The organism is Psychrobacillus sp. NPDC093180 (assembly GCF_044754065.1).
Lineage (GTDB): Bacteria > Bacillota > Bacilli > Bacillales_A > Planococcaceae > Psychrobacillus.
The window spans coordinates 1-53922 of the sequence record NZ_JBIVOJ010000021.1; the positions used below are offsets into that span (position 1 = coordinate 1).

The 53922-nt window shown below is 37.7% G+C and carries 54 protein-coding genes, 2 tRNA genes and 1 rRNA gene; 53 read left to right on the forward strand and 4 right to left on the reverse strand.

What is annotated here, in order from left to right:
* The 11 genes from rrf to rsmI form a co-directional block, all read left to right on the forward strand.
* Positions 1–90: ribosomal RNA gene (rrf, locus tag ACIP9W_RS21440) — 5S ribosomal RNA — on the forward strand; the annotation flags it as partial.
* 479 nt (positions 91–569) lie between these two features.
* Entirely contained in the window at positions 570–1991 is a 1422-nt protein-coding gene (locus ACIP9W_RS21445; protein WP_400793194.1) for an aminotransferase class I/II-fold pyridoxal phosphate-dependent enzyme, read from the forward strand.
* Positions 1992–1993: 2 nt separating this feature from the next.
* Entirely contained in the window at positions 1994–2635 is a 642-nt protein-coding gene (gene tmk, locus ACIP9W_RS21450; RefSeq protein ID WP_400793196.1) for a dTMP kinase, read from the forward strand.
* Between the two features lie 46 nt (positions 2636–2681).
* Positions 2682–3011 carry a cyclic-di-AMP receptor gene (locus ACIP9W_RS21455; RefSeq protein ID WP_093276576.1) on the forward strand — a complete coding sequence of 110 codons (330 nt, stop codon included), beginning with the start codon at positions 2682–2684 and terminating at the stop codon, positions 3009–3011.
* Positions 3012–3035: 24 nt separating this feature from the next.
* Positions 3036–3476 carry a YaaR family protein gene (locus ACIP9W_RS21460; protein ID WP_400793198.1) on the forward strand — a complete coding sequence of 147 codons (441 nt, stop codon included), beginning with the start codon at positions 3036–3038 and terminating at the stop codon, positions 3474–3476.
* Positions 3477–3672: 196 nt separating this feature from the next.
* Positions 3673–4680, forward strand: coding sequence for a DNA polymerase III subunit delta' (gene holB, locus ACIP9W_RS21465; protein WP_400793200.1), 1008 nt, complete (start codon positions 3673–3675; stop codon positions 4678–4680).
* A complete protein-coding gene (locus ACIP9W_RS21470) occupies positions 4673–5503 on the forward strand; it encodes a PSP1 domain-containing protein (RefSeq protein WP_142540901.1) in 831 nt (276 codons plus the stop codon). The genes holB and ACIP9W_RS21470 overlap by 8 nt, the downstream gene beginning before the upstream one ends.
* Before the next feature lie 9 nt (positions 5504–5512).
* Positions 5513–5869 carry a DNA replication initiation control protein YabA gene (yabA, locus tag ACIP9W_RS21475; RefSeq protein ID WP_400793202.1) on the forward strand — a complete coding sequence of 119 codons (357 nt, stop codon included), beginning with the start codon at positions 5513–5515 and terminating at the stop codon, positions 5867–5869.
* A gap of 163 nt (positions 5870–6032) precedes the next feature.
* Complete coding sequence (locus ACIP9W_RS21480) at positions 6033–6779, forward strand: tRNA1(Val) (adenine(37)-N6)-methyltransferase (protein WP_282240941.1); 747 nt, start codon at positions 6033–6035, stop codon at positions 6777–6779.
* A complete protein-coding gene (locus tag ACIP9W_RS21485; protein WP_400793204.1) occupies positions 6766–7059 on the forward strand; it encodes a GIY-YIG nuclease family protein in 294 nt (97 codons plus the stop codon). The genes ACIP9W_RS21480 and ACIP9W_RS21485 overlap by 14 nt, the downstream gene beginning before the upstream one ends.
* Entirely contained in the window at positions 7031–7906 is an 876-nt protein-coding gene (gene rsmI / locus ACIP9W_RS21490) for a 16S rRNA (cytidine(1402)-2'-O)-methyltransferase (protein ID WP_400793256.1), read from the forward strand. Before ACIP9W_RS21485 ends, rsmI begins: the two co-directional genes overlap by 29 nt.
* 42 nt (positions 7907–7948) lie before the next feature.
* Here rsmI and ACIP9W_RS21495 read toward each other — a convergent pair whose 3' ends face one another.
* A complete protein-coding gene (locus ACIP9W_RS21495; protein WP_142540905.1) occupies positions 7949–8224 on the reverse strand; it encodes a transition state genes transcriptional regulator AbrB in 276 nt (91 codons plus the stop codon).
* Positions 8225–8572: 348 nt separating this feature from the next.
* Between ACIP9W_RS21495 and metG the strand changes: the two genes are divergently transcribed.
* From metG to ACIP9W_RS21625, 26 genes are all read left to right on the forward strand, one after another.
* Positions 8573–10525, forward strand: coding sequence for a methionine--tRNA ligase (gene metG, locus ACIP9W_RS21500; RefSeq protein ID WP_400793206.1), 1953 nt, complete (start codon positions 8573–8575; stop codon positions 10523–10525).
* Positions 10526–10740: 215 nt separating this feature from the next.
* The gene (locus ACIP9W_RS21505; RefSeq protein ID WP_400793208.1) at positions 10741–11520 is read left to right on the forward strand and encodes a TatD family hydrolase; all 780 of its coding nucleotides are present in this window, start codon (positions 10741–10743) and stop codon (positions 11518–11520) included.
* 123 nt (positions 11521–11643) lie between these two features.
* Positions 11644–12846: a resuscitation-promoting factor gene (locus tag ACIP9W_RS21510; protein WP_282240945.1), complete on the forward strand. Its 1203-nt coding sequence runs from the start codon at positions 11644–11646 to the stop codon at positions 12844–12846.
* An 84-nt stretch (positions 12847–12930) separates the two neighbouring features.
* Complete coding sequence (rnmV, locus tag ACIP9W_RS21515; protein WP_400793210.1) at positions 12931–13491, forward strand: ribonuclease M5; 561 nt, start codon at positions 12931–12933, stop codon at positions 13489–13491.
* Positions 13492–13494: 3 nt separating this feature from the next.
* Positions 13495–14373, forward strand: coding sequence for a 16S rRNA (adenine(1518)-N(6)/adenine(1519)-N(6))-dimethyltransferase RsmA (gene rsmA / locus ACIP9W_RS21520; RefSeq protein ID WP_400793212.1), 879 nt, complete (start codon positions 13495–13497; stop codon positions 14371–14373).
* A gap of 154 nt (positions 14374–14527) precedes the next feature.
* The gene (gene veg, locus ACIP9W_RS21525; protein WP_053591096.1) at positions 14528–14791 is read left to right on the forward strand and encodes a biofilm formation stimulator Veg; all 264 of its coding nucleotides are present in this window, start codon (positions 14528–14530) and stop codon (positions 14789–14791) included.
* Positions 14792–14918: 127 nt separating this feature from the next.
* Positions 14919–15092, forward strand: coding sequence for a small, acid-soluble spore protein, alpha/beta type (locus tag ACIP9W_RS21530; RefSeq protein ID WP_093276510.1), 174 nt, complete (start codon positions 14919–14921; stop codon positions 15090–15092).
* A gap of 221 nt (positions 15093–15313) precedes the next feature.
* Positions 15314–16180, forward strand: coding sequence for a 4-(cytidine 5'-diphospho)-2-C-methyl-D-erythritol kinase (gene ispE / locus ACIP9W_RS21535; protein WP_400793215.1), 867 nt, complete (start codon positions 15314–15316; stop codon positions 16178–16180).
* A gap of 55 nt (positions 16181–16235) precedes the next feature.
* Positions 16236–17087 carry a pur operon repressor gene (gene purR, locus ACIP9W_RS21540; protein ID WP_400793217.1) on the forward strand — a complete coding sequence of 284 codons (852 nt, stop codon included), beginning with the start codon at positions 16236–16238 and terminating at the stop codon, positions 17085–17087.
* The gene (locus tag ACIP9W_RS21545) at positions 17065–17436 is read left to right on the forward strand and encodes a RidA family protein (RefSeq protein ID WP_282240949.1); all 372 of its coding nucleotides are present in this window, start codon (positions 17065–17067) and stop codon (positions 17434–17436) included. Before purR ends, ACIP9W_RS21545 begins: the two co-directional genes overlap by 23 nt.
* A gap of 689 nt (positions 17437–18125) precedes the next feature.
* Entirely contained in the window at positions 18126–18416 is a 291-nt protein-coding gene (spoVG, locus tag ACIP9W_RS21550) for a septation regulator SpoVG (protein ID WP_400793219.1), read from the forward strand.
* Positions 18417–18695: 279 nt separating this feature from the next.
* Positions 18696–20066: a bifunctional UDP-N-acetylglucosamine diphosphorylase/glucosamine-1-phosphate N-acetyltransferase GlmU gene (gene glmU, locus ACIP9W_RS21555; protein ID WP_400793221.1), complete on the forward strand. Its 1371-nt coding sequence runs from the start codon at positions 18696–18698 to the stop codon at positions 20064–20066.
* A 22-nt stretch (positions 20067–20088) separates the two neighbouring features.
* A complete protein-coding gene (locus ACIP9W_RS21560) occupies positions 20089–21048 on the forward strand; it encodes a ribose-phosphate diphosphokinase (RefSeq protein WP_400793223.1) in 960 nt (319 codons plus the stop codon).
* 79 nt (positions 21049–21127) lie between these two features.
* On the forward strand, positions 21128–21730 hold the full coding sequence (locus tag ACIP9W_RS21565) for a 50S ribosomal protein L25/general stress protein Ctc (protein ID WP_400793225.1): 603 nt from the start codon (positions 21128–21130) through the stop codon (positions 21728–21730).
* A 172-nt stretch (positions 21731–21902) separates the two neighbouring features.
* Positions 21903–22466, forward strand: coding sequence for an aminoacyl-tRNA hydrolase (gene pth / locus ACIP9W_RS21570; RefSeq protein ID WP_400793227.1), 564 nt, complete (start codon positions 21903–21905; stop codon positions 22464–22466).
* Positions 22467–22512: 46 nt separating this feature from the next.
* Complete coding sequence (locus ACIP9W_RS21575; protein WP_400793229.1) at positions 22513–22743, forward strand: anti-sigma-F factor Fin; 231 nt, start codon at positions 22513–22515, stop codon at positions 22741–22743.
* A gap of 91 nt (positions 22744–22834) precedes the next feature.
* The gene (gene mfd, locus ACIP9W_RS21580; RefSeq protein WP_400793231.1) at positions 22835–26359 is read left to right on the forward strand and encodes a transcription-repair coupling factor; all 3525 of its coding nucleotides are present in this window, start codon (positions 22835–22837) and stop codon (positions 26357–26359) included.
* 95 nt (positions 26360–26454) lie between these two features.
* On the forward strand, positions 26455–26991 hold the full coding sequence (spoVT, locus tag ACIP9W_RS21585; RefSeq protein WP_142540949.1) for a stage V sporulation protein T: 537 nt from the start codon (positions 26455–26457) through the stop codon (positions 26989–26991).
* Between the two features lie 759 nt (positions 26992–27750).
* Entirely contained in the window at positions 27751–29358 is a 1608-nt protein-coding gene (locus tag ACIP9W_RS21590) for a putative polysaccharide biosynthesis protein (protein WP_400793233.1), read from the forward strand.
* A gap of 15 nt (positions 29359–29373) precedes the next feature.
* A complete protein-coding gene (yabN, locus tag ACIP9W_RS21595) occupies positions 29374–30831 on the forward strand; it encodes a bifunctional methyltransferase/pyrophosphohydrolase YabN (protein ID WP_400793235.1) in 1458 nt (485 codons plus the stop codon).
* Positions 30832–30838: 7 nt separating this feature from the next.
* On the forward strand, positions 30839–31129 hold the full coding sequence (locus ACIP9W_RS21600; protein ID WP_400793237.1) for an RNA-binding S4 domain-containing protein: 291 nt from the start codon (positions 30839–30841) through the stop codon (positions 31127–31129).
* Between the two features lie 78 nt (positions 31130–31207).
* On the forward strand, positions 31208–31510 hold the full coding sequence (gene yabP, locus ACIP9W_RS21605) for a sporulation protein YabP (RefSeq protein ID WP_142540926.1): 303 nt from the start codon (positions 31208–31210) through the stop codon (positions 31508–31510).
* Positions 31507–32004, forward strand: coding sequence for a spore cortex biosynthesis protein YabQ (yabQ, locus tag ACIP9W_RS21610; protein WP_400793239.1), 498 nt, complete (start codon positions 31507–31509; stop codon positions 32002–32004). Before yabP ends, yabQ begins: the two co-directional genes overlap by 4 nt.
* A 24-nt stretch (positions 32005–32028) precedes the next feature.
* A complete protein-coding gene (locus tag ACIP9W_RS21615; RefSeq protein ID WP_282240957.1) occupies positions 32029–32424 on the forward strand; it encodes an FtsB family cell division protein in 396 nt (131 codons plus the stop codon).
* Between the two features lie 140 nt (positions 32425–32564).
* Positions 32565–32996, forward strand: a complete 432-nt coding sequence (locus ACIP9W_RS21620; protein ID WP_282240958.1) for a S1 domain-containing RNA-binding protein — start codon at positions 32565–32567, stop codon at positions 32994–32996.
* A gap of 121 nt (positions 32997–33117) precedes the next feature.
* On the forward strand, positions 33118–33567 hold the full coding sequence (locus ACIP9W_RS21625; RefSeq protein ID WP_400793240.1) for a DinB family protein: 450 nt from the start codon (positions 33118–33120) through the stop codon (positions 33565–33567).
* Between the two features lie 62 nt (positions 33568–33629).
* Here ACIP9W_RS21625 and ACIP9W_RS21630 read toward each other — a convergent pair whose 3' ends face one another.
* The 3 genes from ACIP9W_RS21630 to ACIP9W_RS21640 all read right to left on the reverse strand — a co-directional run bounded on the left by ACIP9W_RS21630 (position 33630) and on the right by ACIP9W_RS21640 (position 34656).
* Positions 33630–34343: a nucleotidyltransferase domain-containing protein gene (locus ACIP9W_RS21630; protein ID WP_400793241.1), complete on the reverse strand. Its 714-nt coding sequence runs from the start codon at positions 34341–34343 to the stop codon at positions 33630–33632.
* Positions 34344–34419: 76 nt separating this feature from the next.
* Positions 34420–34491 (reverse strand) — tRNA-Glu (locus ACIP9W_RS21635).
* 91 nt (positions 34492–34582) lie between these two features.
* Positions 34583–34656, reverse strand: a tRNA-Met gene (locus ACIP9W_RS21640).
* Positions 34657–35050: 394 nt separating this feature from the next.
* On the opposite strand from ACIP9W_RS21640, the gene ACIP9W_RS21645 reads away from it, so the two are divergent.
* The 16 genes from ACIP9W_RS21645 (at position 35051) to lysS (ending at position 53505) form a co-directional block, all read left to right on the forward strand.
* Positions 35051–37417 (forward strand): SpoIIE family protein phosphatase, encoded by a 2367-nt coding sequence (locus tag ACIP9W_RS21645; protein ID WP_282240975.1) that lies wholly within the window; start codon positions 35051–35053, stop codon positions 37415–37417.
* 45 nt (positions 37418–37462) lie between these two features.
* Positions 37463–38848 carry a tRNA lysidine(34) synthetase TilS gene (gene tilS, locus ACIP9W_RS21650; protein ID WP_400793242.1) on the forward strand — a complete coding sequence of 462 codons (1386 nt, stop codon included), beginning with the start codon at positions 37463–37465 and terminating at the stop codon, positions 38846–38848.
* A gap of 19 nt (positions 38849–38867) precedes the next feature.
* On the forward strand, positions 38868–39410 hold the full coding sequence (gene hpt / locus ACIP9W_RS21655; protein ID WP_142540934.1) for a hypoxanthine phosphoribosyltransferase: 543 nt from the start codon (positions 38868–38870) through the stop codon (positions 39408–39410).
* Positions 39411–39508: 98 nt separating this feature from the next.
* The gene (gene ftsH, locus ACIP9W_RS21660) at positions 39509–41509 is read left to right on the forward strand and encodes an ATP-dependent zinc metalloprotease FtsH (protein ID WP_282240962.1); all 2001 of its coding nucleotides are present in this window, start codon (positions 39509–39511) and stop codon (positions 41507–41509) included.
* Between the two features lie 958 nt (positions 41510–42467).
* On the forward strand, positions 42468–43250 hold the full coding sequence (locus ACIP9W_RS21665; protein ID WP_282240963.1) for a type III pantothenate kinase: 783 nt from the start codon (positions 42468–42470) through the stop codon (positions 43248–43250).
* The gene (gene hslO, locus ACIP9W_RS21670; RefSeq protein WP_400793243.1) at positions 43251–44132 is read left to right on the forward strand and encodes an Hsp33 family molecular chaperone HslO; all 882 of its coding nucleotides are present in this window, start codon (positions 43251–43253) and stop codon (positions 44130–44132) included.
* Positions 44116–45048, forward strand: a complete 933-nt coding sequence (locus ACIP9W_RS21675; protein ID WP_400793244.1) for a peptidyl-prolyl cis-trans isomerase — start codon at positions 44116–44118, stop codon at positions 45046–45048. The genes hslO and ACIP9W_RS21675 overlap by 17 nt, the downstream gene beginning before the upstream one ends.
* 121 nt (positions 45049–45169) lie before the next feature.
* Positions 45170–46093: a cysteine synthase A gene (gene cysK, locus ACIP9W_RS21680; RefSeq protein ID WP_400793245.1), complete on the forward strand. Its 924-nt coding sequence runs from the start codon at positions 45170–45172 to the stop codon at positions 46091–46093.
* A gap of 109 nt (positions 46094–46202) precedes the next feature.
* A complete protein-coding gene (locus ACIP9W_RS21685) occupies positions 46203–47615 on the forward strand; it encodes an anthranilate synthase component I family protein (RefSeq protein WP_400793246.1) in 1413 nt (470 codons plus the stop codon).
* Positions 47612–48202, forward strand: a complete 591-nt coding sequence (pabA, locus tag ACIP9W_RS21690; protein ID WP_400793247.1) for an aminodeoxychorismate/anthranilate synthase component II — start codon at positions 47612–47614, stop codon at positions 48200–48202. The genes ACIP9W_RS21685 and pabA overlap by 4 nt, the downstream gene beginning before the upstream one ends.
* On the forward strand, positions 48203–49039 hold the full coding sequence (gene pabC / locus ACIP9W_RS21695; RefSeq protein ID WP_400793248.1) for an aminodeoxychorismate lyase: 837 nt from the start codon (positions 48203–48205) through the stop codon (positions 49037–49039).
* Positions 49036–49893 (forward strand): dihydropteroate synthase, encoded by an 858-nt coding sequence (folP, locus tag ACIP9W_RS21700; RefSeq protein ID WP_282240969.1) that lies wholly within the window; start codon positions 49036–49038, stop codon positions 49891–49893. Before pabC ends, folP begins: the two co-directional genes overlap by 4 nt.
* Positions 49894–49898: 5 nt before the next feature.
* Positions 49899–50264: a dihydroneopterin aldolase gene (gene folB / locus ACIP9W_RS21705; RefSeq protein ID WP_400793249.1), complete on the forward strand. Its 366-nt coding sequence runs from the start codon at positions 49899–49901 to the stop codon at positions 50262–50264.
* Positions 50261–50773 (forward strand): 2-amino-4-hydroxy-6-hydroxymethyldihydropteridine diphosphokinase, encoded by a 513-nt coding sequence (folK, locus tag ACIP9W_RS21710; RefSeq protein ID WP_400793251.1) that lies wholly within the window; start codon positions 50261–50263, stop codon positions 50771–50773. Before folB ends, folK begins: the two co-directional genes overlap by 4 nt.
* Positions 50774–50804: 31 nt before the next feature.
* Positions 50805–51833 carry a tRNA dihydrouridine synthase DusB gene (dusB, locus tag ACIP9W_RS21715; protein WP_400793253.1) on the forward strand — a complete coding sequence of 343 codons (1029 nt, stop codon included), beginning with the start codon at positions 50805–50807 and terminating at the stop codon, positions 51831–51833.
* A gap of 181 nt (positions 51834–52014) precedes the next feature.
* Positions 52015–53505: a lysine--tRNA ligase gene (lysS, locus tag ACIP9W_RS21720; RefSeq protein WP_400793254.1), complete on the forward strand. Its 1491-nt coding sequence runs from the start codon at positions 52015–52017 to the stop codon at positions 53503–53505.
* Positions 53506–53922: the final 417 nt, after the last annotated feature.

Genomic DNA, 53922 nt, shown 5'->3' on the forward strand with positions numbered 1-53922 from the left:
ACCCGTTCCCATACCGAACACGGAAGTTAAGCTCTTTTGCGCCGATGGTAGTTGGGGGTTTCCCCCTGTGAGAGTAGGACGTCGCTGGGCAAATATAAAAAGTCGTTACCGATTTATTCGGTAGCGACTTTTTTGTTGATTAGGAAACTATAGAAGCTAGAAATAGGATAGTTTAATGATATGCCTTATGAATTAGTTGCTTTCCTAGATAATTTAGTTGCTTTCCAAATAGAATTGATTGCTTTCGATGACTGATTGATTGCCCTTCGCCATTACATGGATAATAGTGCAGTGAGATACTTCACTTTGTAGGACAATATGTCTTAAAGTTTTGGAAAATGCCATACTTGACTTTAGCTAGAAACGGATACTAAGATTTATGAGCACAAGAGATATCTATATGATTTTCGCGGTCTGTTGCGAAAAACATAGTGGACACTTCATTCTACTTGCTAAGATGCACTATTCCTATAATGTGCGATTATATAAGACAGAGAGAAACATAAAAAAGCTCAATTCATGTATAATGAAGGAAGAGAATCAGTAGGGATATTGTGAGGTAGTATAACATGCAGGAAAAACGACCGTTAGTCGAGGCATTAGAGAAATTTCATAGTCAAAGAAATATTTCTTTTCATGTACCTGGACATAAGAACGGACTTTTATCAAACTTGCCAAAAGCAATGCAAGAAACTATGCGGTATGACTTGACCGAGCTAAGTGGGTTAGATGACTATCATTATCCAGAAGAAGCAATTAAAGAAGCCGAACGACTACTTTCAGTTACATATGAAACACAGAAAAGCTTCTTTTTAGTAAATGGAACAACGGTAGGAAACTTGGCAATGATCTATGCTACTTGTCAGTTTGGAGAGCAAATTATTGTACAAAGAAATGCTCATAAGTCAATTTTTCATGCGATTGAATTAGTCGGTGCGGAGCCTATCTTTGTAACTCCAGAATGGGATGAGCGAACGAAAACCGCCTCTTATGTTCCATTGGATGTAATTAATAAGGCAATACAACTGTATCCAATGGCTAGAGCTGTTGTACTCACCTATCCTAGCTATTATGGTGTTGCCTCTTCTGAATTAAAGGATATTATCGACTTGTGTCACACGAATAGTATACCGGTATTAGTGGATGAAGCTCACGGGGCTCACTTCCAAGTTAATAAGCAATTTCCGAAGTCTGCATTAATGTATGGAGCAGATATAGTTGTTCAATCAGCACATAAAACATTACCAGCGTTGACTATGGGCTCTTTTTTACATTTTAATTCGAAGTTAGTTGAGGAAAATGCCATAAATAAGTATTTAAGAATGCTACAATCTAGCAGTCCATCCTATCTCATACTAGCTTCGCTGGATGATGCAAGAAGCTACGTGGAAAGATACAATGAGATAGATTATAAAAACTTCATGAATAGAAGAAAGTTATTTGTTCATGCACTGGAGACTATTCCTCATCTGCAGGTATTACAAGTAGACGACCCACTAAAACTGTTAATACGAGTTGACAATTATGCTGGTTTTCAAATACAAAAAGCTTTTGAAGCACAGAATATATATGTAGAATTAGCCGATACACATCAGGTATTATTAATTTTGCCTTTATTAAAAGGAGAGCATGAATATCCTTTTGCAGATATTAGAAAGCGTATAAAGCACGCAGTAGATGAATTACGAAAAGAAGTACCAAATAGTCCAAGTGAAGGCCATCTAATTATTCAGAAGCCCCTTTCTACATTGCAAATGAGTGTAGGTGTATTAAGTGAAAAGCAAGGAGAATGGATTCCATATACGCGTTCCATCGGAAGAATAGCAAAAGCAATGGTAATTCCCTACCCACCAGGAATACCCTTATTAATACCAGGAGAGAAAATTACGATCTCGATGCTCACGGAATTGGAAGAATGGTTAGAAAAAGGTGCGGTATTTCAAGGTGAACATCGACTAACAGAAAAGTTAATATATGTAGTGGAGGATTAAGTGTGCAAAAAAGAGGGTATTTTATAACTAGTGAAGGTCCTGAGGGAGCCGGAAAAACTACAGTAATGAATTTACTGGGAGATAAATTAAAAGAAGAAGGTTACGACGTTGTGATGACAAGAGAGCCTGGTGGAATTATGATTTCTGAAAAGATTAGAAACATAATTTTAGATAACGAGCATATAATGATGGAGAGTCGTACGGAAGCTTTACTATATGCGGCAGCCCGCAGACAGCATTTAGTTGAAAAGGTACAGCCTGCTATTGATGCAGGGAAGATAGTTATATGCGATCGTTTTATAGATAGTTCACTTGCTTACCAAGGTTTTGCAAGAGGCATCGGTGTACAAGAAATACTAGCTATCAATAAGTTTGCAATTGGTGATACAATGCCGGATAAAACGATTCTATTCGATATTGAACCTAGTGTGGGACTTGCCAGAATCAATGCACATAAAAATCGTGAAAAAAATCGGTTAGATGCAGAAAGTTTAATGTTCCATGAAAAAGTTAGAGAAGGTTATTTATCGTTAGTTGATCAGTATCCAGAACGAATTGAAGTGATTGATGCTTCTCGCTCTGTGGAAACAGTTTTAGAAGATGTATATAAAGTAATAAAAATCCAATTAGAAATAATTAGATAATTCGTGTTATAATAAAAAGAAGAAAATACAAAAGGAGTGAGTATCGATGAAATTGATAGTAGCGGTAGTACAGGATCAGGATAGTAATCGATTATCCAATGCTTTAACAAAAGCAAAATTTAGAGCGACAAAGCTGGCAAGTACAGGTGGTTTTTTACGATCTGGAAACACTACCTTTTTAATCGGTACCGATGACTCATTAGTGGCTTCAGCTTTAGAATTGATTAGAGATAATTGTCGAGCACGAGAGCAAATGGTTGCACCTGTATCTCCAATGGGAGGAAATGCAGATTCATATATTCCCTACCCTGTAGAGGTTGAAGTTGGAGGAGCTACAGTATTTGTTCTACCGATTGAACAATTCCATCATTTTTAATAATGAGGGAAGGGGTAGAAAAGATTGAAGATAAATCAAGATTTACGAGTAGGCTTAGATAAAGTAAGAAAAGACTCTATCCAGAATGGCCCACGATCTGCAAACTTTGGACAAATGGTTACTAAGCATGAACAAAGAATGCAAACAGAAACAATAACTAAACTGTTAGGAGATATTTCAACGGCAGGAGATCGTCTTGCACGATCAAGAAATTTACGTGATATGGCAAAGTTTAAAATGCTAATTCGAAAGTTTCTACAAGAAGCGGTAGATTTTGGAATGGGGTTAAAACAATCTCATACATGGAATCGTTTTGGTGAAGGTAGAAAGTTAAAGATTGTGGAAACAATTGATGAGAAATTAGTGGAACTAGCTGAAGAGATTTTAGACCAAGAGAAAAGCTCCATTGATCTTTTAGACAAAATCGGAGAAATAAAAGGTCTACTTATTAACCTTTACACGTAAACTCCCGTGTTTTCGCCAATCGCGAGACACGGGAGTTTTTAAGAGAGAAAAGAATTTATATATAATTGTTAATCTAGCATGTTAGTAGCCTCCTATCATTGTAGCTCTCTATTAATCAATTTTCGCCTGTGAAAAGCTAAAACAAAAAAACAAACTGCACATAGTCAAAAGGAATTGAATAAAAGAAGGTGACAACATGAACAACTGGTCGTTTGAAGCAGTAGATAAATTACAACCAGTCGCTATAAAGCAAATACAATCACTTATTCAGAAAAAACGCGTAGGACATGCATATATCATAGAGGGTGCAAAAGGTACTGGAAAAGTAAAGGTGCTGCAATTTTTTGTACAGCTCATATTATGTGAAAACCCTACAGAAAATGTTCCATGTGAAACATGTCGAAGCTGTAAGAGATTAAAATCAAATAATCACCTAAACTTTAAAGAGCTTGAACCAGACGGACAATTTATAAAAAGAGGTCAAATAGATGATTTAATTCAAGAAATGAGTAAAACTGCAATTGAAACTGGTCGTAAAATATATGTTATCCATCATGCAGATCAATTGAATGCGAGTGCTGCCAATACATTATTAAAATTTTTAGAAGAGCCGCAAAGTGAAATAACGGCAATACTTTTAACTGATAGAATGCATGCACTAATACCAACTATTCGTTCTAGATGTCAGCATATAAGTTTAGCCGCCATGCCCCAATCCGTTCTGAAGCAAAGACTTGTGGAAGAGGGAATAACTGATTCTATGGCTTCTACTGTTTGTCGAATGACAAATCAAGTGGAAGAAGCGATTGTCCTAGCAAAGGACGAGCACTTTGGACTTGCAAGGAAATCAGTGTTAAAATTAGTTGAAGCAAGTGGAAAAAGTGTTCAAGATGCATTGATGTGTATTCATGAAGATTTTGGGCCATTGCTTAAAGAAAAGGAACAAGCAGAGCAAGCATTAGATTTACTACTATTCGCTTATCGTGATATAGTAGCTATAAAAGCAAGTAACGTCGCAGTCTGTACTTATCCGGATATGATCCCTTATTGGAATCAGGTTGCCCTACATACAACGTATGAGCAATTATCCAAGCAATTAGAAATAATTTTACATGCAAAACAAAATTTGCATAAGAACATGAACCGGACACTGATGATGGAGCAGTTAATGCTGAACTTGCAGGAGGTATTTACTTTTGTATAAAGTTGTAGGAGTTCGCTTTAAAAAAGCGGGTAAAATATATTATTTTGATCCAGTAGATTTTGCGCTAGAGAAAGACGACTATGTGATAGTAGAAACTGCTAGGGGAGTCGAGTACGGTAAGGTTGTCGTACCGATTAAGCAAGTAGGAGAGCATGATGTTGTACTTCCTTTAAAACAGGTAGTAAGACCTTCTACGGAAAAGGATCGTATTCAAGTAGAAGAAAATCGTTTAGAATCTGTACAAGCTTTGGCTTTAGGAACAGAGAAAATTCTAGAAAGAGCTTTAGAGATGAAACTTGTGGATGTTGAATATACATTTGACAGAAACAAAATTATTTTTTATTTTACTGCGGAAGGTCGAGTAGATTTTCGTGATTTAGTAAAGGATTTAGCATCTGTATTTAGAACTCGCATTGAACTTCGACAAATCGGGGTTCGTGATGAAGCGAAAATGCTAGGGGGCATTGGTCCATGTGGACGCATGCTTTGCTGTTCTACATTTTTAGGTGATTTTGAACCAGTATCTATTAAAATGGCAAAAGATCAAAACTTATCGTTGAACCCATCCAAAATATCTGGGCTATGCGGACGTTTAATGTGTTGTTTAAAGTATGAAAATGATGAGTACGAAGAAGCAAGAGAACAAATGCCAGATATTGGTGATAGAATTGAAACGCCAGACGGTTTTGGAAGAGTAGTAAGTATGAATATTTTAGAACGAGTTTTGCGTATTGAGTTAAATGATCCCCAAAGAGTATTAGATTACACGTTAGAAGAAATTATTAGCCATGCGGAAAATCCGGTAGAATGGTCGAGGCAATGAGGTGAATGTGTGATGGACCGAAATTTTTTAGATACAATTATAGAATTTGAAAAACAACTAGAGTCCACGCAGCTGCAATTTCGAGCTTTAAAAGAATTTGTGGCGATAATGGTAGAAGAACAACAAACGCTACAACAAGAGAACAACCATTTAAGGCAGAGACTCGATGAAATGCATGAAAAAGAAGTATTAAATGAGAAAGCTCGAGAAGAAAGATTAAACAAGGCAGACATTGGAGAAGGTCATGACAATTTAGCAAGACTTTATCAAGAAGGCTATCATGTTTGTCATGTTCATTTTGGAAGCTCTCGTAAAGAAGAAGATTGTCTATTTTGCTTATCATTTTTAAATAAACAAAACGTATGATCAATTGACTGATGCCACTCCAAAAGAGGGTGTCAGTCTTTTATTTTGAGGTAAGAAAGTATAAACTTTTTTACTTAGTATCAATCTAGCTCAAGTGCCCTACCCCTCGGGGGGGGGGGGGGAATAGGCGCTTTTGCTTTTCTAATGCTTGGAGGAATTAATGATGGAACAATGGTTAAAGGATGACGAACGGCTCGATTATTTATTGGCAGAGGAATTGCGAATTATTCAAAGTCCTTCTGTTTTCTCATTCTCATTGGATGCTGTTTTATTAGCAAGGTTTACATATGTACCGATTAAAAGAGGAAAAGTTGTAGATTTATGCACGGGAAATGGAGCAATTCCATTATTTTTAAGCGCACGTACGAAAGCAGAAATAATAGGGATTGAATTGCAAGAAAGGCTTGCAGATATGGCCACAAGAAGCGTTGCATACAACAAACTTTCAGAACAAATTACGATTAAGCAAGGCGATGTAAAAGGTATTGCCACACAAATTGGATCGGAAAAATATGATGTTGTCACTTGTAATCCACCTTATTTTCCGGCTCATGAAGCGAGTGAACGGAATTTAAAAGAACATTTAGCGATTGCTAGGCATGAGATTCATCTGACGCTAGAGGAAGCAGTCATTTCTGCAAGTGAATTGTTAAAGCAAGGTGGAAAAGCAGCATTTGTTCATCGACCTGGAAGATTACTTGATATTGTAACTGCGATGAGAGCTAATAGATTAGAGCCTAAACGTATTCGTTTTGTATATCCAAAGGAAGGAAAAGAAGCAAATACATTATTAATAGAAGCAATAAAAGATGGGAAGCCAGATTTAAAAATTTTACCTCCTTTATATGTATATGGAGCAGACGGGCAATATACAGAAGAAGTAAGAGAGATGTTATATGGAAAAGAATGAAAAAATCCATACATTTTATGTTTTGGAATGTAGTGATAGTTCCTATTATGCAGGTTATACGAATGATTTAACCAAAAGAATTACGGTGCATAATGAGGGAAAAGGAGCAAAATATACGAGAGCAAAACGCCCGGTTGTCTGTATATATCATGAAACATTTGAGACGAAAGGTGAGGCATTGCAGGCAGAATATGCTTTTAAACAATTATCGAGGAAGCAAAAGACTCATTATATGGGAGGACCAAAAAATGATGAAATCTCAGAAATCGACGGAGTATGAACAAAGTAGCTGCTTATACTTAGTTGCAACGCCTATCGGCAATCTAGAGGATATGACGATGCGTGCTATTCGCATATTAAAAGAAGTAGATATGATAGCAGCAGAGGATACACGTAATACGAAAAAACTTTGTAATTATTTTGAGATATCGACGCCACTAATGAGTTATCATGACCACAATCAGCAAGCTGGAGGAGAAAAGATTTTAGATCTATTAAGACAGGGAAAACGTATAGCGTTAGTAAGTGATGCTGGACTTCCTTGCATTTCAGATCCTGGAGCAGATATTGCAGCCAAAGCAGTCAGTGAAGGCTTTGCTGTCGTACCGATCCCAGGGGCAAATGCTGCACTAAGTGCGTTAATCGCATCCGGATTATCGACACAACCTTTTTTCTTTTATGGATTTTTAAGTAGAAATAAAAAAGAAAGAAAAGCAGAAATCACGCAGCTTCAAAAAAGACAGGAGACGATTATTTTATACGAATCTCCGCATCGGCTAAAGGAATCGTTAAAAGATATGCAAACAATTATGGAAGGCACTCGTCAAGTTGTATTAGCGAGAGAGCTAACGAAAAAGTTTGAAGAGTTTTTAAGAGGAACAATTGATGATGCGGTAAGTTGGGTAGATCAAAATGAAATTCGTGGTGAATTTTGTATCGTATTAAATGGTAGTGATGAAGCATTTGATGAAATAGAAACTGCATGGTGGGAGAAGCTAAATATAGAAGAACATGTAAACAGTATTATAGAAGAAAAACAATGTACTACAAAAGAGGCTATTAAAGAAGTAGCGATCCAAAGAGGTTTACCAAAAAGAGAGGTTTATCAAAATTATCATGTAGAATAATTAAAAACATCCATATTCTAAAAAAGAATACGGATGTTTATTTTATTTTAAGTTATTTTGAATTTCTTTAATTAGTAATTCTGCACCTTCTGGGCTTAGAATTAATTTACCGCCAACAAGACGAAGGTTGTCATCTGACACTTCACCGGTTACAGCGCAAGTCATGTTTGGCATATATTTTTTTAAGATAATTTTGTCATCATCTACATAAATTTCTAATGCATCCTTTTCTGCAATACCTAATGTACGACGAAGTTCAATCGGAATAACTACGCGTCCTAATTCATCAACTTTACGAACAATACCTGTAGATTTCATTATAAATTTTCTCCTCTCAAGAGTACAAATTTTTCGTCAATATTCGACATAAATCTCTTTCATACATAATATCATACCAAGTAATACCATTTTCGTCAATAATTAAATTAACAAAATACTTGCGTTATATGATAAAAATATGATTATTTAATATATTAATAGATAAATATTTGATTAATAAAATAAAAAATAGTTATTATTTTGAAATATTAACTGTTTTATTTAATAAATTAATCAGGTAAGTACTATTGGATAAATATGCTTTAGATTTATTAATTATTTGAAACAAATACGCCGTTTAGATAGAATAGAATATAAAGTAGATTTTCGCATTGGAGGCATTTTTCATTGAAAGATCAACAAAAAACATTTTACTTAACAACGCCTATTTACTATCCAAGTGGCAAGTTTCATATTGGTACTGCGTACACAACAGTAGCATCCGATGCAATGGCACGTTACAAAAGACTAAGAGGCTATGATGTCAGATTCCTTACAGGAATGGATGAGCATGGTCAAAAAATTCAAGAAAAAGCTCAAGAAGCAGGAATGGAGCCGCAAGCATATGTAAATGAAATTGCAGAAGCTGCAAAAAAAGTGTGGGCTTTAATGGACATTTCATATGATGATTTCATTCAGACAACGGAAGAACGTCATACCAAAACGGTAGAAAAAATATTTCAACGTTTCTTGGACAATGGGGATATTTATAAGGGTGAATACGAAGGTTGGTATTGTACGCCTTGTGAGTCATTCTTTACAGAAAGCCAGTTAGTAGATGGCAACTGTCCGGACTGCGGCAGACCTGTTCATAAAGTAAAAGAAGAGTCATATTTCTTTAATATGAAGAAATACGCAGATCGTCTTTTGACTTATTATGAAGAGAATTTAGAGTTTATTGAACCAGAGTCTCGAAAAAATGAAATGATTAATAACTTCATCAAGCCTGGTTTAGAAGATTTATCTGTTTCCAGAACATCATTCGATTGGGGAATACGAGTACCAGGAGATCCAAAGCATGTAATATACGTATGGGTAGATGCCTTAACGAATTATATTACTTCTCTTGGTTATTTATCGGATGATGATTCGTTATTTAAAAAGTATTGGCCGGCAGATGTACATGTGGTAGGGAAAGATATTGTAAGGTTCCATACAATTTACTGGCCAATTTTCTTAATGGCATTAGATTTACCACTACCTAAAAAGGTATTTGCACATGGATTTATCATGATGAAAGACGGTAAAATGTCTAAATCTAAAGGAAATGTCGTTTATCCGGAAATGTTAGTAGAACGTTACGGTTTAGATGCAACACGTTATTTCTTGTTGCGTGAGCTTCCATTTGGACAAGATGGGGTATTTTCACCCGAATCATTTGTAGAACGTACAAACTTCGACTTAGCAAATGACTTAGGTAATTTGTTAAATAGGTCAGTTTCCATGATCAATAAATACTTCGACGGAAAAATTCCAGCAGCTTTAAGTGAGCCTACAGAATTTGATGCAGCTCTTCAGGAATTCGCTAAAGAAACAATTGAAAAGTACGAAGAGAGCATGGAGAAAATGCAATTTAGTATTGTATTGAGTGAATTATGGGCTTTTATCTCTCGTACTAATAAATACATTGATGAAACACAACCATGGGTACTTGCAAAAGATGAGGCACTTCGCGGTCAGTTGGCAGCTGTAATGACGAACTTAGCAGAAAGTTTACGTCAAATAGCAATATTAATCCAACCATTTATGACGAACAGTCCTAAAGAAATCATAAAACAGCTTGGATTGACAGATGAATATTTGGAATGGGATAAGCTTGGAAACTTCCACGTAATTGGAGATGGAATAGAAGTAATTCAAACGGGAGTGCCAATATTCCCTCGTTTAGATGTTGATGTGGAAGTAGCATATATTCGCGATCAAATGCGCGGGTCTGTGCAAACACCGCAGGAAGATGTGGTAGAGGAAGTTCAATCGGAAGAGATTTCAATCGATGATTTCTTTAAAGTTGATTTGCGAGTTGCTACGGTTATAGAATGCGAACAAATTCCAAAGGCAGATAAACTATTGAAGCTGCAGTTGGATATGGGTTATGAAAAACGTCAAGTTGTTTCAGGAATAGCGAAACACTATAAGCCAGAAGATCTTGTTGGGAAGAAAGTAATTGTAGTGGCTAACTTAAAACCAGTAAAACTTAGAGGAGAACTTTCTCAAGGGATGATTCTTGCTGGCGAAAAAGATGGTTTCTTAACACTAGCAACAGTAGATGAAAAACTTGAAAATGGCGCACAAGTGAAATAATTGATTAAAATAGACCTGTTGCTGAAAAAGTGACAGGTCTTATTTAACTTCGTATCATTTTAACTGAATTAGAAAATCATTTATTATAGAAAAAACGGCTCTGATTCCGAGGGCATTGTGACGAGCTTCCCTTAATAAGCTATATAATTTTCATTGAATACTATTTAAAAATACTATTTTGCCAAGTATTCATGGTAATAAAGGAGGAAAATGGAATGTTTATAGACACACATGTGCACTTAAACGCTGATCAATATGATGAAGATTTACAAGAAGTAATTGATCGTGCCCTGCAAGCAAACGTAAAGAAAATGGTTGTTGTTGGATTTGATCGTAAAACAATCGAACGAGCAATGAAGCTGGTGGAACAATATACATTTATTTATGCGGTAGTTGGTTGGCATCCTGTTGACGCAATCGATTGCACAGATGAGGATCTACAATGGATAGAAGAGCTTGCTGGGCATGAAAAAGTAGTAGGAATCGGTGAAACAGGATTGGATTATTACTGGGATAAATCACCAAAAGAAATTCAACAAACATTATTCCGAAAACAAATTCGTTTAGCTCAAAAGGTAAAATTACCGATTATCATTCATAATCGAGATGCAACAGAAGATGTTGTCCGTATTTTAAAAGAAGAAGATGCCTATTTAACTGGAGGAATCATGCATTGTTTTGGAGGAAGTGTCGAAACAGCGAGACAATGTATCGACATGAATTTCAAAATTTCACTGGGAGGTCCAGTAACTTTTAAAAATGCTAAAAAGCCTAAGGAAGTAGCTACGGAAATTCCTTTAGAACATTTATTGATTGAAACGGATGCACCATATTTGGCACCCCATCCTCATCGAGGAAAAAGAAATGAGCCTGCACTTGTAACTTTAGTTGCGGAAGAAATCGCAAGGTTAAAAGGGCTTCCAATTGAACAAGTAGCAGAAGCAACAACGAATAATGCAGAACAATTTTTCCGCCTTACAGATGAAAGTAGGTAAACATTACCACAAAATTAATACAGCGGGTTTTCGTCATGTTTGAATAGTACAAAAAAATATAAAAAGTTGACAAGATGACGAGTACTCTATATAATCACTCGAGTGAACAAGGAGGCGTTTTTCATGTCAAATAATTCCATGAAAAACCTGTTCTTTCATTCATTGAGGAGCAAGCAAACACTAGTAACTATTGCATCTTTACTATTGTTTCTTGCAGTGGTTTCTTTCGTATTATTCGAAGGAACAAAGAAAACTGTTGCTTTAACAGTCAACGGTGAACAACAAGAGATTTTAACACATGCAAATACAGTCGAAGAACTACTAAAACAACATAACATAGTAGTTGCAAACGAAGACTTTTTAAAACCCTCATTGAACACTTCAATCAAAAATAATATAGCGATTGAGTGGGAGCAGGCTAGACAAATAGAAATTACAGTAGATGGAGAAATTCAAACAATCAACACTACTGAACATTTAGTTTCAGAAATACTCGCAAAAGCAGATGTTCCAATAAACGAACATGATGCTATAACACCTGCTGCGGATGCAGAGGTTGGACCGAATAACAAAATTGCAGTTGAAAAAGCGTTTGAAGTCACGCTTTTAGATGGTAATGAAGAGAAGAAGGTATGGTCCACTTCGACTACGGTCGCTGACTTTTTAAAACAACATAACATTCAATTGAATGAATTCGACCGAGTAGAACGGCAAATGGATGAGAAGGTCATTCCAGATTCCGTTATAAAAGTGGTGCGAGTAGAAAAGGTCACCGATGTAGTTGAGGAAGCTACAAACTTTGCAGTAGAAACGAAAAAAGATGACTCGCTATTAAAAGGGAAAGAAAAAGTAGTGCAAGCGGGCGAAAAAGGAACTGTATCACGTACATATGATGTGATAAAAGAAAACGGGGTAGAAGTATCTCGTAATGTTATCAGTGAAAAAGTGACTAAAGAGCCTACGAAAAAAGTAGTTGCAGTTGGAACAAAAGTAGTGACTGCTAGTGTATCTCGTGGGGCTTCGGATACTAGTGACGGCAAAGAGTTCTATGTAACAGCAACCGCTTATACCGCTTATTGCAATGGTTGCTCTGGTGTTACGACAACTGGGATTAATTTAAAATCTAATCCAGATGTGAAAGTAGTTGCCGTAGATCCTAAAGTAATTCCACTAGGCTCTAAAGTGTGGGTAGAAGGCTATGGCTATGCGGTAGCTGGCGACACTGGTGGTGCCATAAAAGGAAACAAAATTGACTTATTTATGCCTTCCAAATCTAAAGCATATAATTTTGGACGCAAGAAGGTACGTGTAAAAGTGCTTAATTGATGTTGTATAGCTTCCCTTTCGTTGTTAGGGGAAGCTTTTTTGCGTTATGATAAGGAGTAATAAAGTAGAAAAGAGGAAGTACCTTTGCGAATAAAAGAAGTAATTGTTGTAGAAGGTAAGGATGATACAACTGCTGTTAAGCGTGCTGTCGAAGCAGATACGATAGAAACGAACGGATCCGCTATTTCTAAAGAGACACTGATGAAAATACAGCATGCACAAGACAAAAGAGGGGTTATCGTATTTACTGATCCGGATTACCCTGGAAGAAGGATTCGTGCCATTATTGAAGAGCATGTTCCTAATGTGAAGCATGCGTTTTTAACGAAAGAAAAGACCGTTGCCAAAAACGGAAAAGGACTAGGAATCGAACATGCAAAAGATGAAGATATCCGACTTGCTCTGGCAAGTGTTTACACACCTAAGACTGATAAGGATGTAACAGAGGATATCCCTTTAAATATGCTGGTAGAAGGAAAGTTGATTGGCTTTCCAAACTCCAAAGAAAGAAGAACAAGACTCGGAGAGCAATTGAAAATTGGGTACACAAATGGGAAACAATTACAAAAGCGACTTTCCATTTTTCAAATTAGCAAAGAGCAGCTAGCAGAAGCAATTTTACAACTGGATATGGAGGAAAAATAATTTATGCAAAAAGATATAGCTACCCCGGTTCGCACACAAGAGATACTAAAAAAATATGGTTTTTCATTTAAAAAGAGTTTAGGACAAAATTTTTTAATCGATCCGAATATTTTACGGAATATCGTAGCTCATGCTGAACTTACTAAAGATTCTGCAGCGATAGAAATTGGACCAGGAATTGGTGCTTTAACAGAGCATTTAGCAAGAGCGGCAGGAAAAGTAGTCGCTTTTGAAATTGACCAACGACTATTGCCAGTATTAGCAGATACACTATCCCCATACGATAATGTAGAAATTGTCCATTCTGATATATTAGAAGCAGATGTAAAACAAATGTTTGCAGACAAGCTGGAGAACTATAAAGATGTCATGGTAGTTGCAAATTTACCTTACTATGTAACTACACCTATCTTGTTAAAATTGTTAATGGACCGTCTTCCTATCCGAGGAATGGTTGTCATGATGCAAAAAGAAGTAGCAGACCGGATCACTGCGAAACCTGGAACAAAAGCGTACGGGTCTCTTTCTATAGCCATTCAATACTACATGAAAGCAGAAGTGGCTATGATCGTACCGAAAGCGGTTTTTATGCCTCAACCTAATGTGGAATCGGCGGTTATCAAGCTAACACGACATGAAGAACCACCAGTACATGTAATTGATGAAGACTTTTTGTTTCAAGTATCAAGGGGATCATTTGTCCAACGCAGAAAAACGATTATCAATAATCTGCAATCCTCCTTGCCAAATGGTAAACAGAAGAAAGACTTAATTCTACAATCTTTAGAAAAAGTAGGTATTAATCCGACTAGAAGAGGGGAAACTTTAACTATTGAAGAATTTGGACGTTTAGCGGATGAGTTATATCCTCATTTTCATTAATCCTACTTGTTACAATATTAGTAATGTTTATAAACAAAAGTAGTCATTGAATGAAATAAAAACGTTGACAAAGGGTACCTCTGGTTGTTAAAATATTTTGTTTGACAAAAAAATAAATACATGATATAGTAATATTCAGTGAGGTGTAAGCGGAATGCCAAAAACTTTAGCTGATATTAAGAAGTCATTAGATCATCATTTAGGCAAGCGTTTGCAATTAAAAGCAAACGGGGGACGTAAGAAAACAATCGAACGAGCTGGTGTATTAAGAGAAACTTATCACGCCGTATTCGTTATCGACTTGGATCAAGATGAAAATTCTTTTGAACGTGTATCTTATAGTTATGCAGACATTTTGACAGAAGCAGTAGAAATCACTATTTTTGATGAAGCAAATAATTTAATCGTTGTAAAATGAGTAACTAGAACTTTTACATTTTATATTAGAAAAAGCTCTTTCTCTGTTCTTAGGAATGGAAAAAGAGTTTTTTCTGTTTTATGGGGCATACTAAAAAGGCTAGTTGTTAAAAAGGAGGATTCACCACATGGCTAGAAAAGGTATTATGTCTAATGAATTAAAAGAAGAGATAGCAAAAGATCTTGGATTTTATGACGTTGTCAAAACCGAGGGCTGGGGTGGAATAAAATCACGTGATGCAGGTAATATGGTGAAAAGAGCAATTGAAATGGCTGAACAACAAATGAAATCACCAAAGTAAGCGAGATTCTCAAAAACAGAGCAATTAGCAACTAGAAGGGGCAGAGAAATCTGCCTTTTCTTTTTTAAGTCGACATAATGTGGCTTACTTAGAATGCTTCACGAAGCAGTCAGACAGTCGTTGTGAACTTAGAGTGTATCGTGCTAACATAGGCGCTTCCGCTTTTCTTATGTACTATGGTAAAATAGGGAACAATATATGTTGGAAAAGGAGCAGATGGGATGTACTATGTAAAAGCACCTGCCAAAATAAACCTAACCCTTGATGTACTACATAAACGTCCAGACGGGTATCATGAAGTTGAAATGATAATGACGACAGTTGATTTAGCGGACCGTATTGGATTGGAAGTAAGAGAAGATGGAGCTATACATATAATATCGGTCGATCGTTTTGTTCCAAATGATCATCGCAATTTAGCATATCAGGCTGCGAAGATATTAAAAGAAATGTACAATGTGAAGCTTGGTGTATCGATAAAAATCGAAAAGAACATTCCTGTTGCAGCTGGACTAGCTGGTGGAAGTAGTGATGCCGCTGCCACATTAAGAGGATTAAATACGATATGGAATTTAGGGCTTACATTGGACGAGCTTGCTCAGGTAGCTACTAAAATCGGTTCAGATGTTGCCTTTTGTGTTTACGGTGGAACAGCACTTGCAACTGGAAGAGGCGAAAAAATTCAAAAGTTGCCGCCTCCTGCAAATTGCTGGGTCATTCTAGCAAAGCCAACACTTGGAGTTTCAACTGCCGATATTTATGGGAATTTAAAAATAAATGACATAACACATCCAAATACAGAACAAATGATTCAAGCAATCAAGAAAAAGGATTTTGAATTGATGTGTGCATCGGTAGGGAATGTATTAGAAGATGTCACATTGAAACTATATCCAGAAGTAGCAGTATTAAAAGAGCAGATGCAAAAGTTTGGTGCAGATGCCGTATTGATGAGTGGTAGTGGTCCAACCGTATTCGGGCTAGTAAATCAGGAATCGAGAGTACAAAGAGTATATAACGGACTTCGTGGTTTTTGTGATGAAGTATACGCTGTTCGATTAATCGGAGACAGAGACGCACTTGCTTAAATACGGATGTTTGTGTTAAGTTTTTTATAAAATATTCGTATTTGGAGGTGATTGGATGAAGTGGAAAAGAAGTGAACGATTAGTAGATATGACGCAATTCTTAATGGAACATCCTCATAAATTAATCCCTTTGACATTTTTTGCTTCTTTGTACGAATCAGCTAAATCTTCCATCAGTGAAGATTTAACGATTGTAAAAGAAACATTTGAAGAAAGAGGTAGCGGTTTACTTGTAACTGTGCCTGGAGCAGCAGGTGGAGTAAAGTTTATCCCGACGATGACGGACGAAGATGTAAAAGTTGTAGCAGAAGAGCTGATGGAACAACTTTCAAAGGCAGAACGTTTGTTACCAGGTGGCTACTTGTACATGACCGACTTGTTAGGAAGCCCAGCTCTAATGAATAAAGTGGGGAAAGTGTTTGCTTCCGCTTTTGCAAATGAAAAAATAGACGCGATTATGACGGTTGCCACAAAAGGAATTCCTATTGCGCACGCCATAGCCAGACATTTAAATGTACCAGTAGTTGTTGTACGAAGAGACAGTAAAGTAACAGAAGGTCCAACGGTTAGTATTAATTATGTTTCTGGATCTGCCAGACGTATTCAAACAATGGTTCTTTCTAAAAGAAGTATGGAAAAAGGACAACGTGTGTTAATCACGGATGACTTTATGAAGGTCGGTGGAACGATTAACGGAATGAAAAGCTTACTAGAGGAATTCAATTGTGAGCTTGCAGGCATTGCGGTACTGGTAGAAGCGGAGCATGAAGGCGAGCAGTTAGTAGAAGATTATTTATCTCTAGTGAAACTACACGAAGTAAATGAAAAAAGTGGTACAATTGCTTTAACAGAAGGAAATTATTTTGTGAAGGGTGGAAATTTAGATGAAAGCAGTAGCAACAACTAATGCACCAGCAGCAATCGGGCCTTATGTACAAGGAGTTATCGTAAATGGAATGTTTTATAGCTCTGGCCAAATCCCATTAACTCCAACAGGAGAAGTTGTAGAAGGTTCTATAACAGAACAAACAGCACAAGTATTTGCAAATTTAGAGGCAGTCTTAACAGAAGCTGGCTCATCCTTATCCAAAGTTGTAAAAACATTGGTGTTCTTAAAAGATATGAATGATTTTGCAGAATTCAATGATGCATATGAAAAACATTTTGCAGGCCATAAACCAGCTCGATCCGCTGTAGAAGTAGCAAGATTGCCCAAAGACGTAAAAGTGGAAATTGAAGTAATTGCTATAGTTTAAACATAAAGTATGTTTTCTTCGGAGAACATGCTTTTTTTATTTAAAGTGGAATATAGGGAAACTGTGCGGTAGTGAGTTGAATAAGGCGGACACTCGGATTTCCACCGGATGGGTAGATGAGTCAGCACCACCGCTTGCGCATATGTTGTGCAGTCTCATCTTACAAAGGCTCAGAGTGCCATATCGTGTGGCAACGCCTTCGTAACCGACACCCTGTTGTCCTCGGTAGGATTCTTTTCTATTTATGATCGACTTGCTAAAAATAAAATCATCAAAAGTTTATCAATCATATAAATCCAGTAAATGGATAAGGGCAACCAAACAGCTGTCGAAAGAAACCAGTTCTATTCTGAGAGCAACCAAACGACTGTTGGGAGCAACTAATCTAGTCTTAAAGCAACCAAATTACTCTTGAAAGCAACCAATTTTCATAAGCCAAGTTTACTTGGAGTGAAATGCCACTAAACAGCGACGCTAATTAACTAGCATTATTTCTCACGGATTGTAGCGGACAATTCATTTAACCCACTACCGGGGAGTATCCCTAAATTGTGAATCTATCTCCACATAAAGCGTTTTTTATTTTATAATATTAAAAATATTCTCATATAAAAGAAGGAAAAATGAAATTCTTGTGGAATAGTAATGGATAGAAAGAGATGCAACTATGAAAAAGGGGTGGTAATTAAATGGAAGTAACTGACGTGAGGTTACGCAAAGTACTAACAGATGGTCGTATGCGTGCTATCGCTTCCATTACATTGGACAACGAATTTGTTGTGCATGATATTCGAGTGATAGATGGAAATGCTGGGTTGTTTGTTGCAATGCCTAGTAAAAGAACTCCAGAAGGTGAATTTAGGGATATTGCCCATCCGATAAATCCTGGAACGAGAAACAAAATTCAAGAAGCAGTATTGTATGCGTATCATTTAAGTAGTGATGTGGAAGAACAGAAACTAACAGAGGCCAGCGTATAATATACAAAAAGCACAAGCGCCTTTATCTAATAACCACAGCTTTTTCTCCTATGATATCAAGGAGTAACATCCTTCCGTGAGGAGCTGTGTACAAAAGTTTGGACAACTAAAAAACGCACACCAAAACCATTTCTATTCCAGAGATGGTTTTTTTGTGCAATAAATTTATCTATAATACTTGTTTTGTCATGTATTTGTCAAGAGATATTTCCTTGAAATATCGGTTCATTTCCGCTATAGTCAAAAGAGGAAATTAGCCCACTGGAGGGAATTCGGAATATGACAAATACTTTTGCGGTTGTACTAGCAGCTGGTAAAGGAACTCGTATGAAGTCAAATCTATATAAAGTACTGCATCCTGTCTGTGGAAAGCCCATGGTGGAACATGTTATCGATAACATGGAAAAGCTAGGTGTTGAAAAAATCGTGACAGTAGTTGGTCATGGTGCAGAAGTTGTTCAAAGTGAATTAGGAAACAGAAGTGAGTATGTACTTCAAGCAGAGCAACTAGGAACAGCGCATGCAGTTTTACAAGCAGAAACAACACTTGCCGATTTATCTGGAACAACTATTGTAATTTGTGGAGATACACCACTAATTACAGCAGAAACAATGAGAGAGTTATTAAATCATCATAAACAAACAAGAGCTAAAGCGACGATTTTAACTGCAATTGCTGCTGATCCAACTGGGTATGGAAGAATAATCCGTGCTGAAGGTGGAAATGTAAAAAGCATTGTGGAGCAAAAAGATGCATCTGCAGAAGAGCAGCTTGTAAATGAGATTAACTCAGGTACTTATTGTTTCGATAATGAAGCATTATTTAAATCGTTAAAATTAGTGAAAAACGAAAATGCACAAGGTGAGTATTATTTACCGGATGTAATCGAAATTTTGCAAAAAGAAGGAGAAGTAGTTTCTGCTTTTGCCGCAAAGGATTTTGATGAGATTCTTGGTATAAATGATCGAATCGCACTTTCTCAAGCAGAACAGATCATGCGATCTCGTATTGCTCATCATCATATGCGGGAAGGTGTCACAATTATTGATCCTCAAAGTACATACATCAGTAGCGATGCGGTAATTGGTGCAGACACAGTTATCCAGCCTGGAGTTATTATTGAAGGACAAACTACCATTGGAGAAAATTGTATAATTGGTCCGAACAGTCATCTTGTTTCAAGTGTTATTGGGAACAGAACAACTATCCATTCATCCGTTGTGTTATCGAGTGAAGTCGGCGATCATACAACAATTGGTCCATTTGCACATATTCGACCACAGTCTGAACTTGGAAATGACGTGAAGATTGGTAACTTTGTTGAAGTGAAAAAATCGTCAGTAGGAAATGGTAGTAAAATTTCTCACTTAAGTTATATGGGTGACGCTTCAATTGGCTCAAATGTAAATATTGGCTGTGGAACGATTACAGTAAATTACGATGGGAAAAATAAATTTGTAACAACAATTGAAGACGATGCTTTTGTTGGCTGTAACTCTAATTTAATAGCACCTGTTACAATTGGAACTAAGGCGTATGTTGCTGCAGGCTCTACAATCACAAAAAACGTTCCTGGTGAAGCACTTGCAATAGGTCGTGCACGACAAGAAAATAAAGAAGGCTATGTAAATAAACTAAAACTAAAATAACTGATTCCTCAGGAGGATTATCATGTCAGAACAATATGCAAATTCGAAGTTAAAAATATTTACCTTAAATTCTAATAAAGAATTAGCTGAAGAAATCGCAAACGCAGTAGGAGTTCCACTAGGAAAAAGCACAGTTACTAGATTCAGTGATGGCGAAGTTCAAATCAATATTGAAGAAAGTATCCGCGGTTGTGACGTGTTTATTGTTCAATCAACGTCTGCTCCTGTAAACGAACATATTATGGAATTACTTATAATGCTAGATGCTTTAAAACGTGCTTCTGCACGTACAATAAGTGTTGTGTTACCTTACTACGGATATGCTCGTCAAGATAGAAAGGCACGTGCTCGTGAACCGATTACAGCTAAGCTTGTAGCAGACCTTTTAACAACAGCAGGGGCAACTCGTGCAATCGTATTGGATTTACATGCTCCACAAATTCAAGGATTCTTTAATATTCCGATTGACCATTTAGTGGCAGCGCCGATTTTATCTGATTATTTCTTAGGAAAAGATATTGATCCTGCGGAATTAGTTATTGTATCTCCAGACCATGGTGGTGTAACACGTGCTCGTAAAATGGCTGATCGCTTAAAAGCACCGATCGCTATCATCGATAAACGTCGTCCACGTCCAAATGTTGCAGAAGTAATGAATATTGTCGGTAATGTAGAAGGTAAGACTGCTATTTTAATCGACGACATCATTGATACAGCTGGTACTATTTCTATTGCGGCGCAAGCGTTAATGGAAAGCGGTGCAAAAGAAGTTTATGCTTGCTGTACGCACGCAGTACTATCTGGTCCAGCTATTGAACGTATCGATAACTCAGTAATAAAGGAATTAGTGATCACGAATTCAATTCAATTATCCGAAGAAAAAACGTCTCCAAAAATTAAAGAATTATCAGTAGCAAAATTATTAGGGGACGCAATCGTACGTGTATTCGAAGAAAAGTCAGTAAGTACTTTATTTGATTGAGATTTATCTGAATAATGTTTGAAGAATCCTGATAGTGGGTATACATATTGGTAGAAAACTATCGGGAGGATGAGAATAGATGAGTACAACTGTAAAAGCACAAGCAAGAGGGCGTAAAGAAAATAACAAGTTAAGAAACAATGGATATATTCCTGCTGTCGTATATGGTTTTGAAGTAGAATCACAACCAATCGCGGTAGAAGAAAAAGATTTAACTAAAACGCTTCGTGAAGTTGGTCGTAATGGAGTCATTAAGCTAGAAGTTAACGGTAAAACAGTTAACGCGGTGATGAGTGATTATCAGATGAATATACTAAAGGGTCAAATGATTCATGCAGATTTTTTAGCGATTAACATGCAAGAAGAATTAGACGTAAACGTTTTAGTAAATGTTGTTGGTAATTCAGTTGGTGTATCTGAGGGTGGATTGCTGCAACAACCAAATAGAGAAATAACGATTACTGTAAAACCATCTAGTATCCCTGAAAGCATCGATGTTGATGTTTCGGGAATGGCAATTGGTGACACATTAACAGTTGCGGATGTTCGCGACAAAATAGAGTACACTATTGTAAATGATGATGAGTATACATTAGCTACTGTGTCAGCACCGCGAGTAGAAGATACAGAAGAAACGGATACAGAAGAAGAAACAACTGAAGAGACAAAAACTGAAGAATAATAAAACAAAAGAGATTGTCTTAAGGCAATCTCTTTTGTTTTATTAAGAAGATAAGTAAGTATCCTTCTGTTCTATATAACATAGTGAACTTAGTCTGTATCCCCCTAATATAGGCGCTTGCGCTTTTCTTATGATAAAATAAAGGAAATACGTATTAAAGGAATGGAAATGAATGAAAATTATTGTTGGTCTAGGAAATCCGGGGAAGCAATACGAAGCAACGAGACATAATATTGGTTTTCATGTAATAGACGAGCTTGCAAATCGCTTCAAGTTACCGCTCACGCAATCAAAGTTTAATGGGATGTATGGTATCTCTCATATAGGCACAGAAAAAGTTATGCTCTTGAAACCGTTAACATATATGAACTTATCGGGTGAATGTATCGTGCCTATGATGGATTATTTTGAAGTAGACGACGATGACCTCGTAGTTATTTATGATGATCTAGATTTACAAGTAGGAAAGCTTCGACTTCGTCAAAAAGGAAGTGCTGGAGGACATAATGGTATTAAGTCTATTATACAGCACCTAGGGACGCAAGAATTTAACCGGATTCGAATTGGAATTGATCGACCTGCAAACGGGATGAAAGTTCCAGACTATGTGCTATCCAAATTTAGTGATGATGAAAGAATGGAAATGGAGACAGCAGTGAAAAAAAGTGCGGATGCATGTGAGGATTGGCTGTCAAAAAGTTTTTTAGAAGTGATGAATAAATATAATGGTGCATAAATTTTAACGAAAAGACCTATACTTCCTAAAAGGAGGTTTGATGGTTATGCCGATTCGTTATAAATGCCGCCACTGTGAAACAGAAATTGGTCAATTACCATTTGATAGTATAGATGAACAGTTTCTAAATAAACATGAAATAACACCGGAAGAACAACATGAATACATAGTAAGTGGAGCTGAGGGAGAGTATACCGTGCAATGCATATGTGAAGAATGTCAAAATTCTCTTCAAACGTTTCCAAACTATTATGCATTAAAAAAATGGATACAGTAAAGACGCTTTGGCACGATTTCGTGCACAAAGCCTTTTCTGTTTTATTATCATTCAAAGAAGTTCTTTTGTTTGTTGGATAGGGGAGGATTGAATGGAACTTTTAAGCAATCTATTAATCGAAGATACACATATACAAAAACTAGTAAAAGAATTAGAGAGTGGAAATGACCAACAGTTAATAACTGGTCTCACTTCTAGTGCAAGAGCGGTCTTCACAGAGATGCTCTATAAGGAACGTCGGAAAGCTATCTTAATTGTTACTCCCAATTTGTTACATGCTCAAAAACTGACAGAGGATTTAGTAAAGCTTGTTGGAGAGGAATTAGTACGCCTATATCCTGCAGATGAGCTTATAGCTGCAGATATATCCATTACAAGTCCAGAGCTTCGTGCACAGCGTTTGGAAGCATTAGACCATATGCTGACGAAAAAAAATGGAATTTATATTGTTCCAATCGCTGGATTAAAAAAGCATATGCCAAATGTAAAAGACTGGCAAGAAAGTACAATCTCCGTTGCTGAAGGGGATGAGATTAATCTAGAATCTTTCCTACAAAGTTTAGTCGATATGGGATATGTAAGGCAACCAATGGTTACTACACCTGGAGAGTTTGCTTTAAGAGGCGGAATCATTGATATTTATCCTTTGTATTTAGAAAACCCCATACGTATAGAGTTATTCGATACAGAAGTAGATTCTATTCGAACATTCTCTGCGGAAGATCAGCGTTCTTTAGAAAAGTTGAAGGATATTCGAATATTACCAGCTACAGAGTATGTTTTAACAGCGGATAAAAAGAAACTACTTGCACATAAATTAGAACAGTCTCTTGCAGAAAGCTTAAAAAAAGTTAAAATACAGGAAATGAAAGATCAGTTTTATCAAAACATTCAACATGATATCGAATTATTAAAACAAGGTGAACAGCCGAAAGAGTTTATGAAATACGTCTCATTATTGGATAAAGATAATAGCTTCTTAGGAAACTATTTCAATCAACATGGGATGGTTTTATTTGATGAACTTGGAAGAATTCAAGAAGTAGCAGATACGTTAGAGAGAGAAGAGAATGACTGGTTCTTATCATTATTAGAAGAAGGAAAAACAGTTCATGATGTAAAGCCATCGTTTCATTTAAAAGATATTATTCACATGCTTCCGAATGAAAAAGTCTATTTTTCTTTATTTTCACGTACATTCTCAGGCATAACGATTAAGAAAAATGTAACTATCTCTTGCAAACCAATGCAAAACTTTCATGGACAAATGCACTTATTGAAAAACGAAGTGGAGCGGTTTATACAAGGGAAGTTTCGCGTTGTTATTTTAGCAGATGGAAAAGACCGTGTTTCCAAAATCCATACTGTTCTAGAAGATTATGAAATAGTATCCAAGATAGGAGCCTCCACAAATGATTTACAGCAGCCTGGTATTTTTGTTGTAGAAGGAGATCTAGATGCAGGCTTTGAATTACCATTACAAAGAATTGCTGTTATTACAGATGCTGAGTTATTTAAACAAAAGCATAAGAAAAAAACAAGAACACAAAAAGTATCAAATGCAGAAAGAATTAAAAGCTATTCCGAAATAAAACCCGGAGACAATGTTGTACATATTCATCACGGGATAGGAAAATATATTGGAATAGAAACGTTATTAGTTAACGGTATTCATAAAGACTATCTTCATATTCGATATCGCGGCGAAGATAAATTATTCGTTCCGGTCGACCAAATAGATCTTATTCAAAAGTACGTTGCTTCCGGAGAAAAGGACCCAAAGCTTCATAAATTAGGTGGAGCGGACTGGAAGAAAACAAAAACAAAAGTATCCGCAGCTGTTCAAGATATTGCAGATGAGCTGATAAAACTATATGCCAAACGAGAAGCTGAAGTAGGATATGCATTTGAGCCGGATAGTGAAATGCAACAATCTTTTGAGGCAGCCTTCCCTTATGAAGAAACCGAAGATCAACTTCGTACTATTCGTGAAGTGAAACAGGATATGGAAAGAGCCCGTCCAATGGATCGATTAGTATGTGGCGATGTAGGATATGGAAAAACGGAAGTAGCTATTCGAGCTGCATTTAAAGCGGTGATGGAAGGAAAACAAGTTGCATTTCTCTGTCCAACAACCATTCTTGCGCAACAGCATTATGAGACGATGCTAGAACGGTTCCAAGAGTTTCCCATTGAAGTAGGCTTACTTAGTCGTTTCCGTTCTAAAAAACAACAAACAGAAACGATAAATGGACTTAAAAAGGGAATGGTAGACGTAGTAGTAGGAACGCATCGGATCTTATCAAAAGACGTTGTTTATCACGACTTAGGACTTCTCGTTGTCGATGAAGAACAACGGTTTGGTGTAAAGCATAAAGAAAAGATTAAACAATTAAAAACAAATGTAGACGTTATAACACTAACTGCCACACCGATTCCACGTACATTGCATATGTCGATGATTGGAGTACGGGATTTATCTGTTATTGAAACACCACCTAAAAACCGCTTTCCTGTTCAAACGTATGTGATGGAATATAACGGTGCACTTGTCCGAGAAGCGATTGAACGAGAACTAGCAAGGGGAGGACAGGCATTCTACCTATACAACCGAGTAGAAGATATCACTCGAAAAGTAGATGAAATTCAAATGCTTGTACCAAGTGCTAGAGTTGGATTTGCACATGGGCAAATGTCTGAAACGGAGCTTGAATCGGTTATTATTAGCTTTTTAGAAGGAGAATACGACGTTTTAGTCACGACGACTATTATTGAAACAGGTATTGATATTCCAAATGTTAATACGCTAATTATTCATGATGCAGATAAAATGGGATTGTCTCAGCTTTATCAATTACGTGGGCGTGTAGGTCGTTCCAACCGAGTTGCATATGCTTACTTAATGCACCAAAGAGATAAAGTGTTGACAGACGTAGCAGAAAAAAGATTGCAGGCGATTAAAGAGTTTACGGAGCTCGGTTCCGGCTTTAAAATCGCTATGCGAGATCTTTCTATTCGGGGAGCCGGTAATTTACTTGGATCTCAGCAACATGGGTTTATAGATTCGGTTGGTTTCGATCTATATACACAAATGCTTGAAGATGCAATAGAAGAAAAAAGAACAGGGATTAAAAAAGAGGAAATCCCAGATTTAGAAATTGTGTTATCAACGGACGCTTATATTTCGGATGAGTATATTCCAGATGGATATCAAAAAATTCAAATGTATAAACGTGTGAAAGCAATGGAGAAGGAAGAGGAGTATTTGGATCTTGTAGATGAATTACAAGACCGTTTCGGTGATTTACCACTTGAAGCAGAGAAATTATTACGTATTGCACGTATGAAGGTTTATGGTAAATCAGCGGGAGTTGAATCTATTAAAGAAGTAAATAAAATCGTATCTATTCGATTTAGTGTGGAAGGTACACAAAATATAAATGGTGCCTTACTTGTAGAGAAGTCTATGAAATATGGACGTGCGGTAGGATTTACGATGGATAATAGCAATCTGGTCATTACAATAGATGAACGGAAAACAGGAAAATTTGATCCGTTTGATGTATTAGAAGAAATGATGTTAGTTCTTCCAGAGGCAAAAAAAGAAATAGCATAAGCTAAATACCACTTTGCATATTTTTTGGTAATGTGATGCATACTATGGCAGAAATGAATTTTAGTTTCCAATCTGTCGAAAGTGAGGCAAATTACATGAAAGCAACTGGCATCGTACGTCGTATTGATGATTTAGGGCGAGTAGTAATCCCGAAAGAAATACGACGAACACTTCGCATCCGAGAAGGAGATCCGTTGGAAATTTTTACGGATAGAGATGGAGAAGTAATTTTAAAGAAGTATTCGCCTATAAGCGAGCTTGGAAGTTTTGCAAAAGAGTACGCGGAAACTTTGTATGAAACTTTAGGAACTCCAGTTCTGATAAGTGACCGTGATGAAATGATTGCAGCAGCAGGATTATCGAAAAAAGATTATTTAAATCGTCGGTTAAGCCCAGATGTAGAGGAAATAGTGAGTAAGAGATCCGTTGTGATGGAAAAACATGAAAACTCTGTAGAGTGGGTACCGGGAATTTTTGAAACAGTTAAGTCCTATTGTATCGCGCCTATAATTGCATCTGGAGATCCAATTGGGGCAGTATTTTTAATATCAAAAGTACATTTTATCGGGGAAGCGGAACTAAAAGCAATTGAAACCGCTGCAAATTTCCTGGCAAAACAAATGGAAAGTTAAAAAAGCCTTCCTCTTTTACAAAAGAGGAAGGCTTTTTTGTGCTTTAGGAAAAAATAAAGGCTATAGTATGTAGATAACTTTTTATCAACTATTATTAATGGGAACTAGCGAGTTAGATTAATCGGCTGTCTCTTGTCGACGACTAGTGCGCATTCTAGGGAAACTGCGAAGTAATGTGATGTGTCCGCTGAGTGAGCGTGAAGCCTTCATCGCCGCTTGCGCGTGCGATGTAATACCACCAATATTGCTGCGAAAACGACAAACTAGCCTCTGAACGCGACAAAGCCAAGCAAGCGGAATCTTTTTGTAAAGTAATCCCAAATAATATTCATCCATATCGGCATCTCATTCCAAGTAAACTTGGGTTATGAAAAATTGGTTGCTCTCATGGGTCATTTGGTTGCTGTAAGACTGTAACTAATTGCTTTTAACATTCGTTTGGTTGCTCTCAGGCTACAACTGATTGCTTTCGACAGTTTTTGATTGCCCTTAGCCATTTTTTGGATAAACTTATTCTACCACTACATAGTTGGAGGGATTTAGTGCGACCGCACGAGACTCCTGCGGGAAAGCGAAGCGCCGCCGTACTAAATCCAAGTGCTCACTTTCTTCCACTCACTACCGCGTAGTTTCCCTATACTCCACACTAAAGGCTTCGAAAAACAAGATCCTCCCAATCCTCATTTATGTTTTTATTGTCCTGCGATAACTTATCTTGTGTATAATAAATGCATTGCTGGATGGAAGAAGGATTCAACTATGAGTAATGATTGGAATATGAGGACTTACATGAAAGGGGCTGCAATGCTAACTGTTGCAGCAATTATTGTAAAACTACTAAGTGCAGTGTACCGAGTTCCTTTTCAGAACCTAGTAGGAGATGAAGGTTTTTATATTTACCAACAGGTATATCCGTTTATTGGAATTATTACAACTTGGACTTCCTATGGTTTTGCAGTTGCACTATCAAAAGTATTATCAGATTATAAAGCAAGCGGGAAAGAATACGCCATACCGCAAGTCCGTAAAATAGCATTTATCTACATTGGGATACTTTCCATTTTGTCTTTTATCGTGTTGTATGTTGGTGCAAATTTTTTCGCAGAGGCGATGGGTGATGGAAATCTAGCTTACTTATTAAAAGAAGGCTCATATGTCATTTTACTGATGCCGATGCTTGCAGTGTTAAAAGGAGAGTTTCAATCTAAAGGCCATATGCAGCCAGTAGCGTATGCACAAATAGTGGAGCAGGCAATTCGAGTTTCCGTTATATTACTTGGTACATGGATTGTTATATCCAAAAGCTTTGATCTATATAAAGCTGGCAGTATGGCAATGTACGGTGCGGTAGCAGGGGAACTTGCTGGTGTATTATTTTTGGCATTTATTTATTGGAAGATAATTGGACGTGAGAAGAAGAGTCATAAACAAAACTACGTACTACTTTGGCCAATTATAAAAGATTTAACGATGATTAGTATTAGTGCAAGTATAAGTGCGTTATTGTTTTTGCTGCTACAATTAGTAGATTCATTTACCGTTTTTCAAATTCTTCTAGAAAACGGTTTGGAGAAGCAAGAGGCAATGGAGACAAAAGGAGTTTATGACCGTGGTCAACCGCTCGTACAACTAGGGATTGTTATTGCATCCACTTTATCATTGGCGATCGTTCCACTCGTCGCACATCGGATGAATAAAGAAAAAGGGCGGACTGCAATCCCTTTTATGCAACTTACGTTTCGAGTAGCTTTTACTTTCAGCATTGCTGCAGCTTTAGGCCTGATTGTAGTACTTCCGTTTGTGAATGAGATGCTGTTTCAAACGAGAGATGAGTCGATCACTTTAATGGTGTTCTCTTTTCAAATTGTATGGATGTCTTTAATTCTCACCTTGATGGCAATGCTACAAGGAAGCGGAAAAGTAAAGCTTCCGACAGTGTTTTTAATGCTTGGTGTATGTAGTAAATGGCTAGTAAATGGTATGCTTGTACCAGCGTACGGCATATTAGGGGCAGCTATAGCGGGAAATATTAGTTTAGTGCTTGTATTTATATGTATGTTTTATTATTTTAAAAGAAGTTGGAAGATACGTTTTGCTTCATTAGCCTTTTACAAAGGAATTGCATGTTCCTCTGTAGCTATGGTCGTAGGTGTTATAGCTTATAGTTTAGTAGCAGATGCTTACTTTTTTGATTGGTTGCCTAGTCGTATAGAGGCACTTGCAATATCATTAAGTGCAGTTATGCTCGGAGCAGCGATCTTTTTAATAATTTTAGCAAAAAGACGTGTTATAGCGGAGAAAGAGTGGTTTTTATTGCCATTTGGTAGAAGAATGGCCTCTTTCCAGTTATGGTTAAATAAAGATTAGTAAGGGTGTGAACAGATGAATGAAATAACGATTATTGGACTTGGAGCAAGTGATTTAGATCAGCTTCCTTTAGGTATATATAAAAAGCTAAAAGCAGCAGAGCATTTATATGTACGTACAGAGCAGCACCCAGTATTGCAGGAGCTAAAATCGGAAGGTCTTAGCTGGACGAGCTTTGACGCGATATACGAGGAAAATGATCAATTTGAAACGGTCTACGAAGAAATAGTACAAACACTGCTAAAGTTAGCAAACGAAACTTCTGTTACATACGCAGTGCCTGGGCATCCGCTTGTAGCAGAACAAACTGTTCAGTTATTAATCGAGGCGGAGCGAAAGGGAAATGCAAATATCCGAATTGAAGGTGGACAAAGCTTTTTGGATCCAATTTTTGCAGCTTTACGCATTGATCCAATTGAAGGGTTTCAACTGTTAGATGGAACTAGTTTTAAACGAGATGATGTCCAAATGGGATCGCATGTACTAATCGGACAGGTGTATGATGCGTTTAGTGCATCTGAAGTAAAGCTAACACTTATGGAAAAGTATCCGGACGATTATGAAGTGACGATTGTAACAGCTGCAGGCTCTACGCAAGAAAAACTAACGAAAGTACCTTTATACGAGCTAGACCATGTAATGGAGCTTGATAACTTAACGACATTGTATATTCCCCCTATACAAGAGCAGGAAAAACGATTAAAGGAATGGCAAACATTACGCCAAATCGTCGCCGATTTAAGAGGGCCTAACGGATGTCCTTGGGATAAAGAACAAACGCATGCAACACTAAAGAAATATGCAGTAGAAGAAGTTTACGAGCTCTTACAGGCGATTGATGAGGAAGATGATGATCATATTGTCGAAGAACTTGGGGACGTCCTCTTACAAGTGTTTTTACACGCACAAATTGGAGAGGATAGTGGATACTTCAACATGGAGGATGTACTGAACTCCATTTCCGATAAAATGATTCGTAGACATCCACATGTATTTGGAGAAGACACCGCAAACAGCACAGAGGACGTTATGCGCAATTGGCAGCAAATAAAAGCGGAAGAGAAAAAAAGCGATGAAGAGTCATTACTGGACGGAGAAATGCGTTCAGATTCTTCCCTTCTAACATCTTTCAATTATCAAAAGAAAGTTGCCAAGGTTGGTTTTGATTGGCCAGATGTCTCTGGTGCTTGGGACAAATTCTCAGAAGAGTTAGCAGAGTGGAAAGAAGAATTACAGTCGGGGACAAAAGATACACAAGTGGATGAGCTAGGAGATGTGTTATTTACAATTGTTAATCTAGCACGGTTTTATGGAATATCTCCTGAGCAAGCAATGATACAAGCGAATGAGAAATTTAAAAGAAGATTCCAATTTATCGAGTCGAGTGTTAAAAAGGGAAAAGGAAACTTTTCAGACTATAATTTAGAAGAGCTCGATAGTTTTTGGAATGAAGCAAAGAAACTGGAGAGGTAGTGTGAATATGAGATTAGATAAATTTTTAAAAGTTTCTAGATTGATTAAAAGAAGAACACTTGCAAAAGAAGTTGCAGACCAAGGACGAATTACGATTAATGGAAAAGTAGCGAAAGCAAGCTCCGATGTGAAAGCAGGGGATGAGTTATCTATTCGTTTCGGGCAAAAAGTAGTAACTGCTTCTGTTGATGCGATTAAAGATTCGGCGAAAAAAGAAGAAGCCGCTTCTATGTTTACCATAATAAAAGAAGAAAGACTAGAAAAAATCGAACCAGCATTTATAGATGACGAAGATTAAGAAAAAAAGCATGACGCATTTGTCATGCTTTTTTTTTACGTGCATACAATGAATTAGGACAAGGAGAGGAGAGAGCATATGCAATTTCAAGCAGAAAACCAAACAATTACTATTCCATCGGGGGACCACTTAATATCGTTAAGAAATCGAAAAAGAATGGATTTAACTTCTGTAAAAGCAATTGAACGATTTGACCAACAAGAGTTCTATGTAAGAACATCACAAGGATTGCTTCTTATCAAGGGAGAAGAACTGAAGATTGTCCATTTAGATGTAGACAAAGGCCTGCTAACCCTAGATGGAATTGTAAAGGCCATCCAGTATGATGAGGAGCAGAATTTAGACGGTGCTCGAGGGTTACTTCATAAACTATTCGGATGACACTCTCTTTACAATTTTTTAGTTTATTATTAATGGTGTTGAGTGGAGTAGTCATAGGTGCGATAATTGAAGGGACACGCTTTGTGATGAATAGTTTTCCAAAGCGTACCTTTGTTTTCAAATATAGCACTGCTCTAGAAATAATCATTTGGATTTTACTTGGATTAGGAACTTTTTATATTCTTTTTCGAGTGCGAGATGGTATTTGGAGAATTTATGATCCATTAGCACAAATAGTAGGAATTCTATTGTATGAGCAATTGTTTCAACCTATTTTTCGGTTTATGGGAAGAGTTTTTTTACGGATGGTCATACTACCGATTTGGTTTATCATCCGCATAATTATAACAATTATTCGTAAAATTCTAAGATTAATAGTGATTATTCTTTTAACTATAGTACGACCGTTCCGCTTTATCTATAAAAAAATGCGGCATTTGGCTCTTAAGAAAAAACCGAACTTCCGTTATAATAAAAAGTACACGAAAAATTAAGGTACTTTGACGGGAGAGAGCGAAATGGGAGAAAAGCAAAGAAACGTATCCGCTTTGAAACAAGTTGCAGCAATTAATACAGATTATGTTCGCTCTATCGAACGTCAAGAAAATCGTAAAAAAGCAAAAAAGGTTCGTTTGTTTAGGCGTTTAGCTGTATTTGGAATTATGTCTTTAGCGCTTGTAGGATTTTTAATAACTACCTTAATAAACAGTAATCAGGCATTAGAAGAAAAACAATTACAAAAAGAAAAAGTCTCGGAAGAATTAGCAAAAGTCCAAGAAGAACAGGAAATGCTGAAGCTTCAAATTTCAAAATTAAATGACGATGAGTACATTGGAAAATTATTAAGAAAAGAATATTTCCTTTCAGAAGAAGGGGAAATTATCTTCACACTTCCAGATCCTAAAGAGAAATAAATTAAAAAAACAAGTTATAAAAGAGTAGTCTTATTGACACTCTTTTTTTGTTAGCTATAATAAAGGTAGGGAACGGTATGAAAAAAATCATACTAGCTCGCTAAAGAGTCGTTTAAAATTTAAGGAGGAGCATTTTTTTTATGTCAATTGAAGTAGGCAGCAAGGTACAAGGTAAAGTAACAGGAATCACTAACTTCGGAGCATTCGTCGAGCTGCCAGGAGGCTCAACAGGTCTAGTTCACATTAGTGAAGTTGCGGATAATTATGTGAAAGATATTAATGAGCATTTGAAGGTTGGAGACGTTGTTGAAGTTAAGGTGATGAATGTTGAAGCGGACGGCAAAATCGGATTATCTATCCGTAAAGCGAAGCCTCAAGCGGAAAGACCAGAGAGACCAGAACGTTCTCAGCGTCCACGTAACAACAATCGCCCAAATGATCGTGATCGTCCGAATAAAGAGAATTTTGAGCAAAAAATGGCACGATTCCTAAAGGATAGTGAAGATCGTTTGTCTACGTTAAAGCGTGCAACAGAATCTAAGCGCGGCGGTAGAGGCGCAAAAAGAGGATAACATGCTGTCTGTTTTATCGGTAGAAAAAATGTTTAATAGATGAAAAGGTGTTCAGCTTTGCTGACGCCTTTTTTGTATAAACAATATTAGTTTTAAATGTATGCAATAGGAGGGGGAAGTCATGACAAAAGAGGAAATACGACAAGCACACATAGAATACTTGAATTGGATAGACTCGTTATCAAAGTTAAATGAAGAACAAGCCAATGCGCCGTACGCGGCAGGAAAGTGGTCACCAAACGAGATAATTATGCATTTAGCAGAGTGGGATCGATTTACTTTAGTGCAACGTATACCTAGTATGAGAGAAGGTGAAAAGCTTGAAGCGTTTCCAGACTTCGAAGTCTTTAATGCAAAAGCCGCAGCCCTTGCTCATGAACAAACATTTAAAGAAACCCTCTCTTACGCAAAACAACAACGTCAAAGCATTATGGAGCAATTGCAAGCAATTGCTGAAGTAGAATGGGATAAGGTTTTCTATATTGGAGAACATAAAGAAACTATTCGGAGTTACTTCACTAGTTTTATGGAGCATGACAATCATCACCGAGTACAAATTTCCACTAGGTAGAAAAAAGAGACATCCAAATTACAAGGATGTCTCTTTTATATTATACCGGCCATAGAATAGTCTCACTTGCCTAAAGAAAATCCTTCAAATAAGCGACCACCATAAGGATGTAACGCTTTATCTACTATTTCGATTACTTTACTTTTTTGACCGGTTTTATAATAAAGATCAAAAGCTTCGACAAATTGGTCTGCGAACGCGTCATCATATTCCTTTAGTGATCGGACAATCCATTTTGATGCACCAATCCACCTACGATTCGTACGTAATATAAATTCACAAGTCAGTTCAGCCAAGGTATTAGCGATAAATAATTCCTCGGCTCTATTATTACTTCCGATAAAGTCATCCAGTGCATCTGTTATAAAATAACGCTTTATTTTTATCGTTTCGTCCGACCATAATTCCGGGCCGGTGGCTAATATTTGCTTTGCTTCCTCTTGAATAGCTTCCAAAATTCCCTCGTTTTTGAAGCTAACACCTTCAGCAATCATTCTTGGTAAAGAAGGTCTTGCCCTTTTACGATCGCTTTCAAAATAATTTTTGTAAGAGGCTAAGTTATGAACAAATACCTCTATGGGCCAACCACCGAAGATAAGGGACTCTCTGTAGGATGAATGAATATCTTCGCTAAATATGACAATGTCCAAATCAGAATTTTCTGTCGCCTTTCCTCGAACGACACTTCCTGCTAAAATAGCGCCCTGGCAATACGGGAAATAGATAGAAATAAATTGCTTTGCAGCTTCAATAGGCTCAAGTCTATTTGGATTCATATCGCAATCTCCTTTTTTATGTATATGAAAAAAGCAATTTCTAAAGTTAAGCTTTAGAAATTGCTTTATTAAATGATGACCCCTACGGGATTCGAACCCGTGTTACCGCCGTGAAAGGGCGGTGTCTTAACCGCTTGACCAAGGGGCCATATTAAAATATGTCATTTTTAATATGATAATAATTCAAGTTATCCGACATTATCTGAGTGCCTATAAATGAATAATCAATTAAAAATGTATGGCGGCAGAGGGAGTCGAACCCACGACCTTTCGGGTATGAACCGAGTGCTCTAGCCAACTGAGCTACACCGCCGTTTTAACGAACATTTAACATATTACAATCCTTTTGTTAAAGTGTCAATACTTCTTTTAAAAATTTATAAAAAGATAAAAAGAAAGTTTATTCCGACAAATTACAATTAGTTATAATTTTACAAATGTAGCCCTTATAGTAGAGTAAAAGGTCTTTAATAAATCCTCCTTATTTATCCGTATAACCGCATGAACAGTACATTTTGGTCAGTCCTTTATTGGTTAAAAATATTCCTTATATGCATCCCGCAATCCTTTTTCTCCGTTTCACTTCATGACCGAAATCGTCGAAAACTTTTTATAGGGAGACGTCAGAAAGAGACATACTTTTTGTGCATACAGTAGGTATACTTCCATCAATAGTTGAATACGGGGAGGTATAAGATTTGAAAACAATGTATGAGCAAGAGCAGAAAAGGAGTTTGTCTTTTAGAAGGGTAATAGAGGGTCTTCAAGCACGCAAAGTAGCTATTTCACTTACGGTTGTCTTTTTTATTCTTTCATTTTTCTTAGCGCAAGTTGTACTATTCGAAGCTTCTGTACCTTTTTTTCTTCCGATTTGGGCACTTGTTAGTTTACGTTTTCCACGTTTTCTTCCGTGGACAATTGCGGGAGCTTTACTGGGCAGTGTGACATTAGGACTTGGACAAGTAGTGATCCATGCGTTGCAAGCGCTTCTATTCCCTCTTTATTCGAAAAGAATTTTAAAGAAAATTCCTGTGCCAATCTTTGTTTTGTTGGACGTGGTTATTATCCAGTCTATATGGCAATATGTTTCGTACAGTGGAAATGTTCCAGGTACCATTTGGTTAGCAATTGCTTACGAAGGAGTACTGGCTTTATTCATGACGATATTTTTGTTTCAACTTTTCCTTCCTATGCCAGACTTCATTCATAAAAGATGGACGGCCGAAAGAATGGGGGCGGCATTGCTAATAGGGGCACTAGTATTAACAGGGATGTCTTCGTATATTTTCGGATATGTTTCTATCCCATTAATATTTACTCACTTGGTTATTGCGATATCAGCGGCAGTAGGTGGTGTTCAACTCGCTACAGTAGTCGCAGTACTCGCGGGGACTGTGTTAAGTATTTCCAAGCTCAGTTTTAGTGGAATGATAGCCGTATATGCATTAACTGGCTTTTTCGCAGGACTTCATAAGCCTTTTGGTAGGTTGTGGCAAGCGTTTGGTATGCTTGGAGCAACATTTTTCTTTATACTCTACGATCGAACTTTACCTTTAGATGCTGTTTATATTGGTTCTCTCGTTACTGCTTCTTTACTGTTTTTTGTCATTCCGTCTAGCTGGATCAAAACTTTAAAGGATCAATTATTTCCGGATACTTCAAATGTTCTTTTAAGAAGGCAAAAGTGGATGACGGAAAAAGTAAACCATCAACTTCAGGAGTTTCAGCATTTTGTTGACTTCATCACACGATTTATATCAGATCGGTTCGAACCAAAAGCAGCCGCTCAGAAAGGACAACCCGCCCCGCTACCAATTTGTCAGGCTTGTTTTCGTTACGAAACTTGTTGGGGGGAAAAGTCAAACGGAATTCCGGCATTGATGAAACAATGGGAGGAGCAACCGAATAAGACGAGGTTCCACATAGAAAAGAAAATGCAGTACAAATGTATAAAGCCTGCCCAAATTATGAAAGAGTTAAAAGAGAAGGAGGCGAAAAAACAATTATCATATGAAATGCAGCATGGTAAAAAAATGTTCGCACTAAAACTTCGTGATATGGGCAATCATATGGGAGAGCTTATGAGTAATCTAGAAAATGATGTAACATTATATACTTCACATGAGGAGGAGATTAAACAAAAGTTTCAGCAATGTAATATTCCGTACTTCCAAATTGATGTGCTCAATATTGAAATCGGGCAAATGGAAGTAGTATGTTGCTTGCCGATTGAGTCAAAGGCGAAAATGACTGGGGAAAGATTGGTATTACCAATTCTATATGACTTGTGGAAAGAGCCTTTCGAAATTACATCGATGAAAGAAATGCACCATCCGTACGAGCATGTGCAAATGACTTGTAAATCCTCCGTACGCTTTGAAATAACGCATGATATTTATACATCTTCTAGTAGAAATACGATTTATTCAGGGGATGCACATGCTGTTTTCCAACTTCATCCCGGTTTACTTGCGGTTATTTTATCGGATGGTATGGGCAATAATGTAGAGGCTCACCGAGAAAGCAGAAGAGTGATGCAATTTATGCGCGAATGTTTGAATAAAAAAATGGATCCGGAAACGACTATGCATACGCTGCATTACATGATGAGCTTACAAGATGATACGGATAGTTATGCGACCGTGGATTTAGCGTTAATTGACTTACAAAACGGAGAACTATGGTCATGGAAGGCGGGAAGTATGTCAACGTATTTAATCAGAGGCAATGAAATGCGGAAAATTGAAAGTCAGCATGTGCCATTTGGATTTTTACCAACTTTTTCGATTGAGGCAAGAAAAGTAGATGTAAAGGATGGGGATGTATTAGTGATGCTTTCAGATGGGGTCTTTTCTGCCAATACATCTATCGAGAAACAAGAAATGTATTACAAAAAAATTCTTCAAGATCCAACAATGAATGCGGAACGTTTTGTAAAGACGCTAGAAGAAACTTACTCTTTACCGGGGGACGACCGAACCGTCATCTTCATGCAAGTGAAACACGCAGTTCCAGAATGGTCCATTTTTTCACCGCGCCAAGCAGCAAAATACCAAGAAAACATGGTACACTAATAAGAAAAGCGGAAGCGCCAAGCAAATACGAAATAAGGTGAAGAGATGCAGCCGTTCATTCGGAAGATAAAAGAATATATAAATAAGCATCAGCTTATAAAAGAAGGGGACCGTCTCCTCATTGCTTGCTCTGGCGGAGCGGATTCCTTAGCATTAGTTCATGTTTTGAATACTTTAAAAGAGACATATCATGTCGAAATCGGAATTGCGCATGCAGATCATCAGTTAAGAGGAGAAGAATCAGCTGAAGACAGTAGATTTGTCGAACGATTTGCAGCCAATTTAAATATTCCATTCTACGCAGCAACTCTGGAAGTACCAAAACGAGTTGCTGCAGAAGGTGGAAATGTACAAGCGATATGTCGAGAAGAGCGCTATTCCTTTTTCGAAAAAACAATGAAAAACTTTCAATATACAAAGCTAGTGCTCGGTCATCATGCAGATGATCAAATCGAATCTGTCATTATGTCGCTGACGAGAGGCTCTAATTTGTCCACTATCACAGGGATACCGAGGTCGAGACCTTTTTCGGAAGGTCACATCATCCGTCCATTTCTATGTATAACGAAAAATGAGATCTTCGAGTATATTCATCTTCATCAGCTATCATTTAGACATGATCCAAGCAATGATAAACATACATATACTAGGAATCGTATTCGTCATACAATTGTCCCGCTTCTAAAAGAAGAAAACCCCAATATAAGCGACAGTATTCGCACATATGTGGAGAAACAAAAGCAGGATGAGGACTTTCTTCAAAGCATGGCGAAAAGAAAGTATGAACAGCTTGTGACAATTGATCAGGATGGCGTTTTTTTTCTAGATACAAAGTGCTTTATAGAAGTACCCATCGCTTTACAAAGAAGAGTGATTCTACTACTATTAAAGTATCTATACAAAAACTCCGAAATACTTCTTAATGATCACTTAATCGATTCCATTTTGGCTGCTTGTAATAAGCATGATGGCAATATTACCATTCATTTGCCTCAAGATTATTTCCTCGTACGTCATTACAATAAAGTTCAGTTTTCCTCTGGTAAACAACAACCTATTATCGCTAGGAATGTAGTAGAAGAGGACAGTTGGATTAATATTGGTGCTGGTTATTCCATCTATTTAACGAGAAACTTAACCGATGCTACTTCCGGAGAAAAATGGTTTGTTCAACTAGAAAATGATTGCCTTCCATTGATGATACGTCAAAGAGAAGAAGGGGATCGAATCCTGATAAAAGGGATGAATTCTCCCAAAAAAGTATCTCGGGTATTTATAGATGAAAAAGTCTCAGCACAGGAAAGAATGGAGTGGCCACTACTTGTAACATCGAAAAATGAAATTACAGCAGTAATTGGACTTCGTTATGGAGAAAGATTTTCAAAGAAATACTACTCGCAAAACTATGTAATATACATAAAGCGAGACTAATCATTAGGGGGGACTAAATATGTTAGAAAAAGACATACTAAAAGTTTTATTAACAGAGGAACAAATTGAAGAAAAAGTACGTGAACTAGGTGCAACATTAACAACAGAATACGAAGACAAGTTCCCACTAGCTATTGGTATTTTAAAAGGTGCAATGCCTTTTATGTCGGATTTGATGAAGCGCGTAGACACGTATATTGAAATGGATTATATGGATGTGTCTAGCTATGGAAACGCTACCGTTTCTTCAGGAGAAGTTAAAATTATTAAAGACTTAAACACTAGTGTGGAAGGGCGCGATATTTTAATTATTGAAGATATCATTGATAGTGGTATGACTTTGAGCTATCTAGTGGATCTATTTAAATATCGTAAAGCAAAATCAATTAAATTGGTTACGTTGCTAGATAAACCTAGCGGAAGAAAAGTAGACCTTAAAGCGGATTATGTAGGATTTGAAGTACCGGATGCATTTGTTGTTGGATATGGATTGGATTATGCAGAGAAATACCGTAATTTACCATATGTTGGCGTACTGAAGAAAGAAGTTTATTCTTTTTAAAACAAATGATAAACTAAAAGGCTTTTCATTGTACGTTAAAAAAATCGTGTGATAAGATTATCTTTAGTTTTTCTGTTTACCTTGTGAGGAGGCTGGGAATGAATCGAGCATTGCGCTACGCTATATTATACTTATTGATATTCTTTGTAATTGTTGGGATATTTGCGACCTTTAATTCGGGCAATCAACCAACTAAAAATATTCGTTATGACGAATTTATGACTTCTCTTGCAAATGGAGAAGTAACAAGCTTTAGTATGCAGCCTGAACAAGGAGTTTATTTTGTTGAAGGTAAAATGAAGGGCTATGAAGAAGGGGAAACTTTCTTAACAAAGCTTCCATATAATTTTGAACAAGCACAAAGCAAAGTTTTAACGTTAGCGGAAACAAATGGAGTTCAAGTTGAAGTCGTAGAAGCTCCGAAAACGAGTGGCTGGGTTCAATTTTTCACTGGATTGTTACCGTTTCTAATCATCATTATTTTATTCTTCTTCTTACTTAGTCAATCACAAGGCGGTGGTAACCGTGTGATGAACTTCGGTAAGAGCAAGGCGAAATTATATGATAACGAAAAGAAAAAAGTAAGGTTTACAGATGTTGCTGGTGCAGATGAAGAAAAAGCTGAACTAGTAGAAGTAGTAGATTTCTTAAAAGATCCACGTAAGTTTGTGGAAATTGGAGCACGTATTCCAAAAGGGATTTTGTTAGTAGGTCCACCGGGTACTGGTAAAACATTGCTTGCTCGTGCCGTTGCAGGAGAAGCTGGCGTACCATTCTTCTCTATTAGTGGATCCGACTTCGTTGAGATGTTTGTCGGTGTCGGTGCATCTCGTGTGCGTGACTTGTTCGAAAATGCGAAGAAGAATGCACCGTGTATTATTTTTATCGATGAAATTGATGCGGTTGGTCGTCAACGTGGAGCTGGTCTTGGTGGTGGTCACGATGAGCGTGAACAAACACTTAACCAATTGCTAGTTGAAATGGATGGTTTCGGTGCAAACGAAGGTATTATTATTATCGCTGCAACGAACAGACCGGATATTTTAGACCCAGCACTTCTTCGTCCAGGTCGTTTTGACCGTCAAATTACTGTAGGTCGTCCGGATGTTAAAGGGCGTGAAGCAGTACTTAAAGTACATGCTCGTAATAAACCATTGGATGATTCAGTAGATTTAAAAGCAATTGCACAACGTACACCAGGATTCTCTGGTGCAGATTTAGAAAACTTGTTAAACGAAGCGGCACTTGTAGCTGCTAGACGCAATAAGAAAAAAGTAGATATGAGTGATATTGATGAAGCGACAGACCGCGTCATTGCAGGTCCTGCTAAGTCAGGTAAAGTCATTTCTAAAAAAGAACGCAATATTGTTGCATTCCATGAAGCGGGACACGTAGTAATCGGATTAACACTAGATGATGCGGAAATCGTTCATAAAGTAACTATCGTTCCTCGTGGTCAAGCTGGTGGGTATGCAGTAATGTTGCCGAAAGAAGATCGTTACTTCATGACAAAGCCAGAGTTACTTGATAAAGTAGCGGGATTATTAGGTGGTCGAGTAGCCGAAGATATTACTTTTGGTGAAGTATCTACCGGTGCACATAATGACTTCCAACGTGCAACAGGCATTGTAAGAAGTATGGTTACCGAATACGGGATGAGTGACAAACTTGGTCCAATGCAATTCGGTCAAGCACAAGGAGGAAACGTCTTCCTTGGACGTGACTTTAACTCTGAACAAAACTACTCGGATAAAATTGCTTACGAAATTGACCAAGAAATGCAAACAATGATTAAAGAGCAATATGAGCGTACAAAACAGATCTTAACGGAAAGACGCGAATTATTAAATTTAATCGCCAATACGTTATTAGAAGTAGAGACACTCGATGCTGCTCAGATCAAGCATTTAGAGGAGCATGGAACGCTTCCTGAGAGACCTTATGAACAAGCGAACAAGGAAGCTGAAGTGAATCTTAAAAAAGAAGAAACAACTGATTCGGTAGGAGCTCCTGCAGATCCATCTACTGGCGACTTGCCAAAAGAAGAAGGTCCTGCGAGCATACCAGATAACGCAATTCAAGAAGAACGTAGAGATTAATAGAATGGAAAAGCTGATTGCCTGCCGCATATGTGCGAGGTAATCAGCTTTTTCTTGCTCTATAAACTTCAACAACAGAATGTAAGTCACTGATTAGTGAAACTGCGAAGTAGTGAGTGGAAGAAAGTGACTACTTGGATTTAGCACGGCGGCGCTTCGCTTTCCGCGGGCGAGCGCCGAGTCGCTTTCCCGCAGGAGTCTCGCGCGGCCGCACTAAATCCCTCCAATTATGTAGTTACAGAATACGTTTATCCAAAAAATGGCTAAGGGCAATCAAAATCTGTTGAAAGCAACCAGTTGTAGTCTGAGAGCAACCAAACGAATGTTAAGAGCAACTAGTTGCAGTCTTACAGCAACCAAATTATCCCTGAGAGCAACCAATTTTTCATAAAACAAGTTAACTTGGAGTGAGACGCCGATAATAATGGCGCATTATTGGGGACTTTACAAAAAGCATCGATTTTGTTGGCTTTGTCGTGTTCAGGGGCTAGTTTATCGCAGACAAAGTGTATATTGTCGAAATCTACCATTTATTGGATTTACCCAGTTGAGAAATTGTTTAATAGTTGGTTTTTAGCAAGCCGATACTGAATAAACAAGCAGGTATTATTGATTTTCGCTACAGGCGGCGAGGCCAACAGGATGTTGGTTTCAAAGGCGTTGCCACACGATGTGGCGTTCTTAGCCTTTGTTCCTCTAGTGGGCTAATGAGACATCCCAACGACGCCCATAGCGGAGGGGATAGCTCATCGCTCCCCCCACCGAAAGCGCCCGACTGGAGTGAAAATCACGGCGGACACCTAATAAAGCTTTACCGCGCAGTTTCCCTATAATGCGCAGTATACCATCCCACATCTCCTTTATTTGTCGGGATTGGCCAGGCTCCTGTGCTTTTGTTCTAGCTGCCATATATGGTATGATATTTTGGAAAACTTACTAGAGAGTTGGGACAAGTCAGATGATACTTGTGTTAGATACAGGAAATACAAACATTGTTTTAGGGGTATATGAAAATGATGCATTAATCCATCATTGGCGAATGGAAACGGATCGTTTGAAAACTGAAGACGAATATGGGATGCAGGTGAAGGCGCTATTTTCACATGCAAATATTGCTTTTGAGCAAATAGAAGGAATTATCATTTCTTCTGTAGTCCCACCGATTATGTTTTCCTTAGAGGCGATGTGCAAAAAGTACTTTGGTATAAAACCATTGATAGTAGGTCCCGGTGTTAAAACGGGCTTAAATATTAAATATGAAAATCCTCGAGAAGTGGGAGCAGATCGAATTGTAAATGCGGTTGCAGCCATACATGAATATGGCGTCCCACTTATTATTGTAGACTTTGGAACTGCAACAACCTATTGTTATGTCAACGAAAAAGGAGACTATATGGGTGGGGCAATTGCGCCAGGTATCGGTATATCAACAGAAGCGTTGTTTACAAAAGCGAGTAAGCTTCCACGAATTGAACTAACAAGACCGGAACACATTATTGGGAAAAATACTGTATCAGCTATGCAAGCAGGTATTGTGTATGGTTACGTAGGACAAGTCGAGGGTGTAGTGAATCGCATGAAAAAAGTATCGAAAAAAGCCCCTAAAGTTATCGCGACAGGTGGCATGGCTTCCTTGATCGGTGAGGAAACAACCGTAATGGACGTTATCGATCCTTTCCTAACGTTAAAAGGATTGTATTTAATATATCAACGAAATATAGACGAAAGAGGTATGAGATAAATGAATGATTATTTAGTAAGAGCATTAGCTTTTGAAGGAAGTGTTCGTGCATTTGCTGTTCGGACAACAGACACAGTGGGAGAAGCTCAACGTCGTCATGAAACATGGCCAACAGCTTCAGCAGCTCTTGGAAGATCGATGACCGCTACTGTAATGATGGGTGCAATGTTAAAAGGAGAAGACAAGCTTACCGTCAAAGTAGAGGGAAATGGTCCAATTGGTCCTATGATTATTGATAGTAATGCAAAAGGGGAAGTACGAGGATATGTTACGAACCCACAAACACATTTTGACTTGAATGAAAAAGGAAAATTAGATGTTCGTCGTGCAGTAGGAACGGAAGGTACACTCACAACAGTTAAAGATTTAGGTATGAGAGATTTCTTTACAGGGCAAGTACCCATTACTTCTGGTGAAGTCGCAGAAGATTTTACTTATTATTTTGCTGTATCAGAACAAGTGCCTTCTTCTGTTGGACTGGGCGTTTTAGTTAACCCAGATAACACGATTTTAGCTGCAGGTGGATTTATTATTCAATTAATGCCAGGTACGGACGATGAAACAATTACTATTATTGAAGAGCATTTAAACAAAATGGAGCCAGTATCCAAGCTAATTGAAAAAGGATTAACTCCTGAGGAATTACTATTTGAGATTTTAGGGAAAGAAAATGTACAAATTTTAAGTACTATGCCAGTTTCATTTGAGTGTAATTGCTCTAAAGAAAGATTTGGAAGTGCAATTATTAGCTTAGGTGAAAGCGAAATTCGGGAAATGATTGCTGAAGACGGAGGCGCAGAAGCACATTGTCATTTCTGTATGGAAAAATATAATTACTCAGTAGACGAATTGGAGTCGTTTATCGATGAAATCAACGCGTAATAACGAAGATTTCCAACCGAAACGACGTTTAAAAACGAAACCAGTACTTCTTGTGCTCGGCATCTTACTACTCGGTAATCTAATGTGGTTCATCGCCTGGTTAATACCGAATGACAAGACTACTAGTGAGACAGAAGAAGAAGTCGCTTCCGTGAATGGGAAAGCTATTACGAAAAATCAGTGGATGGCTGAAATGGAATCGATGTATGGAAAAGAAGTTTTATTAGATATGGTAAATACAGAAGTCATGGAAGCGGCAGCTGAAAAAAACAATATTAAAGTAAGCGATGCAGAAATAGACTTAGAGCTTGCACTTATTCGTTCAACTCAAGAAGGGGGCGACACATCATTTCAATCATTCGATGAAGAGGTGATGCGTAAAAAGGTTCGTGCGAGGTTAATATTAGAAAAAGTACTAGCGAAAGATATTGTTATTAAGGATGCTGACATTAAAGCATTTTATGAGAACAATAAAAACTTATATAATATACCAACTTCTTATCGTACAAGTGTTATTTATAGTTCAACAGAAGCTGAAGCGAAAGAAGTATGGAAGGAACTTAAAAATGGTTCTTCCTTTGAAGGATTAGCAAGAGAACGCTCTTCTGATGTAAGCTCTGCTAGTTTAGGTGGGGATATCGGCTACGTTGTGGAAGGCGCCGAAACAATAGACGAAGCATTGGGGAAAGCTCTACCGAAAATAGATGTGGGTAAATGGAGCGATGTTATTCCGTTAAAAGATGGTCGTTTTGCAGTTGTGCAAGTAAATAGTGTATTCAAGGGACAGTCTTTTTCATTTTCTGATGTAAAAAATCATATACGTAGAGAACTTGCACTAGATCAATTGCCACAATCAGTCACACAAGAAGCATTTTGGGAAGAATTTGATGCTGATTGGTTTTATAGCGAGAAATAAAAAAGCATACTCTAAGGAGTGTGCTTTTTTATTTCTCTACCATTATTGACAATGCATCTCTAACATTGGTATGATTAAGAAAATAAAACCTATTAACTAAGTAGGGATTAGGAGTGGAACTATGACGAAGTTAGCACAATCCGTATTAGATTTAATTGGAAAAACACCGATCGTAAAACTAAACAGAGTTACAAATCCGGAAGATGCAGAAGTTTATGTAAAACTAGAATACTTCAATCCCGGCAGTAGTGTAAAAGACCGTATTGCGTTTGCCATGATTGAAGCGGCAGAAAAAGCTGGGAAATTAAAAGAGGGTAGCACAATTATTGAACCAACTAGTGGTAACACAGGAATAGGACTAGCGATGATCGCTGCTGCAAAAGGATATAAAGCAGTATTAGTAATGCCAGACACAATGAGCTTAGAGCGTAGAAATCTACTTCGTGCATATGGTGCAGAACTAGTATTAACACCTGGAGCAGATGGTATGAAAGGTGCAATTGCTAAATCGGAAGAGTTGGCAAATGAAAATGGTTGGTTTATGCCACAACAATTCAATAATGAGGCAAATCCAGAAATTCACCGTTTAACTACTGGACCTGAAATTGCAGAAGCATTTGACGAATTACACGGATTTGTTTCAGGAATAGGAACTGGTGGAACGATCACTGGTGCTGGTGGAGTATTAAAAGAAAAATTCCCTGATATTCAAGTCGTTGCAGTAGAACCAAAAGATTCAAACGTATTATCTGGTGGTAAACCGGGTCCACATAAAATCCAAGGAATTGGAGCTGGCTTTGTTCCAAAAGTATTGGATACAGAGTTATACGATTCCATTACGCAAGTATCCAATGAGGATGCATACGAAACATCTCGCGAAGTTGCAAAGTCAGAAGGTATTTTAGGTGGAGTTTCTGCAGGAGCTGCTATTTACGCGGCGCTTCAACTTGCAAAAGAACTTGGTAAAGGGAAAAAAGTAGTCGCAATTATTCCTGATAACGGTGAACGTTATTTAAGTACTCCGTTATACCAATTCGAAGATTAATAAATGAAAGTGGAGAGGAGGCAATTATTGCTTTCTCTCTTTTTTTGTGGCGAAAAGGAGTAGTTTCAAGTTAAGATGAAGGCAAACCGTTTATAGGGGGATTTGAAAAGTGGAATTACAACTTCAAACGCATGCATTTCAACTATCAAAGACTGCGTTTTTTTATGGATATAAAGAAATCACAAAAGATGAGTCCCATCATTTATTTTTTGAAAGTGGACGTGGAGGTCATTTATCCGTCGCGGCTTGGAATCCGCTAGCTGTGACTAGGTCTACGGAAACTGGATTACATATTGAGTGGAGAGATGGAAAGGTAGAAGAACGCGATGGAGAAGCGCTTGCGGAGTTAGAAAAGCTAGTTTCTTCTTACAAATTGCCTTTTCAAGAAAATTTGCCGGATTTTCAAGGTGGAGCTGCTGGTTTTATTAGCTATGATTATGCGAGAAAAATAGAAGTGCTGCCTACAATAGCTTCCGATGATTTGTATGTTCCAGATATTTACTTTTATTTATTTGACGTTTGGGCGGTATTAGACGTTGAAAGGGAAGTTGTTACACTGATGAAGCTATCTACGAGTGTGGTAGATTTGGTGAAATTAGAAGAACAATATAGAGCGGCTGCCGAAATGGGTCTTGCATTGAGAATTTTTCGCTCGGGAGCAGCGGATGAAGTAGCGGAAGATCATTCAAAGTTACATGTATCTTTAGTTGCTTCTGGATTTGAAAGTGCCGTCCGAAAAGTACAGAAATATATAGCGCAAGGTGACGTTTTTCAAGTGAATTTATCCGTTCGCCAATCAAAAGAGCTGAAGGCAGAACCAATTGCTATGTACGAAGCATTGCGAGCTTTTAATCCATCTCCTTATATGGCATTTATTCATTCGCCTGAATTTGCTGTTGTATCAGGATCCCCAGAGTTATTAGTGAAGAAAAAAGGTACAGAATTATCCACTCGTCCAATTGCAGGGACGAGACCACGTGGTAAAAATGATGCGGAAGATATTGCTTTAGCTAATGAACTAATTGACCATGAAAAAGAGCGTGCAGAACATGTAATGCTCGTAGACTTAGAGCGAAATGATTTAGGAAAAGTATCTACATATGGAACGGTCGAAGTAGATGAGTTCATGGTAATTGAACGATATTCTCATGTGATGCATATTGTTTCCAATGTAAAAGGGACATTACGTGAAGGTGTTTCAAATACAGAAATTGTGCGCGCAATGTTTCCTGGTGGAACAATTACAGGTGCTCCTAAAATTCGTACAATGGAAATTATCGAAGAGTTGGAACCAGTTCGAAGAGGGATCTATACAGGATCTATTGGTTGGTTAGGATTTTCAGGTGATTTAGAGTTCAATATTGTGATTCGCACTGCATTTATTCAAGGTGGGATGGCATATATTCAAGCTGGGGCTGGTGTTGTTATTGATTCGATACCGAGTGCTGAATATGTAGAGTCATTAAATAAAGCAAAAGCAGTTTGGCAAGCGAAGGCGATGGCGGAGGGAGAAGGCAAATGATTTTAATGATTGATAACTACGATTCCTTTACATACAATCTCGTTCAATATATTGGGGAAATAGGGGTGGAAGTAAAGGTTGTTCGGAATGATGAATTAACGATTAATGATATCGAACAATTAGCACCCCAAGTCATTGTTGTCTCACCAGGACCTTGTACGCCGAACGAAGCGGGCATAAGCTTGAAGGTCATTCCCCATTTTGCAGGCAAAATCCCCATCTTTGGCGTTTGTTTAGGACATCAATCGATCGGACAAGCATTTGGGGGGAAAGTGATTCGCGCTAATAGATTGATGCATGGGAAAACCTCTCTTGTTTTTCATGATGGCAAAGGGGTTAATGAACACATGCCTAATCCTTTTCATGCAACAAGATACCATTCTCTTCTCGTGGAAAAAGAGTCATTGCCAAATTGTTTGGAAGTAACATCTTGGACGGAAGAAGGAGAAATTATGGGCTTACGCCATAAAGAGTTTCCGATTGAAGGTGTGCAATATCATCCGGAGTCCATCATGACACAAGATGGGAAAAAACTGATCAGAAACTTTATCGAAAAGCATTGCTTCCTTACAAAGGAGCATGTATAAATGGATGCTTGGAAGAATGGTAAGTTATATGCCAGAGATGAACTAACTATTTCTGCATATGATCATGGTTTTTTATATGGGTTAGGCTTCTTTGAAACATTTCGCACATACGATGGTCACGTGTTTTTATTCGATGAACATTGGAAGCGCCTTTGTCGTGCTTTGGCTGACTATCGTATGACAATGCCATACGACAAAGAAACTGTTTTAGCTGCTACCCGTGCTTTAACAAAAGAAAATAATGGAGAAGATGGCTACTTTCGATTGAATATCTCGGCAGGTGTTCATGATATTGGGCTTCAGCCGTCGCATTATGAAAAGCCTACTGTGATTTTATTTCGAAAAGCTTTGCATCTTACAAAAAGAGGTACAGAGAAAAAAGCAATATGGTTGAAAACGACTCGGAATTCCCCGGAAAGTGCTTATCGTCATAAATCCCATCATTTCGCAAATAATATACAAGCGAGATTTGAAGTTGAGTCATTAGCAACACATGAAGGTGTTTTTTTGACAGCAGAGGGATATATCGCAGAGGGAGTTACTTCTAATATATTTTGGGTCAAAGATAAGAAAATCTACACACCATCACTTGCAACAGGAATACTCGCTGGAATAACAAGAGAATGGATTTTACATAATTTTGAAGCGGAAGAAGGCTTGTTTACGAAAGATGTATTAGAATCGGCAGATGAGGTTTTTATTACAAATGCGGTACAAGAAATTGTCCCTATTAAAGAGATAGAGGGAAAAGCCTTTTTAGGAAATCAAGGTCCTGTTTACACGGCACTACATGAAGCATATGTAAAGTGTATTCAGGAGGAAAGGACAGTAAGATGAATTTACAATATCATACCGGACTCTTTGAAGGTGGAGGAGTTGCATTAGATTTTAAAAAAGAAACCATTGTGATGGGTATATTAAACGTCACTCCAGATTCTTTCTCGGATGGTGGAAAGTTTAATGAAGTAGAGGCAGCAGTTGCTCGCGCGAAGCAAATGGTTGCGGATGGAGCAAAAATCATTGACGTAGGAGGAGAGTCTACTAGACCCGGACATACGGTTATTTCTGATGAAGAGGAAATCGCAAGGGTTGTTCCGGTCATCCAAGCTATTCGTGCAGAAGTAGATGCAGTCATATCCATTGATACGTATAAGTCTGCTGTTGCTAGGGCGGCAGTCCTTGCAGGAGCGCATGTTATTAATGATATTTGGGGTGCGAAAAGAGATCCAAAAGTAGCTGAAGTAGCTGCTGAACTAGGAGTTCCGATTATTTTAATGCATAACCGAGATAACGAAGTATATAACGATTTCTGGTCTGAAGCTAAGCAAGACTTAGAAGAATGCATCCAAATTGCAAAATCGGCAGGGGTTCCAGACGAACATATTTGGCTAGACCCAGGCATTGGATTTGGAAAAACAACCGAGCAAAACATTTGGATGATGCAGCATTTAGCTGATTTAGTCGATATGGGATATCCAGTGTTATTAGCAACGTCTCGTAAACGTTTAATCGGTAATGTGTTGAATCTCCCTGTTAATGAACGAATGGAAGGTACAGGAGCAACTGTTTGTTATGGTTTGCAGCTTGGCTGCCATATGGTACGTGTGCACGATGTGAAGGAAATCGCGCGAATGACGAAAATGATGGATGTGCTGACAGGAAAACAGAAATACGAGGAAAGCGAGGGTTAATTATAATGGATTATATTCATTTAAATGACTTAGAGTTTTATGGATATCATGGCGCGCTAGCAGAAGAAACAAAGCTTGGTCAAATCTTTCGGGTAACGATTACGTTAGCGTGTGATTTAAAAAAAGCAGGCGAAACCGATAACTTAGTTGAAACGGTTAACTATGCGGAAGTTTTTGAATTGTGTAAGGAAATTGTAGAAGGCAAACCTTTTTTATTAATAGAAGCAGTTGCAGAGAAAATTGCATCACGTATCTTAGAAGACTATAAAACAAAAGTTAGTGGGTGTCGCATTCAACTAGTGAAGCCCAATCCACCGATAGCGGGACATTATGCTTCGGTTGCAGTGGATATTACAAGAGGTTCACTATGAATAAAGCATATATTTCATTAGGCTCAAATATTGGGAATCGCCTACTTTTCCTTCAGCAAGCCGTACGATCATTGCTAGATGTGAAAGGTATAAAAGTGTGCCAAGTATCTTCCGTGTATGAAACGGATCCAGTCGGCTATGTGGACCAGGATGCATTTTTGAATATAGTAGTGGAGCTTGAGACTTCATTGACCCCACAGGAGTTACTGAAAAAATGTAACGAAATAGAGGCGGAACTGGGACGTACGAGGGAGATACATTGGGGTCCAAGAACCGTAGACCTTGACATTTTGTTGTATAATGAGGAGGATATGAAAACGGAGAATCTCATTATTCCGCATCCAAGGATGACAGAAAGAGGCTTCGTTCTTATACCATTAGTTGAGATAAACGCAGATGTAAGAGACCCAAGGACAAATCGTTCTTTCATGGAGTTTGCCAATACTCAACAAGAAGGTGTCCATGTATGGAAAACTTTCGAGGGAGTAGAAGCATTCGTTTTAATATAAGAATAGGTAAGTAAAAGGTAGGTGAAAAACAGTGACTAATACATCAACAAAACCATTTCAAATTGGTGATTTTGTGATGGATAATCGTGTTGTACTTGCCCCGATGGCGGGTATATGTAATTCAGCTTTCCGTTTAACGGTAAAAGAATTCGGTGCAGGACTAGTTTACGCTGAAATGATTAGCGATAAAGGGATCGTTTTGAAAAACGAAAGAACCTTAAGTATGCTTTATATCGATGAACGTGAAAATCCATTATCCCTTCAAATTTTTGGAGGAGAGAAAGATACGCTAGTTGCCGCCGCGAAATATGTAGACCAACATACGTCTGCTGACATCATTGATATTAATATGGGATGCCCTGTAAACAAGATTATCAAGTGTGAGGCAGGAGCTAGATGGCTACTCGATCCAGAAAAGATTTACGAAATGGTTTCAGCAGTTGTAGATAATGTAAAAAAACCAGTAAGCGTGAAAATGCGTACAGGTTGGGATGAAGGACATCTATATGCGGTAGAAAATGCCCGTGCCGTAGAACGTGCCGGTGGAGCGGCAGTTGCAGTGCATGGCCGTACTCGAGTGCAAATGTATGAAGGGCAGGCAAATTGGGATTTAATTCGCCAAGTGAAAGATTCGGTGAATATCCCTGTAATTGGAAACGGGGATGTAAATACACCTCAGGATGCAAAGCGGATGCTAGATGAAACGGGCGTGGATGCTGTAATGATAGGACGTGCAGCGCTAGGAGACCCTTGGATGATTTACCGTACAGTTGAATATTTAGAAACAGGTGTATTAAAGCCAGAACCAACTGCACAAGAAAAAATAGATGTTTGTTTATTGCACTTTGATCGTTTAACTGCCTTAAAAGGGGAAAAGATAGCGGTTAGGGAAATGCGCAAACACGCTGCTTGGTACTTGAAAGGTATACGTGGTAATGGGACAGCAAGAAATGTGATTAACCAAACGGAAACCGCTCAAGCGCTAAAGGATTACTTACGTGGTTTTGCAGAAGAAGCTTCCAAAGAGGAATATAGCGTTGTCGATTCTATTCTTGCTTAATAGCAAAAAGAAGGGCTGTCACATTTAGTGATGGCTCTTTTAAGTTTCGATAGGTAATCTGAATAATGGAAAATATCGAACGATGAAGGAAAAAGATGAATAGAACACAGAAATTGTGTACAATAAGTTCAATGTTATAAAAGATACTTGCGAAATAGTAAGTAGTGGAGGAGTGACCGACATGTCTAATGTAGAAGAATTAAATGATCAACTTTTGGTGAGAAGACAAAAGATGACTGCAATACAAGAGAAAGGATTAGATCCTTTTGGCGGAAAATTCGAGCGTACACATTTGAGTAACCAAGTAATCGCAGAATTTGAAGAGTTTACAAAAGAACAATTAGAAGAAACAACACATGAAGTAGTCATAGCTGGACGTATTATGACGAAGCGCGGAAAAGGAAAAGCGGGCTTTGCTCATATCCAAGATTTTGGCGGTCAAATTCAAATTTATGTGCGTAAAGATGCAATTGGTGATGACGCATATGAATTATTCAACTCAGCTGATTTAGGTGATATTGTTGGAGTACGAGGAAACGTCTTCCGCACACAAGTGGGAGAGCTATCAGTTAAAGCAATGGAATTCACATTCCTAACTAAATCACTCCGTCCAATGCCTGAGAAATTTCATGGTCTAAAAGACGTAGAGCAACGTTATCGTCAACGTTACTTAGATTTAATGACAAGTGACGAAAGCAAAACAACGTTTATTACGAGAAGCCGTATCATTCAATCGATGCGTCGTTACCTTGACGGACAAGGATACTTAGAAGTAGAAACTCCATTATTGCATTCGATTGCAGGTGGAGCAGCAGCGCGTCCATTCATTACACATCATAATGCTTTAGATATGGAACTATATATGCGTATCGCGATTGAGTTACATTTAAAACGCTTAATAGTAGGCGGATTAGAAAAGGTATATGAAATTGGACGCGTATTCCGTAACGAAGGTGTTTCGACACGACATAATCCTGAATTCACGATGATTGAGTTATATGAAGCATATGCAGATTATCAAGATATCATGAACTTAACGGAGAATTTAGTATCGCATGTAGCCCAAGAAGTACTAGGTTCTACCACTATTATGTATGGTGAAGACGAGATTAATCTTGCTCCAGGCTGGAGACGCTGGCATATGGCGGATGCAGTAAAAGAAACTACAGGTGTAGACTTCTGGAAGCAAATGACGAAAGAAGAGGCACATGCATTAGCGAAAGAACATGGCGTAGAAGTGAAACCTTCTATGGAGGTGGGACATGTATTAAATGAATTCTTTGAACAAAAAGTAGAGGAAACATTAGTACAACCAACATTTATTTATGGACATCCAGTTGAAGTATCACCACTTGCAAAGAAAAATCCAGAAGATGGTCGTTTCACGGATCGTTTTGAGTTATTTATCGTTCGTCGTGAGCATGCGAATGCATTTACCGAGTTAAATGATCCAATTGATCAACGTCAACGCTTTGAAGCACAGTTAGTAGAAAAAGAAGCAGGCAATGATGAAGCGCATGAAATGGATGAGGATTTCTTAGAAGCATTAGAATACGGTATGCCACCAACAGGTGGACTAGGGATCGGAATTGACCGTTTAGTAATGTTATTAACAAATTCCGCTTCTATTCGTGATGTACTATTATTCCCAACTATGCGTCATAGAGATTAATTAATAATAATGAAAAAGAGATGCTGCTATATAGTAGCGTCTCTTTTTTATTCTTCTATATATAGTGTTACAGAGTGAATGTAAAATGGTTTGAAACTTTTTTTAAAAAAGCACTTGTCAAAATAAAACCAGGGTGGTATAGTTATCAAGTTGTCATTTTCACTACTGATTTCACACGAAAAACAAATTGAAAAAAGTTGTTGACAAAGAAAAACAGAAATGTTAAGATATTAAATGTCGCTGAAACAAGACGACAACATGAACATTGAAAACTGAACATGCAAAACGTTAAGAAATATAGCTTGAAAGATTAACTTGTTAATCTGATAGCAAAACAATTATGACATCATTTAATGATGATGCCAGCAAAACAAAATGAGCTTTTTAAGTTCTCTATTATGGAGAGTTTGATCCTGG

Coding starts and splice junctions, on each gene's coding strand:
- ACIP9W_RS21600 (WP_400793237.1), top strand. CDS start 30,839: ATGAGATTAGATAAATTTTTAAAAGTTTCTAGATTGATTAAAAGAAGA.
- ACIP9W_RS21495 (WP_142540905.1), bottom strand. CDS start 8,224: ATGAAATCTACAGGTATTGTTCGTAAAGTTGATGAATTAGGACGCGTA.
- ACIP9W_RS21480 (WP_282240941.1), top strand. CDS start 6,033: ATGGAACAATGGTTAAAGGATGACGAACGGCTCGATTATTTATTGGCA.
- folB (WP_400793249.1), top strand. CDS start 49,899: ATGGATTATATTCATTTAAATGACTTAGAGTTTTATGGATATCATGGC.
- hslO (WP_400793243.1), top strand. CDS start 43,251: ATGAATGATTATTTAGTAAGAGCATTAGCTTTTGAAGGAAGTGTTCGT.
- glmU (WP_400793221.1), top strand. CDS start 18,696: ATGACAAATACTTTTGCGGTTGTACTAGCAGCTGGTAAAGGAACTCGT.
- ACIP9W_RS21630 (WP_400793241.1), bottom strand. CDS start 34,343: ATGAATCCAAATAGACTTGAGCCTATTGAAGCTGCAAAGCAATTTATT.
- mfd (WP_400793231.1), top strand. CDS start 22,835: ATGGAACTTTTAAGCAATCTATTAATCGAAGATACACATATACAAAAA.
- yabN (WP_400793235.1), top strand. CDS start 29,374: ATGAATGAAATAACGATTATTGGACTTGGAGCAAGTGATTTAGATCAG.
- ACIP9W_RS21625 (WP_400793240.1), top strand. CDS start 33,118: ATGACAAAAGAGGAAATACGACAAGCACACATAGAATACTTGAATTGG.
- ispE (WP_400793215.1), top strand. CDS start 15,314: ATGTACTATGTAAAAGCACCTGCCAAAATAAACCTAACCCTTGATGTA.
- rsmA (WP_400793212.1), top strand. CDS start 13,495: ATGCAAAAAGATATAGCTACCCCGGTTCGCACACAAGAGATACTAAAA.
- ACIP9W_RS21545 (WP_282240949.1), top strand. CDS start 17,065: ATGAAAGCAGTAGCAACAACTAATGCACCAGCAGCAATCGGGCCTTAT.
- folK (WP_400793251.1), top strand. CDS start 50,261: ATGAATAAAGCATATATTTCATTAGGCTCAAATATTGGGAATCGCCTA.
- ACIP9W_RS21590 (WP_400793233.1), top strand. CDS start 27,751: ATGAGTAATGATTGGAATATGAGGACTTACATGAAAGGGGCTGCAATG.
- spoVG (WP_400793219.1), top strand. CDS start 18,126: ATGGAAGTAACTGACGTGAGGTTACGCAAAGTACTAACAGATGGTCGT.
- hpt (WP_142540934.1), top strand. CDS start 38,868: ATGTTAGAAAAAGACATACTAAAAGTTTTATTAACAGAGGAACAAATT.
- ACIP9W_RS21445 (WP_400793194.1), top strand. CDS start 570: ATGCAGGAAAAACGACCGTTAGTCGAGGCATTAGAGAAATTTCATAGT.
- ACIP9W_RS21505 (WP_400793208.1), top strand. CDS start 10,741: ATGTTTATAGACACACATGTGCACTTAAACGCTGATCAATATGATGAA.
- purR (WP_400793217.1), top strand. CDS start 16,236: ATGAAGTGGAAAAGAAGTGAACGATTAGTAGATATGACGCAATTCTTA.
- yabP (WP_142540926.1), top strand. CDS start 31,208: ATGCAATTTCAAGCAGAAAACCAAACAATTACTATTCCATCGGGGGAC.
- lysS (WP_400793254.1), top strand. CDS start 52,015: ATGTCTAATGTAGAAGAATTAAATGATCAACTTTTGGTGAGAAGACAA.
- ACIP9W_RS21620 (WP_282240958.1), top strand. CDS start 32,565: ATGTCAATTGAAGTAGGCAGCAAGGTACAAGGTAAAGTAACAGGAATC.
- ACIP9W_RS21530 (WP_093276510.1), top strand. CDS start 14,919: ATGGCTAGAAAAGGTATTATGTCTAATGAATTAAAAGAAGAGATAGCA.
- spoVT (WP_142540949.1), top strand. CDS start 26,455: ATGAAAGCAACTGGCATCGTACGTCGTATTGATGATTTAGGGCGAGTA.
- pth (WP_400793227.1), top strand. CDS start 21,903: ATGAAAATTATTGTTGGTCTAGGAAATCCGGGGAAGCAATACGAAGCA.
- pabA (WP_400793247.1), top strand. CDS start 47,612: ATGATTTTAATGATTGATAACTACGATTCCTTTACATACAATCTCGTT.
- ACIP9W_RS21485 (WP_400793204.1), top strand. CDS start 6,766: ATGGAAAAGAATGAAAAAATCCATACATTTTATGTTTTGGAATGTAGT.
- cysK (WP_400793245.1), top strand. CDS start 45,170: ATGACGAAGTTAGCACAATCCGTATTAGATTTAATTGGAAAAACACCG.
- ACIP9W_RS21665 (WP_282240963.1), top strand. CDS start 42,468: ATGATACTTGTGTTAGATACAGGAAATACAAACATTGTTTTAGGGGTA.
- ACIP9W_RS21675 (WP_400793244.1), top strand. CDS start 44,116: ATGAAATCAACGCGTAATAACGAAGATTTCCAACCGAAACGACGTTTA.
- ACIP9W_RS21565 (WP_400793225.1), top strand. CDS start 21,128: ATGAGTACAACTGTAAAAGCACAAGCAAGAGGGCGTAAAGAAAATAAC.
- ACIP9W_RS21615 (WP_282240957.1), top strand. CDS start 32,029: ATGGGAGAAAAGCAAAGAAACGTATCCGCTTTGAAACAAGTTGCAGCA.
- folP (WP_282240969.1), top strand. CDS start 49,036: ATGAATTTACAATATCATACCGGACTCTTTGAAGGTGGAGGAGTTGCA.
- pabC (WP_400793248.1), top strand. CDS start 48,203: ATGGATGCTTGGAAGAATGGTAAGTTATATGCCAGAGATGAACTAACT.
- holB (WP_400793200.1), top strand. CDS start 3,673: ATGAACAACTGGTCGTTTGAAGCAGTAGATAAATTACAACCAGTCGCT.
- ACIP9W_RS21575 (WP_400793229.1), top strand. CDS start 22,513: ATGCCGATTCGTTATAAATGCCGCCACTGTGAAACAGAAATTGGTCAA.
- ACIP9W_RS21455 (WP_093276576.1), top strand. CDS start 2,682: ATGAAATTGATAGTAGCGGTAGTACAGGATCAGGATAGTAATCGATTA.
- veg (WP_053591096.1), top strand. CDS start 14,528: ATGCCAAAAACTTTAGCTGATATTAAGAAGTCATTAGATCATCATTTA.
- ACIP9W_RS21645 (WP_282240975.1), top strand. CDS start 35,051: ATGTATGAGCAAGAGCAGAAAAGGAGTTTGTCTTTTAGAAGGGTAATA.
- ACIP9W_RS21560 (WP_400793223.1), top strand. CDS start 20,089: ATGTCAGAACAATATGCAAATTCGAAGTTAAAAATATTTACCTTAAAT.
- rsmI (WP_400793256.1), top strand. CDS start 7,031: ATGAAATCTCAGAAATCGACGGAGTATGAACAAAGTAGCTGCTTATAC.
- tilS (WP_400793242.1), top strand. CDS start 37,463: ATGCAGCCGTTCATTCGGAAGATAAAAGAATATATAAATAAGCATCAG.
- ACIP9W_RS21510 (WP_282240945.1), top strand. CDS start 11,644: ATGTCAAATAATTCCATGAAAAACCTGTTCTTTCATTCATTGAGGAGC.
- yabQ (WP_400793239.1), top strand. CDS start 31,507: ATGACACTCTCTTTACAATTTTTTAGTTTATTATTAATGGTGTTGAGT.
- ftsH (WP_282240962.1), top strand. CDS start 39,509: ATGAATCGAGCATTGCGCTACGCTATATTATACTTATTGATATTCTTT.